Source organism: Hymenobacter sp. HDW8, assembly GCF_011305775.1.
GTDB classification, from domain to species: Bacteria; Bacteroidota; Bacteroidia; order Cytophagales; family Hymenobacteraceae; genus Hymenobacter; species Hymenobacter radiodurans.
This window is the reverse complement of the sequence record NZ_CP049907.1, coordinates 3,044,124-3,101,794: the sequence shown is the minus strand read 5'-3', so window position 1 is coordinate 3,101,794 and position 57,671 is coordinate 3,044,124. Positions and strand designations below refer to the sequence as shown.

Below are 57,671 nucleotides of genomic sequence, written 5' to 3'. Positions count from 1 at the left end.
GGAGCATCTCGCGTGCTGACGCAGAAGTAGTTATCTAACGGCGCGAACGAGGTGCTTCGGCTCCGCCTCTGCATGACCGCCCCTATTCCGTTATCAAGGTTTCAGCATCAGCTATTAGACCGTTTGAAGCCTAGCGCGCCAGCGACTCCGCAAACTCCCGCAAAAGCGTGGCTACTTCCTGCGGGGCTTCCAGCGGCAGCAAGTGGCCAGCCCCACCTATTATTTCCAAAGGCGTATTGGGGGGCAAATGTGGTAGCGTTTCAAGACCATGCAACGACGTTGACATTACCGCATCGGCGTCGCCGGCCAGCACAACGGCTGGTACCGTAATAAGGGGCATTTGAGCCAGAATATTTTCGCGGCTACCGTGCAGGAGCCACGCGTCCCAGGCCGCGCGCGTAGTGCGCAGATTATCTTCGATGACTTGTGCTTTCGTATCCTCTGGCAGCGGCCGGGCCGTAATGTGAGCTAGCGTACGGACGGCCGCCTGCGGGTTGCCGTAGGCGTGTAAGGACGTGGTACGCTCTTCATCCGTCATAGGCTCAGGGGAAGGCGGCGAGGGCGAGAGTAAGGCCAATCCGCGCAAGCCGACGGGCTGCTGAGCGGCCAAGGCAAGAGCAATTTTGCCCCCCATACTATGCCCAACCAGAATATAAGTACGAACCCCTTGTTCCCGTATGTAGGCGGCTATGGCTTCGGCATATGCCTGCACTGAGTAGCCACCCACCGGAGCCGGAGCACTTCCAAATCCACCTAAATCGGGAGTCAGGCAGGCGTAGTCAGGAGCCAGTTCGGCGGCTACTGCGGCCCACTCTCGCCCCGAACCAGCCCAGTAATGCAAACAAATAAAAGCAGGGGCGGCAGACGAGGGCATAAGGAGGAGGTTGACACGTGTAGCCTACCTACGCAAACCCGCCGCGGAATGGTCAGAAAAGCCCCCCACAAACTCTAGCCGTCCATGGGTTAGCCGGCCACTGACAACGCGTCTGATGTTGCTTCTGCGCAGGGCGCTTCGCCTAAGCCCAGCGCCTCACGGTGCAGATTACCCCACTCGCGCAGGGAGTGTAACACTGGACATAGGGTTTCGCCGTGGGCAGTCAGGCGATATTCTACCTTAGGCGGCACCTGCGCATACACGCGCCGATTGACGAGGCCTGCTTCCTCCAACTCTTTGAGCTGCTGGGCCAGCATCTTCTGTGTTACTCTCGGAATGAGGCGTTTCAGCTCGCCAAAGCGCAAGGTGCCGTGCTCCGCCAAGTACGAGAGAATAAACACCTTCCATTTGCCCCCCAGTACATCAAGTGCTGCCGTAATTGGGCATATCGGCGCATTCTTTGGCGTTGCTATCATTTTAAGTTATTGATTATCAACTATAGTTTCTAATAGGTACCTGCATTACTTTATGGTACCTACTTGACAAATGTATCCTATTGACGAGACCTTTGCAAGCACCGCCAATAGGCGGAAAGGAAGTCTTTGCGTCCCCATAAAGCAGGCGGCCGATTAACCATTACCGCCACCAAGTGGTTTGGCAAGACGCGCCAAGTGGGCGAAGGCTCACACGTGCTTTCATTCTTTTAAGTCAATTATCACCCTCTTATGTCATCTGCAACCAAGCATCTGTTCACGCCCTTCCAAATGGGTGCTCTTTCTTTACCCAACCGCCTTGTAATGGCGCCCATGACGCGCAGCCGCGCCAATAACGACGGCAATGTGCCTACCGACTCCACGGTGGAATACTACCGGCAGCGGGCTTCGGCAGGCCTTATTATTACCGAAGGTGCCCAGGTTTCGCCGCAGGGCGTAGGCTACGTTTTCACACCCGGCATTCACTCAGCAGCGCAGGTAGCGGGCTGGAAAAAAGTAACTGAGGCTGTACACGCCGCTGGGGGGCGAATTTTTATTCAGCTGTGGCACGTAGGTCGTATTTCGCACCCATTCTTCCACAACGGCGAATTGCCCGTTGCTCCATCCAGCGTTAAGCCAACCGACGTGATGGCCTACACCGCCAATGGCATGGAAGAAATTCCGGCCCCGCGCGCCTTGGAGATCAGCGAGATTGCTGATGTGGTGAATGACTTTCGCCAAGCGGCTCAAAACGCAAAAGATGCCGGCTTCGACGGAGTCGAGCTGCACGGAGCCAATGGCTACCTGCTCGACCAGTTTATTCAGGATGGGACCAACCAGCGCACCGACGAATACGGCGGCAGCGTAGAAAACCGCGCCCGCTTTGTGCTGGAAATAGTAGAGGCAACCGCTGAGGTATTTGGTGCCGACCGTGTAGGCATTCGTTTGGCTCCAACTGGCAACGTGGGGGGCATTTCTGACTCCGACCGGCTAGGTACGTTCAGCTACGTAACGGAGCAGCTCAATAAGTTTGGCCTAGCCTATCTGCACATCATTGAGGCGCTGCCGGGCCACCCGATGGCCGCAAAAGCTGGGCAGGAGCCGATAGCTCCGCACCTGCGTAAAATCTTTGATGGTCCGTTTATTCTGAATGGCGGCTACACCCAGGAAACAGCTGAAGCCGCTTTGGAAAACAACGAAGCCGACCTTATTGCCTTCGGCGTTCCGTTCATCGCCAACCCCGACCTTGTAGAGCGTTTCGAGCAGGGTGCTGCCCTCAACGCCCCCGATCAGGCTACTTTCTACGGCGGCGACGACAAAGGCTACATCGATTATCCTTCCTTGGAGGTGGCCGAAGCCACGGAGGCTTCGCCCAAGCAGGACATAGTGAATTACTAGCCTTCTCGGCAGCCAAACGGCTTCTAATACTGAACCCCGCCTCGGAACATTCCGGAGCGGGGTTTCTTGTATACAATATCACGCAACTACCTCCCGTCGAGATTCTGCGTAGACAGTGACTCAACTTTATCACATCGCTCTGTTATGGCCAAAAAAGCTTCTGCCCCCGCCCCAAACGCCTCCACCAAAAAAGCCCCTACGCCGATTGATCATCCCACGGCGAAGGACATGAAGAAGCACGCGCAGAAGCTTCCTTACCCCGCCAAGCAGGCCGATATGAAGCTCCAGCCGGGCATGAGTTTCTCAACCTACCGGGCCGCTAATAAGCTGGGGGGCAAAATTGCCCTTATCACCGGCGCCGACTCGGGCATCGGACGCGCTGTGGCGGTGGCCTTCGCTATGGAAGGCGCCGACGTAGCCGTGCTTTACAACGAAAACGACGTGGACGCCCAGGAAACGCAACGATTGGTAGAAGCGCAGAAGCGCCGTTGCCTGTTGCTCCGCCTCGATGTGCGCGACCCTGAGCAGTGCCGCCAGGCCGTGCGCCGTACCCGCGCCGAGCTAGGTGGCCTGCATATTCTGGTCAACAACGCGGCCTTCCAAATGGCCCAGGAAAAGTTCGAGGACATCAGCGAAGAGCAGATTCGCCGCACTTTCGACACCAATATTCTTGGCTATATCTGGATGGCGCAGGCCGCCCTCCCCCACATGGAAAGCGGCGACTGTATCATCAATACGGGCAGCATCGTGGGGCTTACCGGCAACCCTTTGCTCATCGATTATACGGCCACCAAGTCGGCTATTCACGCCTTCACCAAATCCTTAGCTACCCACCTGGGCGAACGGAACATCCGCGTAAACTGCGTCGTGCCCGGCCCCGTCTGGACGCCCAACATTCCGGCCACGATGCCCCTGGAAGAAGTAGAGAAGTTTGGCTACGAAGTAGCGCTTCAGCGCCCCGGTCAGCCCGAGGAACTGGCCCCCGCCTACGTGCTGCTGGCTTCACAGGATGGCTCTTTCATGACGGGAAGTCTAGTCCACGTTACGGGGGGCAAATTATCCAGCGACCAGTAACCCAGGCACCGCTTTAGTGCGGCCTGGCAGTAGGCGGCCGGCAGCGTACTGCGGGGAGCGGCAACCATAACGCTAGCTCAACAGTTAAGCATTTACGCAGGTATTGGTGCTAAGCGATAAGCGTAGCGGGAAGTTTTGGCTTCCAAGCAGTTTACTACCTGTAGCTTCCCTTATCAGCTGCTCTGCCCATGACTTCTCCTCACTATCCCGACGGTACCGTGCGCGCGCTGCTCGCCACCGACCTCGTCACCGAAGCTACTCGCACGGCTCTCCAAGAGCGCCTCGATGCGCCGGCCTACGAGCCTCAGTTTCTGGAGCCAGCTGCCTACGACCTGCTGCGAGCAGTAGCCGCCTGCCTTTTTCCCCAGCCCGACCGCCCCGACGCGCCTATCGAGTTGGCGCCCAGCGTAGACCGTCGCCTGGCCGCCGGTCTCAGCGATGGCTGGCGTTACGACACCATGCCCCCGACCGCGAAGCGTATCGCTTGGGTCTGGGGGCATAAACCAAGCCGCTGAGTCCCTGTTTCAGCAAGAATTCCGAGCGCTAACCCCAGACGAGCAAGCTAGTGTACTTGAGTTAGTTCAGGTTGGTGAAGCACCCGGCGAAGCATGGCAGACGGTACCCGCCGTTCGTTTTTTTGAAGAAATGTTAGCCGAGCTAACCGAACTCTACTACGCTCACCCGCTTGCTCAGGAAGAGATTGGGTACGTGGGTATGGCCGACGCACCCGGCTGGACTCGCTTAGGCTTAAACGAGTTAGAGCCCCGCGAGCCGGAAGCTATTTCGCCCCCGCCAAGTCTGTAAAACAAGCTGCCTTCACCGAAGAGCGCAGCCTTTTGTTCTTACTATTCTACCGATTGAACGCGCCGTGGCGTGTGCTTACTAATCTTATATGCCCGACGAAGAAGTAATAGAAGAAGGTGTGCTGAATCCGCTGAAGCAGGAGGTGCAAGATCCTCTTTTGAAGCAGATTATGCAGGATTCGGCCCTGGAGCCCGAGCCCCAGCCAGCCGAAATTCCACTTCCGACCGACGAGGTCGATTGCCTGGTTATCGGCACCGGAGCAGGCGGTGCGCCGCTGTTGGCGCGCCTGGCTATGGCTGGGTTGAAAGTGGTAGCCTTGGAAGCCGGCCCTTGGCACAATCCCAAAACTGATTTTGCTACCGATGAAAAAACCCAGGAGTTTCTTTTTTGGAACGACGAGCGCCTTTCCGCAGGAAAAAACCCGGTAGCATTTGGCAAAAACAACTCTGGCACTGGCGTAGGCGGCTCTACCCTCCATTACACCGCCTACACGCCCCGCGCCCAACCCGATGACCTCCACCTAAACCGCGACTTTGGCGTGGGCGTCGATTGGCCGTTTGGCTACGAGGAATTAGAACCCTATTACGAGGAGATAGAACACTTTCTGGGTATCTCGGGCCCTACGCCTTACCCTTGGGGACCTAAGCGTGGCCGCGGCTATCCGCTGGCGCCGCTGCCGCTTAATGGGGCCGCTCAGCTTATGGAGCGAGCCTGTCAGCAGTTAGGAATTAAGACGTCGCCGGCGGCTAACGCGGCTTTGTCGGCGCGCTACTACCAGGAGGGGGTGGGCTGGCGCGAGGCCTGCACCAACCGTGGCTTCTGCCAGGCCGGTTGCAGCACCGGTGCCAAAGCCAGCATGGATGTCACGTTTCTGCCTTTAGCCGTCGCGCACGGCGCCGAAATCCGTCCCAACTGCTTCGTTACCGAGATTGAGCGCGATGAGCAGGGCCGCATAACGGGCGTGGTATATGAGCACAACGGTATTACGCAGCGCCAGCGGTGCCGCCATTTATTTATCTGCGCCGGGGCCGTGGAAACACCGCGTCTGCTGCTGCTGAATGAGTTAGCGCTGAGTAGTGGGCATGTAGGTCGCAACTTTATGGCTCACCCCGGCGTGCAGGTGTGGGGCACTTTCCCCGAGGACATTCGACCCTACAAAGGCATTCCTGGGGGCTAATTTCGGAGGATACCCACCGTCCAGCCGATGCCGACTTTGCGGGCGGTTATCTATTGCAAAGTATTGGCATGATGCCCGTTACGTTTGCGGGCCAGGTAGTGCGGGAGCGTAAGCTCTGGGGGGCAAAATTGCGCGAGTATATGCGCAACTACAACCACATTGCCGGTATCAACATCCTGGGCGACTGCCTGCCCCACGAAGACAACTTCCTGGAATTAGCCGAGGAAAAAGATGCCCGCGGGTTGCCCAAGCCTCGCTTGCACTTCACCAACCACGAAAACGAGATCCGCATGAACCGCCACGCCGAGCAGCTCATGCGCCGCATCTGGGAAACGGCCGGGGCCACCGATATCTGGGCGTTTCCGCGCTCGGCGCACGTCATTGGTACCGCTCGCATGGGCCTCTCCGGCGACGATGCCGTGGTAAACCCCGACGGCCGCGCCTTCGACGTACCCAACTTATACATCTGCGACAACTCCGTATTCCCAAGTGCCTTAAGTGTCAATCCAGCCCTAACTATTATGGCGCTGAGCCTGCGCACGGCCGATAAGTTTTTGGAAAGCGAAAAAAGAAGAGACGCATAATCATTTCCCCTCATGGCTAAAGGATTCCTAACGCATATCATAGACAAATTCGGCAACGGCAGCTATGAGGGCGACCAGTACGGCGGAGCCGGCGGCCACGACGGCAGCGGGCTACCCACCGGAACTCCCGGCAACTTTATGTTTGCCACCGGCATTGAGTGCTCCTACCCCACCATCGAAAACGGCCGCACCCGCCGCGATCTGCTGGCCGAGTGCGGACACTACGAGCATTGGCGAAAAGACCTGCAGCTGGTGAAAGACATGGGCCTTAAAGTATTGCGTTACGGCCTGCCCTACTACAGCATGCACAAAGGACCGGGCCGCTACGACTGGGAGTTTGCCGACTTAGTCATGAATGAGATGCAGCGCCTGGGAATCACGCCCATTCTGGATTTGCTCCACTTCGGCGTGCCCGACTGGTTGGGCAACTTTCAGAACCCGGAACTGCCCGTACATTTTGCCGCTTTTGCCGGGGCCGTAGCCAAACGCTACCCGTGGGTGCGCTACTATACGCCCATCAACGAAATATACGTGACGGCCCGCATGAGCGCCAAGGACGGAGCCTGGAATGAGCAACTCCGCACCGATAAAGGCTTCGTAACAGCTATGAAGCACTTGGTGGCCGCCAGCATTATGGCCACCCAGCAAATAGCTCTGCAGCGCCCCGACTGTATCATTGTGCAAAGCGAATCGGCTGAGTATATCCACGAGCTAAAAGCAAGCCCTTGCTCCCAGATTAAGCTCGATAACAAGCTGCGCTTCCTGGCTCTGGACCTTCTGTATGCCCATCACCCCGACGCCGATGTGCTCACATATCTGCTCGATAACGGCCTGACGCGCAAGGAGTACGACTGGTTTATGGCCGGTGAGCCACCCGGCTACCAGATTATGGGCAACGACTACTACGGCCGCAACGAGAAGATTATTCTGCCCAGCGGTGAAATCTGCACTAGCGTGGATGTGCTAGGTTGGTACAACATTACGCTGGAATATTACAGCCGCTACCGCAAGCCCGTAATGCACACCGAAACCAACGTTTTCGAGGCTAAAGATGCTCCTACTTGGCTTTGGAAACAGTGGGTCAATATTCTCAGAATGCGGGCGGAGGGTGTGCCCGTGCTGGGTTTCACCTGGTATTCCCTCATCGACCAAGTAGACTGGGATATTGGCCTGACGCGCAAAGTCGGGACCGTCAACGCTTGCGGCCTCTATGACCTCGACCGCAACCCGCGCCCCGTGGCCGAGGCCTACATGCAGCTACTCCAGGAGTACGGCCAGATTACGATTGTGCCTCATGGTGAAATGTTTGTGATAACACCGAAGCCCGCCACGCTAAAAGTGGAGATATAGCAGCCGAAGGCCAAGTGGAAAGCAACGGTACAATTAAGAATGGCATCTTTTATATAAATGCTTAGCTTTTCTTAATATCGTAAAACCAAAATTCTTCCACTTCCCAGCCTCCACTAGTTATGCTCTCAACACAACGATTTATTCCCACTCTACTATTGGGTTTGGGGGGCTTTTTTGCCCTGAATTCCTGTAGTCAGAAAACCACGTCGGGGGTGGCCGGCGACACAAATGCCCCCCAAGCTTCCCAGACCACGGAGGTAGCCAAAGTAGCTACCTACCAGGTGCCCGTGGAGTACTACACGCTCGACAATGGCCTGAAGGTGGTGCTTTCACCCGACAAAACGGCCCCTGTGGCCACCATTGCGGCGTATTATAACATCGGTTTCCGCATTGAGCCTCGCAACCGCACGGGCTTCGCGCACTTGTTTGAGCACATGATGTTTCAGGGCTCCAAAAACCTGGGCAAAATGGAGTTCATTCAGGTAGTGCAGAAAAACGGCGGCATCCTGAACGGCTCCACCCGCTTCGACTTCACCAACTACTTCGAAATCGTGCCCGCGCACAAGCTCGAAACCATGCTCTGGGCCGAAGCCGACCGCATGCGCGGCCTCAACATCACCCAGGAAAACCTAACCAACCAGCAGGGCGTGGTGAAAAACGAGGTGAAGGTAAACGTGCTCAATCAGCCCTACGGCGGCTTTCCGTGGCTGGATATGCCCCAGTACGCCAACAAGAACTGGCACAACGCCCACAATTTCTACGGCGACCTAAAAGACCTCGACGCGGCTAACCTGGAGGACGTTCAATCCTTCTTCAAGACCTTTTATGCGCCCAACAACGCGGCGCTGGTTGTAGTCGGCGACTTCAATCCCGCCGAGGCAAAAACGTGGATTAAGAAGTATTTCGAGAACATTCCAAAATCGACGCTGCCTGCTAAAGTAGATCTAACGGAGCCCCGCCAGGAAAAGGAGCAGCGCTTCAGCAAAGACGACAAGCTGGCCACCAAGCCCGCCCTGGCCTTCGCCTACCACATGCCCGACAAAAACACACCGGAGTATTATGCCATGGGCCTGCTCGACCAGATTCTATTGCAGGGCAACGACAGCCGCTTGTACCAGGCCTTGGTGCAGGAGCGTGGCTACACCGGCTCGGTGAGCGGCGGTATCAATTCGGGTTTGGGTAATATGTTCAACTACAACGGCCCCATGCTCTGGGATGGCAGCCTGGTGTATGACAAAACCGTTTCAGCCGATTCTGTGGTAGCCGTGCTGGACCGGGAAATTCAGAAGCTTGATAAGGAAGGCGTAAGCCAGGAGATGCTGGATTTGGCTATTGTGAAAATGCGCTCCGACTTATATGACCAAGTAAGTCAGCTATACGGCTTCGGCAAGGCCGATTTGCTGGCCAGTTTCGCTTTATTCGAGAATGACCCGAAGCGGATAAATCAATTGGAAAGCGAGTTTCGGAAAGTGACGCCGGAGCTGATGCAGAAAACGCTGCGCGAATACCTGCGGCCCACAAACCGGACGATTCTAACGATTAATCCATTGGCTAAAAGCTAGTGCATCACTCGGCTTACAATTGGTAACTCCTCCAAAGACATACCTCATGAAAAATATACTTATTGGCCTGCTGAGCGTCGCCTGTGTCCTTAGCACCCCAGCTTTAGCCCAAAAAGAAACGCCGCCCGCCGGCGGCGCCCCCCGCGACTTCACTTTGCCCCCCAAGACGGAATTTACGCTGGATAATGGCCTGCAAGCCACGCTGGTACCTTACGGTGACATTCCGAAAGTAACGGTGAGTATGATCGTACAAGTTGGCAACGTACACGAGGCCGCCAACGAGAACGGCTTGGCCGACATCGTGGGGCGCCTCATGCGGGAAGGCACCACCACGCTCTCAGCCAAGCAGATATCAGAAAAAGCGGCCCGGATGGGTGGCTCACTCAGTGTATCGGTAGGCCCCAATCAGACCTTCATCACTGGTTCGGTACTGTCGGAATACGGTCCGGAACTGGTAAAGCTAATGGCTGACGTGGTGCAAAACCCGGCTTTCCCACCTTCCGAGATTGAGCGCATCAAAAATGACTTTAAGCGCGAAAACAATCTTTCCCGCTCCCAGCCGGGCACTCAGGCCCGAACCAAGTTCTCGATGGCTCTGTACAAAGGGCACCCTTACGGCCGCGACATTCCGACTGACGCCGAAGTAAACGCCTATGGTCCGGAGCAGGTCCGCGACTTTTACACCAAGCAGTTTGGAGCTCAGCGCACGGCGGTATACGCTGCGGGCAAGTTCGATGAAAAGGCGATGCGCGAGGCAGTTACTTCCTCGCTAAGCAACTGGACTAAAGGCCCTGCTCCGCGCATCGAGATTGCCAAGCCCGTCACCAAAACCGACCTGATGGTGCAGGACCGCCCCGGCGCGCCCCAGTCTACGCTGGTGATCGGCCTACCTGTCGTCGATCCGACCCATCCCGATTTCACGCGCTTACGTGTGATGAATTCCTTGCTGGGGGGCTCTTTTGGCTCGCGCATCACTAGTAATATTCGCGAGAACAAAGGCTATACTTATTCTCCTTCCAGCAACGTGAATGCCCGCTACCGTGTGGGTGAGTGGGCCGAGGTAGCCGACGTAACCACCGAGCACACGGGCAATTCGCTCAAGGAAATTGTGTATGAAGTGGAGCGTCTGCAAAAAGAGGCTCCCACAGCCGAAGAGTTGGAAGGCATCAAAAACTACGAGGCGGGCCTGTTTGTGCTGCGCAACTCCACTCCCGCCGGCATCATCAGTCAGCTCAGCTTCCTTGATCTGCACGGTCTTCCCGACAGCTACCTCACTAATCAGGTGAAAGATATTCACGCCGTTACGCCCAAAGACGTGCAGGACGCGGCCAAGAAGTACGTTCGCCCCGATGAAATGACAATTGTCGTTGTGGGGGACAAAAAGGTGATCGACCCGCAGTTGAAGAAGTTTCAGGCCGAGCGGAAGAAGTCTCTTTGAATAGAGCTCCCGCATTGATACAAGAAGGGACTGACCAACAGGTCAGTCCCTTCTTATTTTAGCGCTTAAAATCAGAGTAAACTTTTTTCGTCGTCTTGCTGTATCTTTGCTCAGCTACTTATCCAGAAAGACCGAGGGACTGGGCCCTGTGACGTCTTGGCAACCTGAGTAAAACAAGGTGCCAACTCCCATTTTGCCCCCCAAGGCAGAAGAAGATAAGTGCGGAGCCCTCATTTCGAGGTTCTCTTTCTGGATAGGCGGTAGTTCAAACGCCTTTTTAGTAAGGAGATCTTATGAAAACGACTCGCCCCGCCTCCCCCTCTACGACATTCTTCAACAGCGCATTCTCGTGCTCGATGGTGCCATGGGCACCATGATTCAGCGCCACCCGCTGACGGAGGAAGATTTTCGGGGTACGCGCTTCGCCGATCATCCCAAGCCCCTGCGCGGCAATAACGACCTACTCAGCCTTACCCGCCCTGATATCATCAGCGGCATTCACGCCGAGTATTTTGCTGCCGGGGCCGACATGGTGGAAACCAACACCTTCAGTGGCACGACCATCGCCCAGGCTGATTATGGCCTGGAGCATCTGGCGTACGAGCTGAACTACGAGTCGGCCCGTCTGGCCCGCGAAGTCGCCGATGAGTTTACGGCCCGCGAACCGCATAAGCCGCGCTTCGTGGCCGGCGCCATCGGACCCACCAACCGTACCGCTTCGCTCTCACCCGACGTGAACCGGCCCGGCTTCCGCGCCGTAACCTTTGACGAGCTAGCTACTGCTTACCTAGAACAGGTGCGTGGGCTAGTGGAAGGCGGCTCCGATACGCTGCTAATTGAAACTATCTTCGACACGCTCAATGCCAAAGCGGCGCTGTATGCCGTGCAGAAGTATTTCGACGAAGGAGGCAAAGTGGTACCCGTCATGATTTCGGGCACCATTACCGATGCGTCGGGCCGTACGCTTTCGGGGCAGACGGTAGAGGCATTCTGGAATTCTATTAGTCACTTGCCGCTGCTGAGCGTGGGCTTGAACTGCGCCCTGGGTGCGGATCAGCTGCACGTGTATGTAAAAGAACTGAGCCGCATTGCCGATGTGCACGTTTCGGCCTATCCGAATGCCGGCTTACCCAACGCTTTTGGCGGTTATGATGAGTCGGCGCAGGAATTCGCGGCCGTCGTTGAAAACTATTTGAAAGAAGGCATCGTGACGGTGGCGGGTGGCTGTTGTGGCACCACACCCCAGCATATTGCCGAGCTAGCAAAGCTGGCCGAAAAATATCAGCCGCGCCAACTACCCGAAGTGCCCAAAGCCACTCGATTGGCTGGTTTGGAGCCGTTTGGCATTACCCCCGACAGCTTATTTGTGAACGTGGGTGAGCGGTGCAACGTGACGGGTTCCCGCGCTTTCGCTCGCCTTATCCGCACAGGCGCCTACGAGCAAGCTCTGCAAGTGGCCCGCGACCAAGTAGAAGGCGGCGCCCAGGTGCTCGACGTGAACATGGACGAAGGCATGCTCGACTCGGAGCAGGCCATGACTACCTTCCTCAACCTGATTGCCTCCGAGCCCGACATTTCGCGGGTACCGGTGATGATTGACTCCTCGAAGTGGAGCGTGCTGGAAGCCGGCCTGAAGTGCGTGCAGGGCAAGAGCATCGTCAACTCCATTTCCCTGAAGGAAGGCGAGGAAGTATTCAAGGAGCGCGCCCGCACCGTGCGCCAGTACGGCGCGGCCATGGTGGTCATGGCCTTCGACGAAAATGGTCAGGCCGACTCTTTGGAACGGCGCAAGGAGATCTGTCAGCGCAGCTACGACATTCTGGTAAACGAGGTGGGCTTCCCGGCCGAGGACCTCATCTTCGACCCCAACATCCTGACCGTGGGTACCGGCATGGAGGAGCACCGCAACTATGCGCTGGACTTCATCGAGGCCGTCCGCTGGATCAAAGCTAACCTGCCCGGCGCCCTCACCAGCGGCGGCGTCAGCAACATCAGCTTCTCTTATCGCGGCAACGACGTAGTGCGCGAAGCCATGCACACGTCATTTCTCTACCATGCCATCCGTGCTGGTCTGGACATGGGCATTGTAAATCCCAGCCAGTTAGGCGTGTACGACGAGATTCCGAAAGACCTGCTGGAACTGGTGGAAGACGTGTTGCTCAACCGCCGTCCCGACGCGACAGAGCGCCTCGTGGACTTTGCCGAAACGGTGAAGCAGAAGGACAAGGTGGAAGTAGTAGCTGACGCCTGGCGCAGCCTGCCCGTGGCGGAGCGCCTACAGCACGCTTTGGTGCGCGGCATCACGGAGTTTATCGACGAAGACACCGAGGAAGTGCGCCAGCAAGTAGGCCGGCCGCTGGAGGTGATTGAAGGCCCGCTGATGGCCGGTATGAACGTGGTAGGCGACTTGTTTGGCGCCGGCAAAATGTTCCTGCCCCAAGTGGTAAAATCGGCGCGGGTGATGAAGAAAGCGGTAGCGTATCTGGAGCCTTACCTGCTGGCCGATAAGCAAGGCTCGGAGCGGCAGACGGCCGGCAAGATTCTGCTGGCTACCGTGAAAGGCGACGTGCATGACATCGGCAAAAACATCGTAGGCGTGGTGCTGGCCTGCAACAATTTCGACATTGTCGATCTGGGCGTGATGGTACCGCTAGAGCGCATCTTAGACGAAGCCGAAAAGCAAAACGTGGATGTTATTGGCTTAAGCGGGCTTATTACGCCCAGCCTCGATGAGATGGTGTACGTGGCGCAGGAAATGGAAAAGCGCGGCCTCAAAACGCCGCTGCTCATTGGTGGCGCTACTACTTCCCGTCTGCACGCGGCCGTAAAGGTGGCGCCCAACTACTCTGGGCCCATGGTGCATGTGCACGACGCTTCGCGCTCGGTGGGCGTGGCAGCTAGTCTGCTTGGTTCCAGTGCTGAGGCTTACGCCAAGACCGTTAGCGACGAATACGCGGCTCTGCGTGCCGACTATGCTACCCGCCAGCGGGAGAAGAACTACTTGACTATTGAAGCGGCTCGCGAAAACCAGTTTAAGGCTGATTGGGAGACTACTCCGATTACGAAGCCAACCTTCCTCGGCACGAAAGTACTCGACAATTATCCGCTGGCCGAGCTGGCCGAGTACATCGACTGGACGCCGTTCTTCCATACTTGGGAGCTGAAAGGTCGCTATCCGCGCATTCTGGAAGACGAAAACCTTGGCGAATCGGCTACCAAGCTATTTGCCGATGCCCAGGCAATGCTCCAGAAAGTTATCAGCGAAAACCTGCTCACTGCCCGCGCGGTGGTCGGTTTCTGGCCCGCAAATACCGTTGGCTACGACACTATTGAGGTCTATGCTGACGACACGCGTGAACAGGTAATGACCGAGTTTTTCACCTTGCGTCAGCAGGGTGAAAAAGGCCCCCGCATCCCGAACCTCGCCTTCTCCGACTTTTTGGCCCCCAAAGAATCAGGTCGCCAAGACTACATTGGTGGTTTCGCCGTGACGGCAGGCTTGGGTATTGAAAAGCTTATCGAAAAGTTCGAGGCCGACCACGACGACTATTCCAGCATCATGATTAAGGCGCTGGCCGACCGCCTGGCGGAAGCTTTTGCGGAGCGCCTGCACCAGCGCGTACGGGAAGAGTTCTGGGGCTATTCGGCTGATGAGAGGCTGACGAAGGAAGAGCTGATTCAGGAGAAGTACCGCGGCGTGCGGCCCGCGCCCGGATACCCTGGCTGCCCCGACCACACGGAGAAAATCACGCTGTTTCAACTGCTTGATGCCGACCAGCAAACGGGTATCATCCTCACCGAAAACCTGGCTATGTACCCAGCCTCGTCGGTGAGTGGCCTGTACTACGCGCATCCCGATTCGCGCTACTTTGGCCTCGGCAAAATAGCTCGCGACCAGGTAGAAGACATTGCCCAGCGCAAAAATATGCCGATTGCGGAGCTGGAACGCTGGCTTTCACCCAACCTCAATTATAACCCAACCAGCGTACCCGTAACGGCGCTGTAAGCACGAAGCTCCTCTCACTACTCTCACCAGTCTGCTGCTGGTGTTCTATATGAAAGTAACTGACCACCTGATCAAAGCCGACGGCAAAACGCTGTTTTCCTTCGAGGTTTTGCCCCCCAGAAAGGGCGAGAATATCCAGAACCTGTTCAGCAATATTGAGCCGCTGATGGAGTTCAAGCCGCCCTTTATTGACGTGACCTACCATCGCGAGGAATACGTGTACCGCAAGCAGCCGAACGGCTTTTTGGAGCGCAAAACCGTACGCAAGCGGCCGGGTACGGTTGGTATTTGCGCGGCTATCAAAAACCGGTTTGATGTAGATACGGTGCCGCATCTGACGTGCGGCGGCTTCTCGAAAGAGGAAACCGAGAACGCTCTGATTGATCTGCACTTTTTGGGTATCGACAACGTGCTGGCTTTGCGCGGCGACCCGATAAAGTCGGAGTCTCACTTTATCCCGGAGCCCGACGGCCACGCTTACGCCAGCGACCTTATTGAGCAGGTAGCGTGCATGAACCAAGGGCGTTATCTGGATGAGGAGCAGGAGGATACGTTTCCGACCAATTTCTGCATCGGCACGGCTGGCTACCCGGAAAAGCACTTTGAAGCGCCCAACTACGGCTCTGATATTCGCTTTCTGAAGCAGAAGATGGACCGTGGCGCGGAGTACATTGTCACGCAGATGTTTTTTGACAATGAGCAGTTTTTCAACTTCGAAAAGCGGTGTCGGGCGGCGGGCATTACGGCGCCTATTATTCCGGGCCTGAAGCCAATGACGACCAAAAGCCAGCTCACGATGCTGCCGCGCACTTTCTTCCTTAACATTCCGGAGGAGCTGGCCGAAGCTATAAGCCAGTGCCGCGACAACGAGGATGCGCGCCGCATCGGCATTGAGTGGTGCATCAATCAGAGCCGCGAGCTGATGGCCCACGGCGTGCCTTGTCTGCACTATTATTCCATGGGTAAGTCGGAGTCGATTCGGCGCGTGGCCAAGGAGCTGTTTTAAGCTACCCTTTCAACCCAAAAAGCAAAAGCCAGCAACTAAGTTGTTGGCTTTTGCTTTTGAGAAAAGCGTATACATTCGGTAGAATATGGAGAGTGGGTAAAAAGCCCCCAGCAGGCTTCACTCAAACGCGGCAGCTGTTCCAGCGTACACTTAACCTCAGCTTTACCTTTCAGCTATGACTACGCTCGATGATCTGTTTGCCAGGTTACAGGAGGCAGAAGCGCCAGCGGAGATTGAAGCGTTGCAGAGCGGCATCTGGCAGATTTGGCTGACTACCGGCGACCACGCTCTCGACAAGCATCTGGAAGCGGGCATGCGCGCCCTGGCGGCCGGCGACTACACCCGCGCCATTGCCGATTTCACGTACCTGATTGATAACCGGCCGGAGTATGCCGAAGGCTGGAACAAGCGCGCCACAGCTTACTATATGCGGGGTGAGTATCGCGCCTCTCTGCTGGATATTGCCGAAACGCTGCGCCGGGAGCCCCGGCACTTTGGGGCGCTTTCCGGTTGGGTGGCTATCCTGCGTATGCTGGGCGAAGACCGGACTGCCCTGCGCGTGCTGCGCCGCTTAGCCAAAATCTGTCCGCACTTTCCGGGCCTGCAAAGCCAGCTACGTGACCTGCGCGACCGCACCGATGAAGAATACTGACCTAGCGCGCAGGGCGGGGGGCTTTTTTGGTTGGAAGCCAATGAGCTAAATATCCAACTGGGCAGCGGTTGCGTACACGCCTCTATGAAACCTACTGCCCCTTTTCCGAGCTCTTTAGTGCAGGCTGCGGGCCTGTCTTTTGTCTGCCTTATCCTGCTCAGCGGCTGCGACACCACGCCCCGTGAGCGCCAGGAAATAGTGCGCCAGGAAGCCCGCAAGCTTGATACGCTAGCCGACCGTGCCGGTGACCGCCTCGACCGCGCCAGCGGCCGCGCCGCCGACTATACTGCCACCGCCCGCGCCCGCAATCGTCAGCCGCTAGACCCTGCTGCCGAGGCAACCTTTGCCACTGATCTGCTGGGTAGCTATGCGGCCATCGACCAGCTTACTGCTCAGAACATTGAGCCGGCCTATACCCAATTGCTCCGCCAGACGCGCGCCAAGCGCCGCCAGTGGACCCAGCGCGATTGGGACTACGCTACCAGCATTTATCGTCGCCTCACTGACCGATTTAAGGCAGTTCGCCTCGACGTAGTAGGGCGCGACGAACTGCGCATCAGGGGCCTGCAGGCGGAGTTTGTGGCCATGGAAGCGGGCCGCGACATTAAGGACCTGGGGGAGGCTGTGAAGGAGAAACCCTAGGCTATATAACCTATGCTGGAAGCATTCCTTTTTTGACTGCTTTTTGCCTGAATAAAAAGCCCCCCATGTGCTAGATGGGGGGCTTTTTTAGGTATTTTTAAATCTCACGGAAGCTGGGTGCAAAACGGCTGGCTCATGGCCAGTTGATGAACGCACCACCATTCTATTCTCAGATTATCAGTCAATTACAGAGGTTCACTTCGCTTTTTCCGTTCTGTTCAGCCGCCACTATTTCCCATGACCACTGCTTCGACTTCCGCTTCGCCTGTGCTTCCCGATATAGAGCAGTTTAGCTCCCTGTTGCAGCAGCACGGAATTCATACGGCGCTCCAGTATCTGAACAGCCGCACGCCGCACCGCTACACTGGCGTTTTCCGCTTTGAAGGCGACGAGCTGCGCAATGAAGCCCTCTACGACCGGCGCGACCCCGTGAATGTGGTGCACGGCCCCAACGCCCCCCTAGAGGCATCTTACTGCGTCTTACTAACCCGTCAGCAGACGCCACTCGAAATCACGGACGCCGCCACTGATCCACGCCTCAATCACCTGACCAATAAACCCGTCTTGTCTTATTGCGGGGTCCTGATTCGGGATAATGAGGGCAAGCCATTCGGCTCGCTTTGCCACTTCGATATGCAGCGCTGCCAGGAGCGCACTACCGATTTGCCACTGATGGAAGCCGCCGCCGACCTGCTGTACAGCCATTTGCACCCCTCCCCCGCCAAGTAATTGTCTACCGAGGGGCTTCCTTTCGCAAAAAGCCAGTATAGCGGCTTGCGATGGGAAGAAATAAAGCCTGCGTACCCGCTAGCAACGACGCATAGAACGTTTCTCAGAGCATCTGGGGGGCTTTTATGCGTCGCTACTTTTTTAAGTGATCTGTCCCTAACTAAAAACTGATGGCGTAAACCAGCGTACGTACATCAATCTTCAATACATTGCAGCTTCCTCCAGTGATTAACGCGTTCCGGGGAACTGTCTTACGCCCTTCTTTCTACAACCGTCCCCTTCCTGCATATGTCTACCTTTCCGCCAACGCCGGACTCGTCCATGCTACGCGAAATTGATGAGTTCTCTACCGTATTGCACCAACAAGGGGCACATGCTGCGCTTAAGTATTTGAACGGTCGCACCCCACACCGCTACACCGGCGTGTTTCGTTTTGATGGCGACAAACTCCGCAACGAGGTATTATACGACCGGTATGAGCCCAACGTACAACAGGGCGAAGATGCGCCGATGGAAGCCACCTATTGCTCCTTGGTAGGGCGGCAACAAGCTCCTCTGGAAATCAACGATGCTGCCACCGATTCCCGCGTTAAAGACCTGATTGATACGCCCGTTATATCTTATTGTGGAGTGCTTATTCGCGATGCGCAGGGCACAGCATTTGGTACGCTTTGCCATTACGATATGCAGCGTTGCCAGGAGCGCACCACCGATTTGCCCTTGCTGGAAACGGCCGCAACTCTACTGCACAAATATTTGTACCCAGTTGCCGCTAACTAGCAGCCCTAGAAAGCCACGGTAGCACGTAGCCGCATGGCCGGACGATGCATGGTCGTGGTTTCGTGATAGGTAGAGCTTAAACTACCGTTGAGGTTAGCCTGCTGCCTGGTTTCGTCGCGGGCGCGTAGCACGTCGTAGTAGACTTCCGGACTCAGGTAAACGCTTTTAAACACGCTGATTTTGGCCCCCAGGCCGACATTCAGCCCAACGCCATTGGAAGTACGGGTTTGGGTGACATCCAGGCAGCCGCAAATGCCGCCGGTAAGGTCGCCGGTGGAGGTGTAGCGGCGGTAATAGAGGTCGGTGAAAGCGTACAGCCAATCGAATTTTTCCAGCGGCGCGTATTGGGCGCCTACCTTTAGCTGTAGTTCTTTGTCGGTTACTTTTCCCTCTAAGCAATCGGCGCAATAATCGTAACTAGGCTTTACGGTTCCTCGGCTAAAATTGCCCCCCAATCGCATCCCGAACCGAGTAGGTGTATAGCGCAAAAACACGCCGGACGCCCACTGGGCCGGATTGTTGGCGGGTGAGTTGTCGTAGCGGTGGCCGTTGCCGGAAGGAGTATAGTTCACGACTTCGATGCCGGCTTCATAGGCGCGCTTTGGCTGGTCTTGGGCATTGGCGACCAGGGTGCAGCCGAGCAGGCAGGCGGTAATGAATAGCGTCTTGAGCATAAATACAGGCAATAGTAAGTGTAGGAGAAACTGAGACATCGCTGAGCCGTAGCTGCCTCTTACCAAACTTCGTTCAGAAGATGGGCCGGCAATCGGCGCTATGATGCTTCACTGAAGATAAATGGTTGCAAACCTTCATAAACGAAATAGTATCTGCTGACTCTTCATGGGTATACCCAAACTTTCGCTGCTCCTACTCCTGCTGCTCTCACTCACGAATGCACTGGCTCAAACACCCCCGATTGAAACGGCCGAAACCATACCCGCCACCGATCAGTGGCTGCACCCCGGCGACCGACTGCAAGTGCGCTTGAAAGGACAATCCGGTGCCTCTGCTACGTTTCTGGGGGGCAAATTAATGACTGAACTGGCCCCCACGCTTACCAATGGCCAGCTAGGCATCTATCAGGGCACGTACGTGGTGCAACCCGGCGACACGCTTCTGGATCGGCCCATTACCTTTGAGCTGCTCACTCCTGACAGTGTACGCACGGTGGCTTTTAGCCCACAGAAGGTTCGTTTTCTGGATCAAAATGCCCCCCAGCTAGCGGTTACGAAGGGCCCATTGGCTTTCCTAAATTATGGCCTGGGCGAAGACCGCTTAGGCGGGGCCAAAATAGGCTACCTCGATTCCTTAGTGGTGCTGCACATCAACGGAAAAGTAGGCAGTCAATACCGGGTGCAGCTGGCCGAAAACCAAATCGCTTGGATACCCGAGAACAATGTGCGGTTTTTGCCCCCCGGGGGCTTTGTACCTGCCTCCCTCACCGGATCCTGGAGCGTGCAAGGCGACTCGCTCTACGACTATGTGCGCGTGCCGCTCACCGAGCGCCTGCCCTACCGCTCCCAGCTCCTCACCGAGCCCAGCCGGCTGGTCATCGATGTATTTGGCGCTACCTCCAACACCAACTGGATAACGCAGCGGGCAGGCCTGCAAGCGCTCGGCGACGTGCATTACGAACAGATACAGCCCGATGTATTTCGGCTGGTACTGCACTTGCGCCACCGGCAAAACTGGGGCTACAGCATTGGCTACCAGAAGAATGTGCTGACCATTCGCGTAAAGCGCCCCCCAGCCAAGATGCGTTTGAGGGACTTGGTTGTAGCCGTCGATGCGGGCCACGGCGGCTCAAACGTAGGGGCCATTGGCGCGGGCGGTGCCCGCGAAAAAGACCTCACTTTAGCTATTGCCCAGCGCCTGCAGCGTGCGCTGGAACGCAAAGGAGCCCGCGTGCTGATGACGCGCGATGCCGATGTAAGCGTAGACAACGGCGACCGAATTCTGCGTTTGCGCCAAGCTAATCCAGATTTGCTGGTCAGTATTCACGTCAACTCCTCCGGCAATAAAACGGTACGCGGCACCAGCACCTACTATCGCTACGTGGCGTTCCGGCCTTTATCAACTGCGCTGTATACTGAAATGCTGGCGACGGGCTTGCCCGGGTTTGGCAACGTAGGCAGCTTTAACTTCGGGCTGAATGGTCCCACCGAATACCCCAATGTGCTGGTAGAAACGGCTTTCGTCTCGAATCCTGACGATGAACGCCTGCTGACCTCGCCTGCTTTTCAAGAGCAGATGGCCGAGCGGATGGTTCGCGGACTAGGAAGATTTCTAAGGGGTAGTCGGCAGCCAGGCCTACGCGGCTGGCTAGGTCGGAAACCCGCCGAGCAGTAAGCTACGGCTACTAGCTATAGCTATTTAGCAATATTTATAGCTTTCAGGTTGATAATCTGAAACAAAAGCTTCTACCTTCCTGATTCTCAATGCAAGAGGCGCCTTTGCTGCCTCAGCATATCCTAGCGCTCTCCCGTTCACCTATTTCCCACCACTCTTTTTCTACTGCATGGCAACCTCTACCTCATGGCTGGATCGCAGCCGTACCATTGCCGGGCCGGGCTTCAACCGCTGGCTGATTCCGCCGGCCGCATTGGCCATTCACCTTGCCATTGGTCAGGCTTACGCGTTCAGCGTATTCAAAAAGCCTATGGGAGCTCTCATCAGCGGTGATGTAAACGCGCCCGCCCCTACCGACTGGACGCCCGGCCAGTTGGCTGTTATTTTCTCCATTGCCATTGTGCTCTTGGGTTTGTCGGCGGCGGTATTTGGTAAATGGCTCGAACGCGTTGGACCGCGCAAAGCAATGCTGGCGTCAGCTTTATGCTTTGCGGGGGGCTTTTTTATCTCGGCACTGGGCGTATCCATGCACAACATCTGGCTTGTGTACTTCGGCTATGGCTTTGTGGGCGGTATTGGGCTTGGCATCGGGTACATTTCGCCGGTGAGCACGCTTATCAAGTGGTTCCCAGATAGGCCGGGCGTAGCGACGGGTATGGCTATTATGGGTTTTGGCGGAGGCGCCATGATTGGCTCGCCGCTGGCCGTGGCCCTGATGGCTTATTTCAAAGATTCGGCTCCTATGGGCGTTGCGCCTACCATGCTCACAATGGGTGCTATTTACCTGATATTCATGATGTTTGGGGTATTCACCATTCGGGTACCCGCCGAAGGCTGGAAACCGGAAGGCTACGTGCCCAACACCCAACAGTCAACCCTTATTACGACGGCCAATGTGGATGCCGATACCGCTATCAAAACCCCACAGTTTTGGCTCTTATGGGTGGTATTGCTCACCAATGTGACAGCGGGTATTGGCGTTCTCGAAACAGCCTCTCCGCTTATTCAGGAAACTTTTTCTGATACCTCTATGGGGACAGGCCTGGGCGTAACGGCGGCCGCGGCGGCTGGATTTGTGGGCCTGCTGAGCTTATTCAATTTGCTGGGGCGCTTTTTTTGGTCGTCGGCCTCGGATAAGATGGGGCGCAAGCCTACCTACATGATTTACTTTGGCTTAGGCATTGCGCTCTACGCCTTGGTGCCCACGCTGGCAGCCAACCACTCGTTGGCGTTGTTCGTCATCGTGTGCTGCGTGATTCTGAGCATGTATGGAGGCGGATTTGCTACCGTTCCGGCTTACTTGCGCGACTTGTTCGGCACCATGCAAGTAGGCGCTATTCATGGGCGCCTGCTCACGGCTTGGTCTACGGCTGGTATCCTGGGGCCTCTGATTGTGAACTACTTACACCAAAGCCAGAAAGACAAAGGCCTGACCGGTGCGGAGGCATACCAGACGGTGTTTTATGTGATGGCCGGCGTACTGGTAGTTGGCCTGATTGCCAACATGCTCGTGACGGCTGTGAACGAGAAATACCACTACAAAGAAGTTACTCCTAAGAAAGTAGCTGCTTAGTGCGCGCTGGTCTAAGTACTCAATCATAAACATCTTTACACATGGAAAATAGAATAAATCCCACCATTCCAGAGGCCCATAATGCACCATCCTCGGGTTTAAAAACAGCGTTAGCATGGCTATATGTCGGTGTGCCGCTCGCCTGGGGGGTGTCCCAAACGTTTATTAAAGCTTTGGACTTGTTCAAATAAGTCAGCAAGCCGCTTCGGTAGTGAAGCCTGCGTATACTTTTTACCACGAGAAGCACCTAATGGGGTGCTTCTCGTGTTTTAGCTGAAATCCATACCCTATGTTCATCGAGCCAACCGACGGCACAGTTGTCCTGCTAGAATCGTTTGCCAACTCCATATCAGCGCACCTGGCCAAGAACCAGCTGGAAGCGGCTGGTATTGCCTGCTTCATAAGCAACGAGAATCGGCCGTACGGGCCTATTTCGGGCGGAGTACGGCTACACGTGCGCCAGCAGGATTTGGAGGCCGCGCAGCAGGTTCTAACCGACCACAGTGCTCTGATGACAGCCGTACCCGATGATGAGCCAGACGCGGCTCAACTGGCCTCCGATTCATCTGGCAGCTTGCTTACCCGCTTGCGAACGTGGCTGCTTTCGTAGCAGCGCAACACTTCGCTTTTCAATAGTGCACACCCCAGATTTGGAATATTAAATAACCAGTTGGTACATTTGCACTACCAATTCTTTCCCATCAAAGGATTGTTTTTATACAGAGGCGCAGAGAGACAGGCTCCGTGAAGCGCCGGCAACCCCCACTCCCCGTGGAACGGTGCCAAGTCCTGACCATATAAAAACAAGTTACCGTGGATCTTTTCAACACCTCCGCTTTCTCTCTATCCCTCGTTGCTACGCAACAGCTTTGTCGCGCGCAGTCTGCGCTGGCCTGCTGTTGTATGGGCTCGGTAGGACAAGGTTGTTGTTGATTTCCCCCCTCTTCTCATTCCTGCCCGTAACCTAGCCTGACGCGTTTTCAGCGGCTGGTTGGTGTTTTCTGCTTTCGTGGCTTCACCCGGTGGCTGCCCTCCCCGAGCACCCTAACTGGCTAACGCAACTCGTGCCAGCTGTGGCCCCACGGCGCCCCAACTTATTCGGCTTGGTCCAAGCAGAAAAAAGCCCCCCAGCTTTTGCTTCCGTTGGTAACGCGCCGATTTCCAGTGCTTTCACTTTCATACTATACCACCTAACATGTCTGATTTACAGAAGCCTATTGGCATTTATTATGAGCACCCCGAATGGTTTAAGCCGCTGTTTGCGGAACTGGACCGCCGGGGTTTGCCCTACGAAAAGATTGACGCCGCTCATCATCTGTTTGACCCCTCCGAAAAGGAAAGCCGCTATAGTCTGGTGGTAAATCGGATGAGTTCTTCGGCCTACCTGCGCGGACACGGTCAGGGTATTTTTCACACCGCTGGTTTCGCTACGCACTTGGAGCGGCTCGGCGTGCGTATTATCAACGGCTCGGCGGCTACGGCTATTGAGACGAACAAAGCCCGCCAACTCTCGCTGTTCGAGTCGTTGGGCCTGAACTACCCCAAGTCGTTTGTAATCAATCACGCCTCGCGGGCCGTAGACGCGGCCAAGCAGCTGCGCTTCCCGATTGTAGTGAAAGTAAACATTGGTGGCAGTGGCGCGGGCATCATCCGCTTTGATACACCAGAAGGCCTGCAAGCGGCCGTGGACGCCAATCAAATTGACTTGGGCATCGACCAGACGGCGCTGGTGCAGGAGTACGTGACGCCGCGTGGGGGGCATATTACCCGCGTGGAGACGCTGGATGGCAAGTTTTTGTACGCCATGAAGGTGTTCACTACTGGCGAAAGCTTTAACCTCTGCCCCGCCGAAATCTGCCAGATTCCGGACGAGCCCACAGCCGGCGACTTCTGTCTGACGGAAGCGCCTAAGAAAGGCATTCAGGTAGAAGCTACAACGCCGCCCGATGAGATAATTGAGGCCGTGGAGCGCATCGTAGCTGCCGCTAAAATTGACGTGGGCGGTATTGAGTACCTGATCGATGACCGTACTGGTGAGGCGCTGTTTTATGACGTCAACGCCCTGTCCAACTTCGTGGCTGACGCCGTGAACGTGGTTGGTTTTGACCCCTACGCCCGCTTCGTGGATTACCTGGAGCAACAACTCGAATTAACCACCGCAAACGCTCTTACGATATGAAATTCGGGTATTGGCTTCCCATTTTTGGCGGTTGGCTCCGCAACGTTCCTGATGAGCAAATGCCTACGTCGTGGGACTACGTAAAACAATTGGCCCAGCGCAGCGAAGACTGGGGCTACAGCCTCACGCTCATTGCGGAGTTGTATCTGAACGATATCAAAGGTCAGGAAGAGCCAGCCCTAGAGGCGTGGAGCACGGCCGCAGCCTTGGCCGCGGTGACCAAAGAGTTGGAAATTATGGTGGCGGTGCGGCCGACTTTCCACAATCCGGCTTTGCTGGCTAAGCAGGCTGCCAACATCGATCTGATTGCGCCGGGCCGCTTGTCGCTGAACGTGGTATCGTCGTGGTGGCGCGATGAGGCGACCAAGTACGGCTTGCACTTCGAGCAGCACGACGACCGCTACGCCCGCACCAAGGAGTGGCTAGATGTGGTAACCAACGTGTGGGAGAAAGATCATTTCTCTTACGAAGGCAAATATTACCAACTGACGGACAATGTGTTGCAGCCCAAGCCAGCCAAGAAGCCTTTCCTATACGCCGGTGGCGAATCGGAAGCTGCCAAGGACCTTATTTCCTCGCAGTGCGATGGCTACGTGATGCACGGCGACTCACCGGAGCAAATCGGGCAGCGCATTGCTGATATGCGTCGGCGTCGGGAGCAGAAGAATTTGCCCCCCATGAAGTTTGGCGTGGCCGGCTACAGCATCGTGCGCGATAATGAGCAGGACGTGAAGCGCGAGCTAGACCGCATTACCAATGTGCAAGCCTCCGCCGCGGGCTACGGCAACTACCAGCAGTGGTTGGCCGGCACGCAACTGGAACAGCAGGTGTCGCTGCATGATTACTCGGTATCGAACCGTGGCTTGCGCACCGGCCTCACCGGCACGCCTGCCCAAATTCAGGACCGCATCGGCGCCTACGAAGCTGTGGGTGTGGATTTCTTCCTGTTGCAGTGCAGCCCGCAACTGGAGGAAATGGAGCGTTTCTCAGAATCGGTGATTAGCGTATTGGCTTAATTGAGGCCACCACGCTAAGCTGATTACCTATTTATTAGGCGGTCATGCCGAGCAGAGCGAAGCATCTCGCGTGTTTAGTGGGAGTAGTACTCCTGTGTCAGCACGCGAAATGCTTCGCTCTGCTCGGCATGACCGCCTTTTTACTCTGTTCTACTTGGTCTTGAGTAGCTTCTTCAATTCCGAAACCGTAGGAGTGGCCACGCTTCGTCAGCGGGAAATTCGGTTTGGTCGGGGGCAATTCTAGGAAACCGTCGCAGTGGAGCAGGCTGGCTAAGTCGCCGGAGCCGCCGGCTCGTTGCGGATGGGCCAGCAGGCGGCCGTCGGGCGCCATTTCGAGGCGCACAGGCAGAAAGTGCGTGAGGCGCGGCCGGAAGCTGACATCAGCAGCCAGCACGGCGAAGGCAGTGGGCGTGGGGGGCATTTCCGGCGACTGGCAGGCGCGCAGCCAGGGCTGCACGTAGCGGTAATAATTCACAAAGGTGGACACAGGGTTGCCGGGCAAAGCAAATACCACGGCACCGCCGGGCTGCTGTCCAAACCAAAAGGGCTTGCCCGGCCGTTGCTCTACTTCGTGAAAAATCTGCTCCACGCCCAGCTCGCGCAGCACGCTCGGCAAAAAATCGGCCTGGCCTTTCGAGACGCCACCGCTGAGCACTACGGCATCGAAGTCGCTGAGCAGCTGGGGCAAGCCTTGGCGTAGAACATCCTGGTCGTCGATGAAATGAAACGCCTCGGTCGTTGCACCAGTAGCGTGAGCAGCAGCTTGCAGCATGGCCGCGTTGGAGCGGCGAATCTGGTGGGGCAATGGCTGCTCAGCAACGTTCACCAGCTCGTCGCCGGTGCTGACGATAGCTAGGCGAGCCGCCCGCGTGACGGAGAGCGTAGGCGCGCCGATGGTAGCCGCTACGGCTATTTCGGCTGGCCCGAGGCGTGTGCCTGCGGGCAGTAATAAGTCGCCCTGGCGGCGGTCGGCGGCGCGGGCGTGTACGTTGTGGCCCGCACGCTCAGGCAAGACTTGAACGGTAGCAATACGCTGCTCTTCAATTACTTGAAACGTCACATCTTCGTACCGCACTACCGTATCGGCGCCGGGAGGCAGCACGGCACCGGTCATGATTTCGACGGCAGCTTGCGGATTCTGTAGTGGCTGCGGCGGAGCGCCGGCGAATTGAATACTCTCGATGGGAAACTCAATTTGCCCCCCAGCTATTGCCGCGTAAGTCAGCGCAATACCATCCATGGCTACGCGGTTGAAAGGCGGAAAGTCGCGGTCAGCGGTGAGGTCCTGACGAAGCACGCGCCCCGTGGCAACCAGCAAGGGCACCGTTTCGGTGGGTAGCGGGCGGGCGGTGGCAAGAACCAGGCGTTCAGCTTCAGCGACGGAAATCATAGAGATGGAAAATAGGTGGGCGGAAGGCACAGGCGCGCCTTCATGGCTGCGTAACGTAAATTTGCTTTACTCGGCCCTGTTTGCCACGTAAGCTGTTATAGTTTTAGCGTGTGGCGGGCAGCTCCTCAACTTAGTTAAAATAGGCGGTCATGCAGAGTAAAAGCGAAGCATCTTGCGTGTTTAGTTGGGCTACCGTTGCAACATCAGCACGCGAGATGCTTCGGCTCCGCCTCTGCATGACGGTCATTTAAGAATATACATCTTCTTTACTTATGTCTGAATCCCGCTCGCTTACTCACCTCAATGCTGCTGGCCAACCGTCGATGGTTGACGTGGGGGGCAAAATTGCGACTCGCCGTGTGGCGCGTGCTCGTAGTCGTGTCGTGTTGGGATCCGAAATCCTCCAATTGGTGCAGGCCGGCGATTTGCCAACGAAGAAAGGGCCAGTATTTCAGACCGCCATTCTGGCCGGCGTAATGGCCGCCAAAAAAACCGCCGACCTCATCCCGCTTTGCCATCCGCTGGGCCTCGACGACTGCCAAGTGCGCATTGAAGTAGCCGCGCCCGATGCTATCGTCATTGAATGCACAGCCACCGTAACGGGCAAAACCGGCGTAGAAATGGAGGCCCTTATGGGCGCTTCGGTGGCGGCGCTGACGGTGTATGATATGTGTAAAGCATTATCGCACAACATTGTTATCAGCGAAACCCGCCTGATCGAGAAGTCCGGCGGCAAAAAAGACTTCCACCATGTCGATGAATAATCCTGCCGCCGATTTGCCCCCCAAGCCCCGCACCAAGCATGCCGCGCTGGCTCGCCCCAACATCGGTGAGTTTGGGCGGCACGAGATGGCCATTTTGGGCGCGCCCTGTGGCAAAATCAAGGATCTGGTCGCGCGGCTGCTGCCTCACCTGGCGCCCGAGCTGAGCGTGGGCTACGTAGACGCCGACCACGCCACCGCTGATGCCGACGACACCGCCGGAGCCAGTCCTATGTTGCAAGCCGGCGCCACGGCCGAGCTGACCGACAAGATTCAGTTTCGCCGCTTAGATCAGCCGCGGGCGATGGATAAGTTTAGTCAGCCGGAGTGGCTGGCCCACCAAAGTCTGGTGTTGGTGAACGGCAATCATTTCCGCGCCAAGCAGCAAATTATCATCCTCGATCCAGCCAAGCCGCTCGACCGCAAGCTCGATAAGCTGACCGATGTGCAGCTCATTTTGCGCGTGACGGAAGGCCAAGCGCTACCTGAGTATCTACAGAATCACTTGCCTGGCGCTAGCCAAATTCCAAGCCTCGACTTAGCAGACACGGACGGAATTGCGGCATTCGTAAAGCAGTGGTGGCAAGCCAGCGTCCCTCCTTTGCGGGGTCTGGTACTCGCTGGGGGGCAAAGTCAGCGGATGCAGACCGACAAAGGCCGCCTGCGCTATCACGGGCAGGAGCAGCGCGAGTACGCCGCCGAGCTACTCGCCACCGTGTGCAGCGACGTGCACGTATCCTGCCGCCCCGATCAAGCCGCCGAGCTACCCGCTACGCTCCAGCCTCTTCCCGACCGTTTTCTGGATTTAGGCCCATTGGGGGGCATTTTATCAGCCTTCCAACTTGACCCCAACGCGGCTTGGCTGGTGGTGGCCTGCGACTTGCCTTTTCTATCCACCGATACCCTGAACCACCTCGTAGCGCACCGCCAACCGGGTAAGATGGCCACCGCCTACCAAAGTCCGCACAAGGACTTTCCGGAGCCGCTCATCACCATTTGGGAGCCCAGTAGCTACGCTACTCTCCTGCGGTTTTTGAGCTTGGGGTATTCTTGTCCGCGCAAGGCGCTCATCAACTCGAATGTGGCAGTGTTGAAGGCGCCGGACGCGCGGGAATTGCGCAATGTAAATACGCCCGAGGAGCGCGAAGCCGCGCAACGAGAGCTTGGCTAAAGACTAAGGGTGTGCCGCTACCCACACCTGCCCGTCCTCAAACTCTTCTTTCTTCCAGATCGGCACCACTTTTTTTATCGTGTCGATGATAAACTGGCAGGCGGCAAACGACTCGGCGCGGTGGGGCGTGGATACGGCTATTACTACGGCTACGTGGCCAATTTCGAGCGTGCCTTTGCGGTGGACTACCGCTATTTTTTGCAGCATGGGCCACTTCTCCTGGGCCTGCTCCGCTACAAGGCGCATTTGGTGTAGGGCCATGGCATCGTAGGCTTCGTAGTGCAGGCGCACGACTGGTCGGCCGGTCGATTGGTTGCGGACCGTGCCGATAAAGGCATTGACGGCCCCTGCGCCGTCGGCCTCTACGGCCGCAATGGTAGCGGCAACATCGATAGGCTGGTCGGTGAGTTTAATGAGCATAGGTAGCGTATTGCAAACAGAAATTGGCGAGGAGGTTCTACTGGGGGGCTTTTTAGCCGCCACTCACGGGTGGAATAAGCGCAATTTCGTCGCGCTCGTGCAATTGATAATCATCGGCGGCGTACTCGCTGTTCACGGCCACGGCACAGCTGGTCAGCTCGCGTAACTTTGGATACTCGGTGCGAAGCTGCTCCATAAGCCCCGCAACGGACTGCGTGTCGGGCGCGGTCAGCTCTAATTCAGAGCTGCCCACGATTTCTTTTGTGATGCCGAAAAGAGAAAGTTTGAGTTTCATTTGTTGAGATGTCAGTTCGTAAATTGAGCTTACCCGCAGGCCTTGCGTAAAGCAAAGTACATCGAACCATTTTTGTTCCGAAACCGTCCGGTTTACGACGCCGAACGTACTAGATTGCCGCTGCCTTTCACCTCATCTATGTCTGTTGCTCCTTCCGTTTTGTATGATAATCACGGCCGTCCGCTCGAATACGTGCGCGTGGCCGTTACGGACAGATGCAATCTGCGCTGCTTTTACTGCATGCCCGCCGAAGGCATCGAGTACATGCCCAAGCGCGACCTGCTGAGCTACGAAGAAATGGAGCGCGTGGTCGGTATTCTGGCCGGACTAGGTGTGCGCAAAGTACGACTTACCGGTGGTGAGCCCTTCGTGCGCCGCGACTTGGTACCCTTCATGGATCGGCTGAGCCGGATTCCGGGCATTCAGGATATTAGCCTGACTACCAATGGCGTACTCACGGCTCCGCACATCCCGGAGCTGGTGCGTATGGGCATCCGCAGCGTCAATCTAAGCCTCGATACGCTTGACCAAGCCCGCTTTCTGCGCATCACCCGCCGCGACGAACTGCCCCGCGTATTAGACACGCTCTACAAATTGCTGGCTACCAATATTGCGGTCAAGATAAACGCCGTGGTGATGGACGGGCAAAACATCGAAGACCTGATTCCACTGGCCGAGCTTACCCGCGAGTTGCCCGTCGATGTGCGCTTTATTGAAGAAATGCCCTTCAACGGCGGCAGCCACGGTGCCATTGCCTTGCCCTGGAACCATGTGCGTATCCGAGAGCATTTGCGGGGGGCTTTTCCAGACCTGCACGCGCTGCCCACGCCGGCCGGTGCCACGGCTACGGCCTACGCCATTCCTGGCCATATGGGCCAAATAGGCATTATTGCCGCTTATTCCCGCACTTTCTGTGGCACCTGCAACCGCATTCGTCTCACGGCCGAAGGCGGCCTCAAAACCTGCCTGTACGACCAAGGTGTGCTCGATGTGCGGGCGTTGCTACGCAGCGGCAGCTCCGATGAAGACGTACGCGCCGCACTCGTCTACGCCTTCCGCCACCGCGCCGCCGACGGCTTCGAGGCCGAACGGCAGCGTCCCGTGCACCAGCTCAGCTTCGAGTCGATGTCAACAATTGGAGGCTAGGCTTTCGGTTTTAGACCTTTGCCTTTAGTAGTTAGCACACCAGAAGCATTTAGACTTTTAAGGGAATTTTAATGGTGTGTTCCTGGTGTGTTCCTGGTGTGTTCCTGGTGTGTTCCTGGTGTGTTTATTTAAAATAAACCGATTCTGGGTACGTATTTACCCATGCCTGAAGTAACCCCCTAGTGCTAATATTTAAGTATTTTTTCAAGAAATAAGAGCCCTGCTCAGCTTGCGCAAAAGGAGAGGTGTTTGGAAATTGCAGGTATGAAACCTTTGCAGCCTTCCGACTTAATGCAGCGTGATGGGCGTGAGCGGGCAGTAGCCTGGGCTTTAACTATTACGCAAAACACTCCCCTAGCCCCTGCGCAACAGGAACAACAGCTATTAAATAAATTCATAGCTGGCGAACTATCTCTGGACGAGGTAATTATGCTTCTTGATGAGGAGAACCAGAACCAGATGTAGCTTATCTGCTTCGACCTAGCGCTTTGTTAAGAATAGCGCAGAAAGCGCAGTGCGTTCGATTCTTCCCATTGCCCGGCAGCCGATAAACCTCTTCTACGCTCCTCGCAATCGCGCACTCATCGTTGTCGTGGTATACATCCTTGCCCCCGATACCACGCACAAACGAATAAAAGGGGGGAATGCGCTTCATGGTAAGCTCAACGATAAACCATGGTTTTGGTTGGGCTAGGCGAGCTGCGGGCGGGCTGATAGCTTTAAGCTTACTTACTGAGCCATAAATAATTAGCCAGGCTACAAGCAACTGCTGCGGCTAAGCTACACCGTTGTCGGTTATATAATGGCTAAGTGGTATATTGGCTTATCCACTTGGCCACCCGCAACCCGGCCCAAGCCTTGCCATGAAATTTCTCCTCGTTGCATTTGGCGTCGCTTTGGTGCTGTATGGAGCGGTGTGCTGCCTGCTTTATTACAAACAGGAAAGCCTGCTGTTCTTTCCGCAGAAATTGCCCCCCGACCACCGTTTTTCCTTCCCTTTCCCCTTCGAGGAGTGCTGGGCACCAACTGCTGACGGCCTGCGCCTGCATGGCTTGCTCTTTACTACGCCAGCCCCGAAAGGTCTCATCTTTTACTTGCACGGCAACGCCGGCTCACTGGCTGATTGGGGCGAGGTAGCGCCAGTATACACCCGCCTGGGCTACGACGTATTTATGATCGACTATCGGGGCTATGGCAAAAGCGAGGGCGCAATCAGCAGCGAAAAGCAGCTTATCGATGACGCTGAGGCGGCGTACAGCTATATAAAAAATCGATACCGCGAGAACCAGACGGTAGTGATGGGCTACTCGCTGGGCACGGGGCTAGCAACTTGGCTCGCCGCTCATTATCAGCCCCGATTGCTTATTCTGCAAGCTCCCTACTACAGCTTTCAGGATTTGGCTCAGCACTTTTATCCTTGGGTGCCGGGCGTATTGCTGCGCTATCCTATGCGCACCCACGAATTATTACCGCAGGTGAAAGCGCCGGTGGTGCTCATCCACGGCGACCAGGATGAGGTAGTGTACTACGGCTCGTCGCTGAAGCTCAAGCCTTTGCTCAAGCCCTCGGATCGGCTTATTACGCTGCCCGGAATTGGGCACAACGGAATGACCGAAACCCCTATATACCAAACGATTATCCGGGGCATCTTGAGTGCATCGTAGGCGCTAGAATATGCCGTTGCTGTTCTTGGAGTCGGGAGGTACTATTTGCAGCACGTCCCAGTGCTCCACGATTCTGCCCTGCTCGTCGAAGCGAAAAATGTCGATACCGGCATAGTCGTGGTCGCCGGGCCAGTGCTGATGGCAATGCAGGATAACGTGGTTGCCATCGGCGAAGGCGCGCTTTATTTCCACGTGCTTGCCGGGGTATTCGCGCTCCATTCGCTCGAAATATTCGATGAAGCCTTGCTTGCCATCTGTCACGTGCGGATTATGCTGGATGTACTCGCTGCCAACGTAGCGGGCAATGGCGGCCGCCGGCTGGCACTCGTTAAACATCAGCTCATAAAAAGCAATGGCATTTTGCTTGTTCTGGTGTTGCATGGGCATCGTTTTGTTTCCAGTCCTGAATAATGTAACACCACAGTTTGCCTACGTAATGCGGGTATTTGCTGCCCGATTTACTTACCCAAGCCTGCCCAGCCGCGCTGCATGGCGTAGTACACCGCCGTACCGACTACCAGCCCTACCAGATACCCATAAGGCAAACCGCCGCACAACAAACCCACCAGCAAGGCCACCAGCAAATCGGCGCGGGAGCCGGTCAAGTCGCGGATGAGAGCGGCCAGCGTGAGAGATTCAAATAGGAGCAGAATGCCGAGGATAGGCAGCGGAAATATCTGCACAATCTGGGCGAAGCCTTGGCTGAAAAACAGGCCCATCACCAAAAAAAGCCCCCCATACAGAATAACCGAGCCCCCGGAGCGCGCTCCGAACGCATGGTGCCCTACCAGCCCACCGGAGCCGTGGCACACCGGCACCCCACCAAAAAATGGATTGATCAGGTTCATCAGCGAGTAAGTGAAGCTGATTTGGCGGACAGTGATGCGGCGCTCGGGAAAGAAATCGGTGAGCACCTGTTTGGTGGCCAGAATGGAGTTACCGAGCGAAAGCGGAATCTGAGGCAAGGCCAAGAGCAGAGCACCCGTCAGTACATCGGCGCGGTTGGGCGTGTGCCAGGTAGGCAGATGAAAGCCCAGCGCGGCGTAGGAAGACGTAAGATCGAGCTTGAAAACCAAGGCATAAATGCCCCCCAACGCAATTACCAGCAGCGCCGCCGGCCAGCGCCGATTACCGAGCAGCGCCACCGTAACGCCAAAGGCCGCGGCAGCCAACAAATAGCCCCCCAGACCATCAGCGGGCACATAGTCTTTCAGCGCCAGCGAAGCCAGCTGCAACGCCAGCCCCAGCTGAATACCGCGTACCACGGGCTTCGGTACCAAACGGGCGAGTCCATCAATCAGCCCCAGCACGGAGAGCAGAAACATGACCACGCCAATAGCGAGCCCGCCGCCGAAGATGACGTTGCCGGGCAGTTTCTGGGCAATAACCAGCGCAGCAAATGCCTTCAGCGGCTGCACCGGCATGGGCAGGCCATACCAAAATCCCGAAAACAGCTGCATCAGCCCAAACATGATCAGCACGCTGGCACTATCAACATTGGAGGCGGCGATGATGCCAATCAGCAGCGGCAGATCGGTGCCCAAATCCCCGAATGCCCCGGCCAGCTCATTGCGGTCAAAACGGATGCGGCGAGGAGCTGGGGCGATACTGGGGGGCATTTTTAGGACGTATAACTTTTAGCAAAGAAAGGTGTAAACAGGCATCGGCAACTCGTGCCTCTGCTTATTTTTTGCCTTCCTGCAACCAGCGCGCGGCCTCGCCTTCATCATCAAAAACATTGGCCAGAAAAGGTCGTTCTGGCGCGAGCATATACGCTACGTGCTGCTGGTGCGCGGGGTCGTTGCGGAAGCGGTCATAGATATAAGCGGAGTTGAGAATACCCAAACGCAAGCGCTGGGGCAGTAAGTGAGCGGCGGCATGGGGGTAAAAAGTAGCACTAGCCCACGCGCTCAGCTGTGGATCGGTGTTTTCGCGGCGGCGCACATCCAGCAGCCATTGAGCGCAGTTGTTTTCAATAGCCACATCCAGCATGGTTTGATAATCGGCTTGCAAAACCGATAAGGAGGCATCCTGATGCCAGCGAACAATTAAAATTCCTAGGTCAGGACGGTATGCAATGGTGCGGGTGGTGGTAGCCAACACGGTAGAATTGGGCATAAGGGGCGGGAATGGGTCAGAGATGCATCCAATGCTATACTGAGCACGGACGCCAAGTAAACCACTAGCTTCTGAAATCCTCCCTCAGTATTGCGGCATTTGTGGATCAACTTCCAGCGCCCAGGCATGAATGCCCCCTGCCAGGTTTTGCAGGTTGGTAAAGCCCGCCTTAGTCTGCAACTCCGTAATAGCCGCCGCACTCCGTCCGCCGTGGTGACAATACACTACAATGGGGTGGTGGCGAGGCAGCAAACCAGCGCGCGCTACTACCTGGCTCAGCGGAATAAGCGTGGCCCCCGGCAGATGAAAGCGGTAATATTCTTCCGGCTCGCGCACATCCAGCAGAAACGGCGGCGCCTCGGAGGCCAGTAAGTCGGCCAACTCCGGCGCTGTGATGGCTACGGGCGTGGCTGAGCAGAGTTCCGCATAATCGGTGGAGGAAGCGGTGCTGAGGTTGAGTAAGGAGTGCTCGGGGTGGCGCGGGAAGCGCAGAATGCGCGACTGAAAGCTCAGCGCATCAAATATCCAAAGCCGACCGCGCAGCACTTCGCCCAAGCCCAGCAGTACCTTGAGCGCCTCCGTTGCTTGAGCGCAGCCAATGAGGCCGGGCAGCACACCTAGCACGCCAGTAGTATCGCAGTTGGGTGCCTCAGCGGCCGAAGGTGGCGTTGGAAACAGGCAGCGATACGTAGGTCCGCCCTGATAATTGAACACCGATACCTGTCCTTCAAACTTATAAATGGCCCCCGACACAAGTGGCCGATGCACGCTCACGCAGGCATCGTTGAGCAAGTAGCGGGTGGCAAAATTATCGGAGCCATCGACTACCAAGTCGTAGGCGGCAACCAGCTTTTCGACGCTCACCCGATCGACGCGCCGGGCGTGGGTTTCGCACTTGATGGATGGATTGAGGCGCTTTATGGCCCGGGCCGCGGCCTCCGCTTTCATCTGACCGATGTCCGCGTTGCCGAACAGAATCTGGCGCTGGAGGTTGCTGAGCTCTACCCGGTCAGAATCGGCAATGCCGAGCGTGCCGACGCCCGCGGCAGCCAGATATTGTAGCACCGGGCAGCCCAGGCCGCCGGCGCCTACCACCAGCACCCGCGCGGACAGTAAGCGCGCCTGCCCTTCCTCCCCTATTTCGGGCAGCTGGAGGTGGCGGCGGTAGCGTTGACGGTCTTCTTGAGTGAGCATAGAACAGATAAGTAACTATAGAAACCTAGCTAATGCAAATTTAGGTGTAGCCTGATGATGTTGCGCGGCGCAGTCGTGCCGGCGTTGATTGGTTAAACTAACTGCGGTACCATAGAGTTAATCAATACCTTGTAATCACCGCTTTTTCCGCCTTCTACTCCTACTCACGTGTCCGCACCCGTATTTTTGCCCCCCACCAGCTACGACTACGTGACCGTACACAAAGTACAGGGTCAAGAAGTAACGGTAGCCTCTGATGTACTGGCCGCCGAGGAGCCGCTGGAAATCCGGATTGGCTACGGCCCCAGCGGTCAGCGGGAGCACCGCACGCTTTCTATCACCATGCGCACGCCGGGCCACGACTTTGAGCTGGCCGCCGGCTTCCTGCTCACCGAAGGAATTATTCGGAGCCGCCAAGATTTGCAGGGTGTCATCTATTGCCCCGATGTGGAAAAAGAAGACGAGCGCGAAAACGTAGTTCGGGCTGAGCTAGCTCCCACTTCTACCCCCGATCTTCCCCGCTTGGAGCGGCACTTCTATACCAGCAGCAGCTGCGGCGTCTGCGGCAAAACCAGTATCGAGGCCGTGCACGCCGCTTCCTGCCCGATGTTGCCCAAAAATGCCCCCCACGTAGATGCAGCCGTCATACATCAGTTGCCGGAGCGGCAGCGGGCGGCGCAGGCCTTGTTTGAGCAAACGGGTGGCTTGCACGCGGCGGCTTTGTTTTCGCCCGAAGGTGAATTGCTCCTGCTGCGTGAGGATGTGGGGCGGCACAATGCCTTGGATAAAGTAATTGGGGCAGCGCTGCTACAGGAGCAACTGCCTTTGCACAATACGGTATTGCTGGTGAGCGGGCGGGCGTCGTTTGAGCTGGTGCAGAAAGCGGCGGTGGCGGGCATCCCGATCATGGCCGCCGTGGGGGCGCCCAGCTCGCTGGCGGTGCAGGCCGCTCAAAACTTTGGCATGACGCTCTGCGGTTTCGTTCGTCAGGGGCGCTACAACGTATATTGTGGAGAATGGCGCATTCGTACCAACTCAGCTCCCCATGAAACTTCGCATTGAAGACAACTCCCTCCGCCTGCGCCTCTCCGAGGCTGAGGTGCACCAGTTTGCCGATGCCGGTCGGGTCGCGGCGGTGCTACCGCTGGGTCCTACCGCTACCGACACTCTGACCTACGCGCTGGAGCGCGTAGAAACGGAGCATTTTCGGGTGACGTATGGGGCTGGCGCCATCACCGTGAAAGTGCCCGCTATCTTGGCCAATCAGTGGACCGGCACCGACCAGAATGGGCTTTCGGCCACGCTTCTGCTCACCGAAAGCCAAACGCTTAACGTTTTAATTGAAAAAGACCTGGATTGTCGGCACTAAGTAACCGACATATTCCGCTACATAAGCTCTCCTTTGCGGGTTCTGCTTTCGAGCCAGAAAAGGAGTGAAAACCAAGAATTGCCTACTTTGGTTAAGGAATAGCTGGGCGCTGAATTTCAGCTAGTTCGGCCTTCCGCTTTCCCACCCTATTTCATCCCATTCTTTCGTTTTGTTATGGAAAAATCTCCCGCCGCAGACCCCAGCAAAGCCGGCCAGACGCATGAGCAAACCGCCCAGGACAACGTGCCAAAAAGCGGGGAGCGCTCCGACCAAGGCGAAGCACCCGCACCCGACCATTACAACCCTGAAGGACAGTTGAACAAGGAAGAAGAACATATCCCAGCTCCCGAAACAGCACGCGCCAAATACCTGTTTCCCATCTTGGCCCAGCCCGTCGAGACGCTCACCGGCCTGAAGCTAGAGGAGCGCATGAAAGTAGCGGCGGGCGTGACGGCCGTTATCAAATCCATGCAGTTTAGCTGGAGCGAAGGTGGCGTGAACCGGGGTAGCCGCGGGCTGCTCAAGATGAACCAGAAGGACGGTTTCGACTGCTCTAGCTGCGCCTGGCCCGACCCGGATGATCATCGCTCAGTAGCGGAGTTCTGCGAGAATGGCGCCAAAGCTACCGCCTCCGACGCCGACGATAAAGCCGCTGGCCCTGAGTTCTTTGCCAAGCATAGCCTCGCCGACCTCTCACGCATGACCGACCGCGACCAGAACAACGCTGGCCGCCTTACGCACCCGCTGGTGAAGCGCCCCGGCGGCACGCACTACGAGCCCATTGAGTGGCCCGAAGCCTTCCAAATTATTGGCCGCGAATTGAACGCGTTGGCGTCGCCGGACGAGGCGGCGTTCTATACCTCGGGCAAAGTGCCCAACGAGCCGGCCTTCCTATTTCAGCTTTTTGTGCGCGAGTTTGGCACCAATAACCTGCCCGACTGTTCCAATATGTGCCACGAGAGCAGTGGCTCGGCCCTCAGCCCCACGCTGGGCTTGGGCAAAGGCTCCGTTACGCTCAACGACTTATATGAGGCGGAGGTCATTCTGATTATCGGTCAGAACCCCGGCACCAACCATCCGCGCATGCTCACGGCTTTGCAAAAGGCGAAGCGCAATGGAGCCAAAATCATCAGCGTCAATCCGCTGATCGAAGCGGGCCTGAACCACTTCAAAAACCCGCAGGATTTTATGAATCCGGTGCGGGCGCTGGGTGCGCTTATGGGCGACGGCACCCAGATTACCGACGTATACTTGCAGGTGCGCGTGGATGGCGACATGGCCCTGCTGCGCGGTCTGATGAAGCATTTGTTTGAGGCCGAAGACCGTAACCCCGGCCAGGTAATCGACCGCCCTTTCATAGCCGAGTTCACCACGGGCTTCGAATCGTTTGAGCAGAACATTCGCAACACCAGCTGGCAGGAAATTGAGGAGATCAGCGGTATTACCCGCGCTGAATTGCTGGAAGCGGCCAACCTCATTGCCAACAAGCAAAAGATTATCACCTGCTGGGCCATGGGAGTTACACAGCAGCGGAAAGGCGTCGAAACCATTCAGGAAATCGTCAATCTGCAATTGATGAAGGGCGCCATTGGCAAGCCGGGCGCGGGCACTTGCCCGGTGCGCGGCCACTCCAACGTGCAGGGCGACCGGACGATGGGCATCTGGGAAAAGCCGCACAAGAATTTCCTGGATGCACTGGAAAAGGAATTCGGCTTCTCGCCACCCCGCGAGCAAGGCCTGGATACGGTAGAAACCATCAAGGCAATGGTGCTGGGCAAAATCAAGGTATACTTCAGTCTGGGGGGCAATTTGCTGGCCGCCGGGCCTGATACCGAGTTGATTGCCGAAGGCATGCGTAAGCAGAAGCTGACCGTATTTGTGGGCACCAAGCTCAACCGCGGCCACCTCGTAACCGGCGAAACCAGCCTGCTGCTGCCCTGCTTCACCCACTTGGATATCGATATGCAGAAGTCGGGACACCAGATGACGTCCTGCGAGAATTCCATGGGCGTGGTGAGCCAGAACAAAGGCATACTAGTACCGCTGGATGGGCAGATGCTGAGCGAAGTAGCCATCATCAGCGGAATGGCTATTGCCACGCTCGGCAATCGCACGAAAGTGGATTGGGTGGCCATGACCCAGAACTACGATAACATCCGCAACCACATTGCCCGCGTAATTCCGGGCTTCGAGGACTTCAACGAGAAGCTGCGGCGCCCGGGGGGCTTTTATCTGCCCAACGGCCCCCGCGAGCGCAAGTTCACAACGGAGAATGGCAAGGCTAACTTCACTACCACTACGCTGGACAAGTACCAACTAGAGCCCGACCAGTTGGTGCTGATGACGGTACGCAGCCACGACCAGTTCAACACGACCATTTACGAATACAACGACCGTTACCGCGGCGTCTATAATGAGCGGCGTGTGCTGTTCATGAACAAGGCCGACATGGCCGCCCGCAACATCAAAGCTAAGGACCTCATCGATATCACCAGCCACTACCAAGGCGAGCAGCGCACGGTAGAGAAGTTTGTGGCCGTGCCCTACGACATTCCGAAGGGCAACGTTTGCGCTTACTTCCCCGAGGCCAACCCACTGGTGCCCATCGAAAGCGTAGCTAAAGTGAGCAATACCCCTACCTCCAAGTACGTGGTAGTGACGGTGGTGCCCGCTGCTGTTTCCAACGGTGATTCCGAAAGAGCCATGAAGCGCGTAGCCGTGGAAGCGTAAGCATTCGCAGAAAGAAAAAGCCCCCCAGATCTTGGTCTGGGGGCTTTTTTAGGTCCTCAAAGTTTAGGTAACGAGGAGTGAGAATGTCACTCCACGAATTCCAGAATATCTCCCGGCTGGCAGTTCAGGGCCTGACAAATAGCCTCAAGCGTACTGAAGCGGATGGCCTTTGCCTTGCCGGTTTTTAGTACGGAGAGATTGGATAATGTTAGATTAACTTTTTCGGAGAGCTCATTCAAAGACATCTTACGCCTGGCCATCATCACGTCCAAATTCACAACTATGGGCATACGTCAGACGGTTAGCTCATTTTCGGCCTGAAACTCAACCCCACGCTTAAATACCTGAGCTACGATAAACAGCACGCCGGCCAGAAACAAGAACTCACTGCTGCCCCAATCCTGCTGCACCGCCACGCCTTTTTTGATTAGCCAGTCGCTGTAGCCGTTGGCCACCAGCGCCACTACCCCCGTCCGGAGCGCGACGTGGCTAATTTCCGTTATCAACAAGGAAACGTTGGCATCAAACGGACGCGTGAAATCGAATCGCGAAAAGATCTTGATAACCAAGTAAGCGATATAAGCCTTCAGACCCGATAAGACAATCATAAACGACACCACAGAGACATAGTGGCGGGTGTCGAGTTGGTAAAGAGTATACAGGTCGAGTTCCGAGTAGAGGTTTCGCGCCCCTTCCGGATTTACAAACAGGCTTACCAAAAGGGCGATGAGCAATGCCATGCTTTTGATACACAGGCCGATAAATATCACCCAGAACACCACATGCACGGTGTTCAGAATAAACTTGTCTTTCGTTTCCATGAGTGTTTGAATAAAAGTCTACACACAAATTACAATAAAAATTTATTGATAAACAATAAATGTAAAATCTGCTTTCATTCGATTTTACTCAGTTTCCCAACACCAATACATAGTTGGAGAGAGCCCAAAAAAGCCCCCGATGCGCATCGGGGGCTTTTTTGAACTCTTCGTAAGCAGATGGATACTATACTAGAATGGATAGCCAATACCAATATTTAAGCGCACTGCCTTAAAGCCAGAGTCCAGCTTGTTGTACTCGTCGCCATTCTGGGTCTGAAAAGCGCCGTTCTCAAACGGATATACCAGCGGGTAGGCCGCATCGAAGCGAATAACGAAGAACTGCACATCGATGCGGATACCGGCGCCGGCACCTACGGCTAATTCTCTAAAGAAGCTATTGAACTTGAACTGACCGTTTTTACCGTCGGGCTGACCGTTTGCATCGAAAGTAGGGCGGTCCGGGTCGGCATTGATCAGCCAGATGTTACCCGCGTCGACAAACAGCGCGCCTTTCACGTAAGGAAACAAGTCGTGGCGGTATTCGATGTTGGCTTCCAGGCGCATATCGCCCACCTGGTCGTAGAAGGCGTTTACATCTTCCGGGTCCTGCGCCCGATACGTACCCGGCCCCACGCCCCGCGCCGCGAAGGCCCGCACACTGTTGGGGCCGCCAATACCGTACTGCTTCAGGTAGGGCAGCACGCTGGAGTTCTTGTAAGGCACACCCACCCCAATCAGTAGCCGCGTAGCAAACCGGTTGCCGCTGGTAGCATCGGGCGACACGCGGTAGTAGTTGCGGAACTCCAGATTGACTTTGGTGTACTGCGAAAACTCCTGACCAAACAGCTCGTAGTTGCCCTGCTCGTTTCGCGGAGCCCCTTTGGTGCTTTGCAGCAGGTAAGCCAAGTTGCCGGCCAGCTCAATGCCGCCGTTGAAATAGATCTGGTTGCGGCGCTGCTCCAGCACCTGCTGGTTGTAGGTATAGCTGTAGTTGCTGCCCAGAATAAACTGCTGGCGGAAGCTGTTGGCCAGAAAGGGGCGCTCCTCTAGCAACCGATCAAATTCGGCATCGGTGTTGGCCAGGCGCAGATACTGTACGTCGATGGGTTGCAGTTGCTGCTCATTGGTCACCTTGGTTTTCCAGCTGTAGCCATAGCCCACGTTGAATACATCCTGCTGGAAGAAATTGGTGCGCAGCACATACTTGTAGCCCGCGTTGAAAAAGGTGCGGGGCTGAAAATCCGAGTTGACCAAGCGAATATTGAAGGGCGGCGTAATCAGGCGCGGCACCAGCAGTTGGGCATCCACCCCGATGGTAGTGGAGGTCACGCCCGACTGGATACCATTGCCCGTTTCAAAGGAGGCTCGCCCATTAATCGTCAGTTGTTCGGCCCCGCGCAGGGCGGAGCGGTTGCGGAACTGCACCACAATACCCGGCCCGGTGAAGATGTTGGACACGTTCATCTGCAACTCCGCCCGCAGCGACTTTTTAGGCACCTGCGTCATGCGCACCAAGGAGTTGAGACGGCCGTACCCACCCGAATCAGGCTGGTTCGCAGAACGGTACCGGATGTCCACAAACTTGAACGTACCCAGGCTCATCAACCGGCTTAGCGTCTGGTCGGAGCGGCGGCGACGGTAAATACTGTCAGGGTAGATGAAGGTGGCGTTAGTAATGGCTTTCGCCTTAAATACTTTCTCGTCGGGAAAGTATCGGTAGCCCCGAAACATGATTGGCTCCTTCGCTCCTTCGGTGGTATCGGAAAGGGTGTAATCGGTATCCAGCGTCACCCGGTTGAGCACATAAGGCTTGGCAGCCTGCGGCGGAATCGTCCCTTTGATTTTCAGATAGACGTTTGCCTCATTATCCAAGGTGCTATCTACCTGAAACAGAATATAATCGGGGTTGAAGTAATAAAAACCCTGATTTTTGAGCGCCGCGTCGATGCGCACGCGTTCGTTAATCATGGTTTGCAGGTTGTACGGGTCGCCAACTTTCAGCAGGGAGTTCGGCTCCGTGGCCCGAATGGCACGATCAAGGAGCGTGTCACGGTCGGGAAAGTGGATTTCCTTAATCAAATAGGGCTTGCCCACGGTGGCCACGTAGTCAACGGAAGCGGTATTGTCCTTTACCTTCACCTTGCTGCTGACCGCGGGCTTAAAGTAGCCGTTGTTGTACAAGCGGTTGGTCATCAGACCCTTCACGGTGTTGGTGTCCACGACGCTCAGCAGTACGGGCTCTTCACCGTATTTATTGGCCAGCCACTTGCCCAAACCCTTGGTTTTGCCCTCACCCATGTGCCAGAAATAGAGCTTAGGCCGCAGCCCCAGAATGGAGCTATTGGGTTTGGGCGTAATCACCGATTCCAGCTCTGTTGTAAGCACCGATTCGTTCGGAATTGCGCTTTCCGACTTAATAGTGACCGTCCTGCCCGTGTAGAGCTTACTGCCTTCCGGGATAAACTTGGTACCGGAACAGCTGGCTAGCAGCAAAGCGAGCACCAGCAGCGGCAACCGGCGCTGGGGGGCTTTTTTGAAGGAAAGAAGTAAGGTGTAAGTCGTAGAAAGCACGGAGTAATGTTGATGTTGAATGCTAGTAACTAGAACATCCTGCTGAGCATCGCGCATGAGGTTGTCTAATTAGTAATCCTGCGTCAGCACGCGAGATGCTTCGCGGCACTCGGCCTGACAATTTTAATCTATAAAATTACCGGCCCGAAGTCGTCTGGCGCCTCGTCAGGCGTCCGGCTTCGCGTCGGGGCGTCGCTACGGTTTGCACCGTGTCTTTAACAGCTTTTTCTTCTTGCTTTTCGCGTTTACGGTTTTGCTTGCGCTCTACTTTTACGTCTTTGTCGATGCCTTGAAATAAGTCAGCCAGGGTCTTGTAGTCGCGTTGGAAAATGAGCGATGCCCCGTTGCGCACATACTGCCCATCAATGTCGCCGTAGGCGTTGTTACGGTAGGCGCGCAGGCGCAGGCGGCCATTGGCCAGAATGTCATATTCGATGCTCACGTCGCCGGCAAAATTGCTTACGCTTTGCTGCCCGCTGGAAGCTTGGTTGCCACCGGCCAAGGGCACATCAGTACCCAGGCGCACCGTCACGCGGTCGTTGAAGAGTTGGCGGCGCACGGCTACGTTCAGATCGGTGCGCGTTTTTTCGGAGCCGGAGGAGAAGTCAGCTTGTGAATTCACACCTAGCTCCACGCCCAAATTAGATAAGTAGCTACCTGTGAGCTTATTGAGCTGTGAAGTAAGCACCTGACTGGCGCTACCGCGCAACTGCTCCGCCACCAAACTACCCCCACTTGACTCGAACGGATTGGCGGCCAAGAAGCGCTCCAGGACCAACAGCGAAAACACCTGCTTATTCAGTTCGTCGGATTGGCTGGGCTGACGCAACTGAGCCAGACGGTTTTCAATCTGAGGGCGCAGCTGGGTACGAGTATCCTCAGGAAGTTGGATATCGAAGCTGATAATGGGCTTGAGCAGGTCGCCGTTTACTTTCAGCAGCACCTCAAAGGGCAGCTGGTTGCGGCCAATCGTCTGCAAACTCTCATCGGCTTCGCCCTGGCCGGCCAATAGCTCAGCGGGGGCCGTTTTTACATTGAATATGGCCGTCACATTGGTCTGCGCATTATAGGGGTCGCCGCTCCACACAATGGAGCTACCCTGAGCAATTTCGAATTCCCGCGACGCCAAGTCGTAGAGCGACATAGCGTACTTACCCTCCGTCACGTCTAAGCGGCCGCTGAGCGTAATAGTGCCCGCCGGGTCTATAGCAGTATTCAGCGTGCCCGCGGCCCGCACCTTCAGGTTGTCGCCGGATGCTTGGTCGATAATAATGGTGAAAGGCGTTTCATCCGTCACGGTCACGACGGCGGCAATATCAAACCCTTCCGCCGTCTGGGCCGAATCGACGGGCGCCTGACGAGCCAGCATAGTATCGAGCGGCGCGCTGAGGTCAATGAATTCCACAATTCCCTCCCGCTCCACGGCTACGGCCTCGTCGTTGGGCACCGCCACCGTCAGGTTGGAGCCTTCCACCACGGTAGCCGTAGTGCGAATGCGTGGCAGTGCGAGGTCGCCGGTAATGCGCGTGTCCGAATCGACCAGCAGCTTGCCATAGAATATTTCGTTGTCGCGCTGGGTGCTTTGCACGGCCAAGAAGTCGTTGGTCACGGCCCGTAGCTGAAAGCGGTAATCATCAATGTAGTTCTTGGTGTACACGTAGCCGTTGATTTCGGCCTTATTATTCAGTGAATCGAGGATGGTAAAGTCCTGAAACTTGATACCCTGCTCATCGAAGGTCAGGCTCTCGTTGGGCAGCGTAAAGGGGGCCCCAAGTTGGGTTAGCGTAAAGCCGGCGTCGTTGGTATTGAGCGTACCGCGCAGCTGGGGGGCATTTGTGGTCCCCTTCACCGTAAACTGCCCCGTGAGGTAGCCTTTCATTTCCTTTACTTCGCCGAGCGCAAACGGCTCTGCCGTATTCAGATTGAGACGAGCCACGTTGATGGCCATATCCAACGCGCCAGCCGCCAAGTAGTAACCAGTGGCTCGTACTTCGTTGTTGTTGGGGCCACCCGTCAGGCGGGCGTCTACCTGATAACGGTCGGCGGTGGGGTTGGTCGCATTCAACGATAAGTCACCGATAATCGACTTGTTGTAGGCCAAGCTGCTCAGCGTCATATCGGCGGTAAAAGCTTGGCGCGGCTGGCCTATGCTACGCACTACCGCCTGCCCGTTGAGCGTACCGCCTACCAGCGAGTCCTGCAAGCCGCCCGCTACGGCCAGCATATTCAAGTCGAGGTTGCCCAAGCGCGCCTGCAACGGATATTCAGCCCCCGGCAGCGTCTGCAATTCAATAAACTGCTGACCCTGACTCAGGCGTACACTATCGGCCCGAATAGCACCCGAAGCCAGCGTGTAGCGTACCTCGTTGTTGGGCGCCACCGTCCATTTCTGGTTGTTCACCACCAAGTTTTCGTCGAAGCTGAACGCATACGCATCGCCCTGATTCAGCACTTGCAGCACTCCCGCCAGATTCAGCAATTGATTATTGTCTGACTCACCAACACGCACATTAGTAGCCACTTTATTGTTGGCCACGTTGCCCGTTATGCTGGGGTTGGGCAGGCGCAGACTGGTATCCTGGCTAGCCTGGCGCATGCGCAGTGCGTAATCCAGCTTTTGAGGGTCAGAAGCAATGGTGAGCTGCGTGGAATCGAGCCGGTAGCCATCGTAAATGATGACCGGAATACGGCTGTTCAACGTCAGGTTAGCATCCCGGCTGTCAAAGCCGCCGGTCAGGTTAAAGGGGGAAATTTTGGTTAAGCCTGGCACCAGCGCCGCAATCGGGCGGGGCTCCAGCACGCGCACATCGAAAGTAAAGTTGCGCGCCGGACCACCCGCTACATAGCGCACATCGGGGAGGTCGAAGTAGCGGTCGATGTGTTGCTGAAGTACCGTTGCTAAGTCGCCCAAAGGCGTATTGCCATCCAGCTTCACCGTAAAAATATCGGAGGTCACGTCTACCGCGGAGCGGCCGGGTTGCTGCACTATTTTGCCTTCCAGCGTGCCAAATGCAAAGGGCTGGTTATCACGCACCACGACCACATTTTGTCCCGAGAACGTACCGTTGATCGAGTTCGCGTCGGCTCCGCTGAGGTTGGCCGTTAGGTTGCCCTGCACGCGCAAGTCGCCGCCGGTGTAGAAGCCGAGCGCGGTCAAATTTGCCCCCCGCAGGTTCAGCGACGACACTTCGTAGCTCGGGTTGTTAGCGTCGCGCAGATTCACGGTAGCCAACACATCCAGATTCAGGTTAGGATCGGTTTTGCTTTCGGCCGCAATCACGTAGCGGTTGCGGTCAATGTCGACGGTGGCCGCAATGTCGCGGTACGTGTAGTTATTGTACTCGGCCCGCTGCACGTCGGCCACTAGGCGGCCCTGCATGGTAGCCGGGTCGAGGCCGCGGGCGTTGAGGCGGCCGGTGGTTGTAACGCGTCCAATAGTCGGGTCGCGGAGCACGGCACCCACGTTGAAGTTTTGCACCGAGAAGCGGGCCGTAACGGGCTCGCGGCCGGCGGGGCCAGGCTCCATATTTACCACGGCCGTCGCGTTGCCGAAGCTGGTATTCACTTTCAGATTGGTGTCGAACACCATCGCCGTTGGGCGTCCCTGGAACGTGCCTGATACCGCAATGCGCGGCGGCAATTGATATTCTGGTGGAATGGTGCCGGCTGGAGCTAAGCTCTTGATGTCGGCGGCGGTAGTCGTAAACTGCGCAATGTTGAGGTCGGTGTACAGGCGGCGGTCCACTTCGGGTAAACCCTGAATCCGGCCACTGGCACGCAGCACGGTATTGCGGAAGCCGACCACATCCAGATTTTGTACCCGGAAGTCACCCACGCGGCCATTTACGCGCCCACTCACCAGCACCGATTGGTTGGCGCCCGTGGTAAAAGGGGGCGTATTGGCCAGATCGGGCGACAAATACAGAATATCACGGAAGCCGAGGCGCGTTTCGCGTAGGTCGCCTTCAATGCGCAACTGGCCGAGTTTCTTGATATCAGCGAGTGCATCCAGGCTTTCGTAGCCCATGGCCAGCGTGCGCCGGATGCGGGTGTGAGGCGTAATCAGGTCGAGGTTGTCGAGGCGGGTTTGCACCGAGTCGAAGATTACATCGGCCGTGGCGCTTTCCACCTCAAACCCACTTTGCTCCTTACCCGCCAGATTGACAATGCGGCCCGTAGTGCGATTCTCGGAGTAAAACAGGTTCTCCGTATTCAGAATCAGGTCGGTGAATTTGAGATGATTGTAGTCCATGCCCCGCACGCGGGTTTTCTGGGCGGGCTCGTTGAAGTTGTCGAAGGCGACATCCACGTCGCTGATGTCGGACTTCTTAAGCGTGACGACCCAACTGGCTTCCTCACCAGTGGCTTTTTCCACCGATTCGTTCAGGTCGCGCACGGCCTCAGCCGGGTTAATAATGCGCTCCTCAACGGGCACGTTTTCGTTTTGCGCGTAGGCAAATGTCGTGTTGCGCAAACGCAGTGTGTTCAGCGCCACGCGTGAGTTGCGCAGGTCAATGTTATCGGCCGTGATTTCGGCCTGCCCTACGCGGGTGTTGATGTACTGAGCCGAAGGAGCATTTTTGTACGTTAGGCTGACGTTGTCGAGCAACGCTTTATTCAACCCCAGCTCTAGTTCCAGCGGCTCGCTGACGGCGGTGTCCGGGGGGGCATTTTTGCTCTGTACAATGTTAATGGCGGTGTTGCGCAGCGCTGCTTGATCGATGCGGTAGGTAGAGGCATCCACGTCTACAGCATCCATGTTTACGGCCAGCTCGCCTACCCGCGTCTTCACGGCCATGCCTTCCACCTGGTCGTCGTAGGTGAGGCGAATATTAGTCAGGCGCGCATCGCCGATGTTGTACTGAAAGCCCGCGCTGGCGGTATCTACCGGGGCGGTAGTAGTGTCGCCGGTGGCAAAGGCTGCCGTGATATAGTCGAAGTTGAAAGTACTGTCGGGCAGGGTGCGCGTGATGCCCACGGTACCATCGTTTAGCTCCACCGACTTCACATTGATCTGTGATTTGGTAAGGGCCCACAAATCGATATTGACACCTAAGTGCCCCACCGACAACAGTGTATCGCCTTTCTGATCTTCCAGATACACATCATCGAGGGAAATGGCATTGCGCCAATCGGTGCGGAATTTCCCGATCCGCACTTCCGTCCCGATCTTATCTTGCAGATAGCCGCTGGCTTTGCGGGCTGCAAAGTCCTGCGCAGCCGGAAACTGCAAAGCCACCACTACCAGAACTACCAGCAGGATAATAAATGCCAACAGCCCCAGGATACCATAGAGGATGCGGCGAACGTACGTAGGCAAGGATTTGATGGTGTGGTTGTGCTTAAAGTGTTCAGTATCACCCAACGAAAAAAAGCGGCGCGGGGTTGGCTGGGGGGCTTTTTTGGTGGTAGAACGCTCTATATATGGCGACTGATACAGCAGGAAGCACGAAACTTCAATACTTATAAGTCGTAGCGCCGAGCTTAGCACTGACTTTTATTTGTATCTACCGGTTCGCTTAAAAACAAAAGCCCCGGCTCGTGAGCCGGAGCTTTTGTTTAATCTAAAAAAGGCCTTAAAAACCTGGAGCAACGGCTACCGCATATACAAAGGGGCCACCCGCCAGATCGAGATTCCGAAGGTAGGTGGCTGTATGGGTGGCTAAGTCAAGACTTGAAACGATATTTTTATTGTTACCACCAATTGTGAAACCATATGCAGTATTCGTAGTCCCCCCGATATCAAAAAGATTAATAGTTACGGGAGTACTGAACCCATTTAATCCTATTGTTCCGATTTCAGTTAGTGTACCTGCACTTGGCGGATTCTGAATATACAGCTTGTTGTTGCCGATGGCGTACAACGTAGTTGACGTTGCGCCAGCATAGCTATTATCATAAGCCAGCCCACCCACGTTTGCAGTCACATCACCCTCTACAGTAACAGTACCGTTGGAGGGGTTTACCAATAAATTTTGCCTACCAGCGGCAACTATGCGAATGCGATCCGTAACAGGATCAAAGTCAAAGGCATACCTAACAGAATAAGGTAAGGGGATGCTTAGATCGACAACACGTGTAGCTGCACCCGTTATCAGATCAATAGTGTATAATCTATAGCTATCGTTAAAAATAGTTCCATCTAAAAAACGGCCTCCTAAACCTATTACGAGAGCATAGAGCTGGCTAGTAGCTGGACGGAAATCCAAGCCTTTAATTTCCTCATTCCTGGCTAATCCTATACCTACAGTGGTACTCCCAGATGTCTGTGTCGGATCAAAAGTGTACAGATAGTTAACCGTAGATCTTCCGGAAATTGTAATAAAGCCGACAGCATACATCACGGGCTGGGTAGGAATAGCAATTCCAGAGTAATCTAGGCTAGCCGCATACTGGGCTAATGGACGCGCCGCACCAGTGGTCAAGTCCACCGTGAATAAAGTGGGGTTGCCATTTACGGCGTACAAGCCCAAGGCCGTACCAGTTTTTGCGTCAATATCGAAGCCGCCATTACCGGTGATGTTTAAGCTTAGGCTCCCGACCGCTATCAATGCACCATCGTTGGGCGGGTCTTGGCGGTAGAGCTGGTCGGTAACCGGATCGAGGTCGTAAAGTATAGTTGTAGCTGCTTTAGTCGTATTATTAGTGTAGGCTACCCCAGTCAGGGTGGCGCCCGCCGCGCCGTTAATGGCCCCATCGGTATTGGCTACCGTGCCCGTCTCGGGGTTCAGGCGCAGGTTCTGACCGGTCGAGGTCACGAGGCGAATGCGGTCCACAGTAGGATTGAAGTCAAAGCCGACCAAATTGCCCCCCAGCGCGGGGGTAAACGGTCCTGCGCCAATGGCCCGAGCCACGCCCGTGTTCTGGTTGATGACGTACAGGCGGCTGGCACTGCTGACCCCATAGAGCTGCCCCGTGGCGGGGCGAAAGTCAATGGCTAAGAGCGTCTCGCCGCTACCGAGGCCCGTAATGGCGACCGAGTTGGTGCGCGTAGCGGCATTGCTCGTGTTGTAGGCATCGAGCCGTGTTCCCCCCGATAAGGCATAGAAGGCAATGTCCTGGCCTAAGGGGGAAAAGTGGGGATAGTAGGCGGGGTCGGATTGGGTTTAGGGAAGTACTGCTCCAAGATGTCTTCGCAGCTCGTGAGCGACCCCACTAGCAAGGCCGCGGCTCCGAGCTTGGTAAAAGTTGAGGTTATTTTCATATAGGAGTGATAACAGGTTGATTGATAGAGGCAAGAAGGATAAGAGAACCTACAAACAAATTTTGCAGAGGGACCTAGCAGCTGTGCTAGGTCCCTCTGCAAAATTTATGTGTGCAAAGGCAGTGAACCTAAAAGCCCAGACCGAGGGCAAAGACACTGCTTACGCCCGCAGGATAATAGCCAACTGAGGTGGCTCGGCCGGTTTGTAAATCGACGGTATACAGGGACCTTCCATTCAGGAAGGTGATGCTCAGCATGGCATAGGCTGTGTTACTCATGCCGCCAATATCCATCCCGCCCCCGATGATTCGCTCAGCTTGTGTATTACCCACGACGACCGGGACATTCTCAGCGGACGAGGTGAATTGATAGACCGTACTGATGGATTCCTGACGGTCCCTCAATACCCAGTGGATACCATACAAGCTCGTGCTCGTCGCCCCCGCTGCGTTATTGCTGTAGGCCAGGGCAAAGGGTATCGGGCTACCAGCGGCAATGGGGGTATCCTCCACCGCCTCGCCGGTCACAGGGTTCACCCGTAGGTTCTGGGTCGTGGTAATGGTCCCGTTAAATCCATCTGTGAAAATACGGATGCGGTCAGTGACAGGGTTAAAATCAAAATCTGTCACATTCCGATAGAATCCCGGAAGGCTCACTGGGGCCACGAGCGTGGCCGCCCCGGTGGCCGGATTGATGGTGAAAAGTCGGGCCTGAACCGGAACTAAGGCTGCTGGCCCGGTAAGTAAGGGTGGGGCTACGAGGGCATATAACTGACCAGTAGCAGGGCGGAAATCCAGTGCTTTCACACTCTCATCCGGGCCTAATCCTGTAATAGGCTTGTTTATGAGCGGAGCAGGCGTAATGCCGTTCGAAGGCGTGGTGGGATTAAAGATCACCAAATTCAAAATATCGATCCCCGCAACGCTATAGGCAACTGGCTGGGTGGGGATAGCGATACCTGTATAGCCAGCGTTGGTGGCATACTGAGCTAGTGGCCGGGCGGTACCGTTGGCTAAGTCTACGGTGAAGAGCGTGGGCTGGCCGTTGACTGAGTAGAGGCCTAAGGCGGTACCGGTTTTGGCATCAATATCAAAGCCGCCATTGCCACTCACTGGGAGGTTCAGGTTACCCACGGACACGAGGGTACCATCGTTGGGTGGGTTGATTAGGGTGAGCTGTTGGTTCTGCGTGTTGATGGCGTATAAGGCCGTCGTTGCAGCTCCATTTGTGTTGTTGGTGTAGGCTACCCCCGTAATGGTAGCGCCAGCTGCCCCATTGATGGCGCCATCGGTGTTGGCTGCCGTCCCCGTCTCGGGGTTCAGGCGCAGGTTCTGACCGGTCGAGGTCACGAGGCGAATGCGGTCCACAGTAGGATTGAAGTCAAAGCCCACCAAATTGCCCCCCAGCGCGGGGGTAAACGGTCCGGCCCCAATGGCCCGAGCCACGCCCGTGTTCTGGTTGATGACGTACAGGCGACTGGCGCTGCTGACCCCGTAGAGCTGCCCCGTGGCGGGGCGAAAGTCAATGGCTAAGAGCGTCTCCCCACTACCTAAACCTGTTATGGCGACCGAACTGGTACGCGTAGCGGCATTGGCCGTAGAATAGGCATCCAGTCGGATGCCATTAGACAAGGCATAAAACGCAATGTCCTGGCCTAAGGGCGGGAAGGTGGGAATAACGGGCGGAGGAGTGGGCTTGGGGAAGTACTGCTCCAAAATATCCTCGCAGCTACTGAGCGAAGTCATAAGTAAGACAGCCGCGCCCCAGGTGGCGAGGGAAGAGTGTTTTAGCATAGAAGCCAGATTATAGGATGTAAAGAAGAAATAATTGAACTAGATTATTTGCCATACGTAGCTCTTCAGTAATTAGATGTTACTTTTTCAATAAAAATTTACCCTATCAAATACACTGCTTTCGCAGAGCTTAGAATTTTATCTGCATCCTGTAAAACGCAAATAAAAAGCCCCCCAGATGTTATCTGGGGAGCTTTTATGTAGTGTAGGCGCATTAAACTATCGACTTGCAAACTTAGAATCCTAAGCCAACTGTAAAGCCGCTTGTGCCAATGCCGCCTGAGCTTCTGCCAAACACGCCTTTGCTGGTAGCTTTGCCCGTGGCCAAATTGATCGTATATAGCTCCGTACTACCGGTAGTATTTAAAACAGCATAGCCCGTGTTGGTGGTGCCCCCGATATCGAAGTTGCTGCCGGGGCCGGCGTTCAGTTCCAGATTACCAACCTCTATCAACGTTCCTGCATTGGGCGCGTTTTGTAGAAACAGCTTTGCGGACAGAAAAGGCGCTCGGGGGCTGAAATCTCTAGTATCGATTACGTACAAATTGGTAGTGGTAGCGCCTGCGTAGTTATTATCATAAGCCGCCGCTTCCACCACGGGCGTACCCGGATTCAGGTCAGTGTCTTGGGTTGCTGTACCATCGGCCGGATTGACGCGTATGTTCAGGCCAGAGCGGCTTACGATGCGAATACGATCCACGACGGGGTTAAAGTCGAAGCCATAGGAACCCCTAAACGTTAGTGGAATAGATAAGCTGGCCACTCGCGTAGCCTCGGCAGTAGCGGCGTTGATAGTGTACAAGCGGCCATTACCCATCTGCGGGCCACCCTGGGGTTGCTGCACGGTTAGGGCGTACAGCTGCCCATTGAGGGGTCGAAAATCCAGGCCAGCCAACTCTTCGGTTGGAGCCAGCCCTGTGATGGGCTTAGAAATGGCAGAGGACGGATTGGTTGGGTCAACAATTAACAAGTCATTGTTGATAGTGACGGCATAAGCCACAGGGGAAGTCGGGATGGCGATGCTTGAATAATCTGTGCTTACGGTATACTGCGCCAGTGATTTGACGGCACCTGTGGCGAGATCTACGGCAAACAGAGTCGGATTGCCATTGACCGAATACAAGCCCAAAGCCGTGCCCGACTTCCCATCAATATCGAAGCCGCCATCGCCTGTAATATTCAGATTCAGCCCTCCTATTGAGGCCACGGTGCCTTCATTGGGCTGGCTAACCAGATACAGTTGCCGGCTTTGCGAGTTGATGGCGTATAAACTTGTCGTTGAGGCTCCTGCTACATTATTGGTATAAGCCACTGCCGTGATACTAGCGCCCGCCACTCCGCTAATTGGCCCATCGGTGGTGGCCACCGTCCCGGTCTCGGGGTTGAGGCGCAGGTTCTGACCGGTAGAAGTCACCAGACGAATGCGGTCGACGGTGGGATTGAAGTCGAAGCCGACTAAATTGCCCCCCACAGCGGGCGTAAAGGCTCCTGTACCGATGGCCCGGGCCGCGCCCGTGTTTTGGTTGATCACATAGAGGCGGCTGGCACTGCTGACCCCATAGAGTTGCCCGGTGGCGGGGCGGAAGTCAATAGCCAGTAGTGTTTCGCCGCTCTGCAAGCCGGCAATGGCCACGGAAGCCGTAGGAGTAGCCGGATCTTTTGTGGAATACGCATCCAGCTTTGTTCCTCCCGACAGCGCGTAGAAGGGAATATCTAAACCCAGATTAGGAAAACTGGGAACACTGGGTGTGGGCCTGGGAAAGTATTTATCCAGCACGTCTTCGCAGCTACTCAGCGACGACAACAGCAAGACGGCCAGGCCCCACTTGGCGAGAGTAGAAATCTTCATCATTTTGAGTGTATTTTTATTATTTAATTAAGAAATAATAGAATTTATTTTATTGTATACTCTATGTAACTATATAGATTCAGATTATCAAATTTTTGTATCGTGCCTAAAATCCTTCGAACCTTGTCTGCTCAAATAGGTAGCTACTACCTAGCACAGCCATAAAGCGTAGTAAAACTTATCTTTCGCGCCCATCCTGATTTTTTCCGAATGATCATTCGCTTCTCTCTGCCCTATTACACCGAGCCCGGCCAGCGCATAGCGGTCTGCGGCTCCGAGCCCAGCTTGGGCAATTGGAACCTCGACCACGCGCTTTTTTTGCACTACGCAGCCCGCACCGGTCTGTGGACCCAGGAAATAAGCATTCCCTCCGACCACCCGCACCCCATCGAATACAAGTATGTGCTCCTCGACGAGCGCGACGGTAGTAAGCAGTGGGAATGGGGACCCAATCGGGTAGTCGGCGATACTGGGGGGCTTTTTACTCGCCTTGTGCTGGAGGATTATTGGCGCGCTCCCGCCGAGCCCGACAATGAGCTACATACGGCCGCCTTCACCAAAGCGCTGTTTCGGCGGGGGCCGCACGACGCTTCTGCCCCGAATCAGGGCACCACATCCACTACAGAGATAGGGTCAGCGGGGGCCATCCGGTTTCAGCTGGTGGCGCCGCGGGTAGCCCCGCAGCATCAGGTCTGTATTCTAGGCTCCGATGCAGCATTGGGGGCTTGGGATGCCAGTCGGGCGGTTATTCTATCTGATCGGGACTATCCAATCTGGACAGCACAGGTAGCCTTGGAGCAGCCCGGCCAGAACACCCAGTATAAGTATGCCATCCGCGACGCTCAAACCGGCCAGATCATTCATCTGGAAACCGGCGACGACCGGGTAATTTTGCCCCCCACGCCGGCCAATACGTTGCGGGTGCGGTCTGATGAAGGGTTTCGCTATCCGGCCGGCAATTGGCGCGGGGCCGGCGTGGCGCTGCCGGTTTTTTCCTTGCGCACGAAGCAGGGATTAGGCGTGGGCGAATTTTCGGACCTGAAGATGCTGGCCGACTGGTCGGCGGAAGCGGGCCTGAAACTGATGCAGATTCTGCCCATCAACGACACCACCGCTACGCACACCTGGGTCGATTCGTACCCCTACGCGGCTATTTCGGTGTTTGCGCTGCATCCGCTGTATCTGCATCTGGAAGGTATTGCGGAGCTAGCCAAGCCTGCCGACCGCAAGGAGCTGGCCCGCCTGCGCGAGGAATTGAACGCCCGCGACTTCGTGGACTACGAGCCCGTAATGGAGGCTAAGTGGAAGTTCATCAAGCGCTTATATCAGCAGGAAAAAGCCACTTTTCTCGCCGATCCTGCTTTTAAAGCGTTTTGGGCAGAGCAGAATGAATGGCTGGTGCCCTACGCTGCTTTCTCGGCCCTGCGCGACCGGTTTGGCACAGCCGACTTCCAGCAGTGGCCCGCCGAGTTTCAGACGCCCCAAAACCTCGACCAACTTACGGCCCCCGACCAGCCCGATTTCGATGAGTTTGGTTTGCACTTTTTCACGCAGTTTCATCTTGATAAGCAGCTGCGCGAAGCCGTAGAATATGCCCGCCAGCGCGGTGTGGTGCTCAAGGGCGATTTGCCCATCGGCATTTATCGCCACTCCGTGGATGCCTGGACCCAACCCGAGCTCTACCATATGGACCGACAGGCTGGCGCTCCGCCAGACGACTTCTCGGTGACGGGTCAAAACTGGCGCTTCCCGACTTACAACTGGGAGCGCATGGCCGAGGACAACTATCAGTGGTGGCGCAACCGCCTGAGCCACTTGGCCCGCTACTTCGACGTGCTGCGCATCGACCATATTCTGGGCTTTTTCCGCATCTGGGAAATTCCGGGGCACTCTGTGGAGGGCTTGCTGGGGCACTTCGCACCCGCTTTGCCGATGCATCGGCACGAGATTGAGCAGCGGCTGGGCTGGTTTGATTATGGGCGTTTGTGCGAGCCATATATCCGCTGGCACATGCTCCAGCACATCTTCCATGCCCAGGCCCAGGCCGTGTTCGATGAGTTTATGGAAGATGCCGGCTATGGCGCGATTCGCCTTAAAGACTACGTGCGCACCCAGCGACAGATTGAAGCGTTATTTGACCAGCGCATTGCCGAAGACCCAAACAACGCCGAGCACCTGCGCTGGTTGCGTACGGGGTTGTATAAGCTAGTGAACGAGGTACTGTTTGTGCCCGCCGACGAGCCCGACTTCTACCACCCGCGCATCACAGTGTACCTGAGCACGTCGTTTAAGGAGTTGGACGATCATAACCGGCATCTGATTAACGAGATTTACAACGACTTTTTCTTCCGGCGCCATGAGGATTTCTGGCGGCGCCAGGGTCTGGTAAAATTGCCCCCGTGCGCTACGCCACCGATATGCTTATTTGCGGCGAAGACTTAGGCATGGTGCCGGCTTCCGTACCCGGCGTTATGCGTGAGCTGGGTATGCTGGGCCTCAACATCCAGCGCATGCCCTCCGACTCCAAGGTAGAGTTTGGCAACCCGGCTCATGCCCCGTACTTGTCCGTTGTCAGCCCCGGCTCGCACGATATGAGCACCTTGCGCGGCTGGTGGGAAGAGGATCGTGACCTTACGCAACGCTTCTTCGAAGACCTGCTCGGCCACCGCGGCGAAATTGCCCCCCAGTACTGCGAGCCTTGGGTAGCACGCGAGATAGTTGTGCAACACCTGCATTCACCTGCCATGTGGGCCATTTTCCCCATTCAGGATCTGCTGGCGATGGATACCAATCTGCGCCGCGAAAATCCACACGATGAGCAAATTAACGTTCCGTCCAATCCGCAGCATTTCTGGAAATACCGCCTGCATCTGAATCTGGAAGAGCTAGCCTCACAGGCGAGCTTCACCCAAGAGGTGCACGAGTTGGTTGATGGCAGTAAGCGAACCGAAGTGTATTAATTTCAGTCGCTTACATTTCATTTGGCTAAAGGCTTTGATGAATTTTCTACTTAAAAAAAGCCCCCCAGCCTAACCGCTGGGTGGCTTTTTTGGTATAGGGGTGTCAACGTTCGTTTCTTATGCCTGCTTCTGTTCCTCTGCCCAAAGCCGCGCGCCGTCTCCGCCCCGCTACTGATTACGATGTGGTTATAATTGGGGCCGGAAGCGCCGGACTCAGCGCAGCCTTGGTGCTGGGCCGCTGTCTGCGCCGCGTGCTGGTGTGCGATGGGGGCGCTCCGCGCAACGATCCTTCGCCCGCCGTGTGGGGTTTTTTCACCCGCGATGGAGTGCAGCCCAGTGAGCTGCTGCGTCTCGGGCTCGAGCAGTTGGCCGCCTATCCCAGTGTCGAAGTGTGTCCCCTGCGTGCCACCGAAATTAGTGCGAGCGACCAGTGCTTTACCATAATTGCCGATACGGAGGCCAGCCGCACCCGGAGCATCACGGCGCGTAAAGTGCTGCTGGCAACGGGTGTAGAAGATGAATTACCTCCTCTGGAAGGTATGCGCGAGT

48 protein-coding genes and 2 riboswitches (1 of these 50 only partly in view) are annotated in these 57,671 nt (G+C 56.0%); of the genes, 31 read left to right on the top strand and 17 right to left on the bottom strand.

Going from position 1 to position 57,671, the window contains the following annotated elements; all coding sequences use genetic code 11:
* Positions 1–130 precede the first annotated feature (130 nt).
* Both G7064_RS13155 and G7064_RS13150 read right to left on the bottom strand, forming a co-directional pair.
* Entirely contained in the window at positions 131–874 is a 744-nt protein-coding gene (locus G7064_RS13155) for an alpha/beta fold hydrolase (RefSeq protein ID WP_166073944.1), read from the bottom strand.
* A gap of 89 nt (positions 875–963) precedes the next feature.
* Entirely contained in the window at positions 964–1,350 is a 387-nt protein-coding gene (locus G7064_RS13150; RefSeq protein WP_166073943.1) for a winged helix-turn-helix transcriptional regulator, read from the bottom strand.
* A gap of 249 nt (positions 1,351–1,599) precedes the next feature.
* Between G7064_RS13150 and G7064_RS13145 the strand changes: the two genes are divergently transcribed.
* From G7064_RS13145 to G7064_RS13085, 15 genes are all read left to right on the top strand, one after another.
* Positions 1,600–2,745 carry an alkene reductase gene (locus tag G7064_RS13145; RefSeq protein WP_166073942.1) on the top strand — a complete coding sequence of 382 codons (1,146 nt, stop codon included), beginning with the start codon at positions 1,600–1,602 and terminating at the stop codon, positions 2,743–2,745.
* A gap of 228 nt (positions 2,746–2,973) precedes the next feature.
* On the top strand, positions 2,974–3,819 hold the full coding sequence (locus G7064_RS13140; protein ID WP_240935878.1) for an SDR family oxidoreductase: 846 nt from the start codon (positions 2,974–2,976) through the stop codon (positions 3,817–3,819).
* Positions 3,820–4,007: 188 nt separating this feature from the next.
* On the top strand, positions 4,008–4,334 hold the full coding sequence (locus G7064_RS22430; RefSeq protein WP_240935491.1) for a hypothetical protein: 327 nt from the start codon (positions 4,008–4,010) through the stop codon (positions 4,332–4,334).
* Complete coding sequence (locus G7064_RS22425) at positions 4,258–4,623, top strand: gluconate 2-dehydrogenase subunit 3 family protein (protein ID WP_240935490.1); 366 nt, start codon at positions 4,258–4,260, stop codon at positions 4,621–4,623. The genes G7064_RS22430 and G7064_RS22425 overlap by 77 nt, the downstream gene beginning before the upstream one ends.
* 88 nt (positions 4,624–4,711) lie before the next feature.
* Positions 4,712–5,800: a GMC family oxidoreductase N-terminal domain-containing protein gene (locus G7064_RS23060; protein ID WP_317172760.1), complete on the top strand. Its 1,089-nt coding sequence runs from the start codon at positions 4,712–4,714 to the stop codon at positions 5,798–5,800.
* A 68-nt stretch (positions 5,801–5,868) separates the two neighbouring features.
* On the top strand, positions 5,869–6,384 hold the full coding sequence (locus G7064_RS23055) for a GMC family oxidoreductase (RefSeq protein WP_317172759.1): 516 nt from the start codon (positions 5,869–5,871) through the stop codon (positions 6,382–6,384).
* Between the two features lie 12 nt (positions 6,385–6,396).
* Positions 6,397–7,734, top strand: a complete 1,338-nt coding sequence (locus G7064_RS13125) for a family 1 glycosylhydrolase (protein ID WP_166073940.1) — start codon at positions 6,397–6,399, stop codon at positions 7,732–7,734.
* 119 nt (positions 7,735–7,853) lie between these two features.
* Positions 7,854–9,296, top strand: a complete 1,443-nt coding sequence (locus G7064_RS13120; RefSeq protein ID WP_166073939.1) for a M16 family metallopeptidase — start codon at positions 7,854–7,856, stop codon at positions 9,294–9,296.
* Positions 9,297–9,342: 46 nt separating this feature from the next.
* On the top strand, positions 9,343–10,734 hold the full coding sequence (locus G7064_RS13115; RefSeq protein WP_166073938.1) for a M16 family metallopeptidase: 1,392 nt from the start codon (positions 9,343–9,345) through the stop codon (positions 10,732–10,734).
* Positions 10,735–10,849: 115 nt separating this feature from the next.
* Positions 10,850–10,956: riboswitch (SAM riboswitch) on the top strand.
* A 142-nt stretch (positions 10,957–11,098) separates the two neighbouring features.
* Positions 11,099–14,740, top strand: a complete 3,642-nt coding sequence (gene metH, locus G7064_RS13110; RefSeq protein ID WP_205711225.1) for a methionine synthase — start codon at positions 11,099–11,101, stop codon at positions 14,738–14,740.
* 49 nt (positions 14,741–14,789) lie between these two features.
* On the top strand, positions 14,790–15,746 hold the full coding sequence (gene metF / locus G7064_RS13105) for a methylenetetrahydrofolate reductase [NAD(P)H] (protein WP_133274353.1): 957 nt from the start codon (positions 14,790–14,792) through the stop codon (positions 15,744–15,746).
* Between the two features lie 175 nt (positions 15,747–15,921).
* On the top strand, positions 15,922–16,398 hold the full coding sequence (locus tag G7064_RS13100) for a tetratricopeptide repeat protein (RefSeq protein ID WP_166073937.1): 477 nt from the start codon (positions 15,922–15,924) through the stop codon (positions 16,396–16,398).
* An 84-nt stretch (positions 16,399–16,482) separates the two neighbouring features.
* Positions 16,483–17,040, top strand: a complete 558-nt coding sequence (locus G7064_RS13095; RefSeq protein WP_166073936.1) for a hypothetical protein — start codon at positions 16,483–16,485, stop codon at positions 17,038–17,040.
* A gap of 237 nt (positions 17,041–17,277) precedes the next feature.
* Positions 17,278–17,769 (top strand): GAF domain-containing protein, encoded by a 492-nt coding sequence (locus G7064_RS13090; RefSeq protein ID WP_166073935.1) that lies wholly within the window; start codon positions 17,278–17,280, stop codon positions 17,767–17,769.
* Positions 17,770–18,057: 288 nt separating this feature from the next.
* Positions 18,058–18,549 carry a GAF domain-containing protein gene (locus G7064_RS13085; protein WP_166073934.1) on the top strand — a complete coding sequence of 164 codons (492 nt, stop codon included), beginning with the start codon at positions 18,058–18,060 and terminating at the stop codon, positions 18,547–18,549.
* Positions 18,550–18,554: 5 nt separating this feature from the next.
* On the opposite strand, the gene G7064_RS13080 is transcribed toward G7064_RS13085, so the two are convergent.
* The gene (locus tag G7064_RS13080) at positions 18,555–19,223 is read right to left on the bottom strand and encodes a hypothetical protein (protein WP_166073933.1); all 669 of its coding nucleotides are present in this window, start codon (positions 19,221–19,223) and stop codon (positions 18,555–18,557) included.
* A 166-nt stretch (positions 19,224–19,389) separates the two neighbouring features.
* Here G7064_RS13080 and G7064_RS13075 point away from each other — a divergent pair, with 166 nt between their 5' ends.
* The 5 genes from G7064_RS13075 (at position 19,390) to G7064_RS13055 (ending at position 25,666) form a co-directional block, all read left to right on the top strand.
* On the top strand, positions 19,390–20,898 hold the full coding sequence (locus G7064_RS13075) for an N-acetylmuramoyl-L-alanine amidase (RefSeq protein WP_166073932.1): 1,509 nt from the start codon (positions 19,390–19,392) through the stop codon (positions 20,896–20,898).
* A gap of 169 nt (positions 20,899–21,067) precedes the next feature.
* Positions 21,068–22,471, top strand: a complete 1,404-nt coding sequence (locus G7064_RS13070; RefSeq protein ID WP_166073931.1) for an OFA family MFS transporter — start codon at positions 21,068–21,070, stop codon at positions 22,469–22,471.
* 289 nt (positions 22,472–22,760) lie between these two features.
* Positions 22,761–23,081, top strand: coding sequence for a DUF2007 domain-containing protein (locus G7064_RS13065; RefSeq protein WP_166073929.1), 321 nt, complete (start codon positions 22,761–22,763; stop codon positions 23,079–23,081).
* A 102-nt stretch (positions 23,082–23,183) separates the two neighbouring features.
* Positions 23,184–23,275, top strand: a riboswitch (SAM riboswitch).
* A gap of 391 nt (positions 23,276–23,666) precedes the next feature.
* Positions 23,667–24,650, top strand: a complete 984-nt coding sequence (locus G7064_RS13060) for a RimK family alpha-L-glutamate ligase (RefSeq protein WP_166073928.1) — start codon at positions 23,667–23,669, stop codon at positions 24,648–24,650.
* A complete protein-coding gene (locus tag G7064_RS13055; protein ID WP_166073927.1) occupies positions 24,647–25,666 on the top strand; it encodes an LLM class flavin-dependent oxidoreductase in 1,020 nt (339 codons plus the stop codon). The genes G7064_RS13060 and G7064_RS13055 overlap by 4 nt, the downstream gene beginning before the upstream one ends.
* A 97-nt stretch (positions 25,667–25,763) precedes the next feature.
* On the opposite strand, the gene G7064_RS13050 is transcribed toward G7064_RS13055, so the two are convergent.
* Positions 25,764–27,056, bottom strand: coding sequence for a molybdopterin molybdotransferase MoeA (locus G7064_RS13050; protein ID WP_166073926.1), 1,293 nt, complete (start codon positions 27,054–27,056; stop codon positions 25,764–25,766).
* Positions 27,057–27,328: 272 nt separating this feature from the next.
* Between G7064_RS13050 and moaC the strand changes: the two genes are divergently transcribed.
* Together moaC and G7064_RS13040 are read left to right on the top strand one after the other, a co-directional pair.
* On the top strand, positions 27,329–27,820 hold the full coding sequence (gene moaC / locus G7064_RS13045; RefSeq protein WP_166073925.1) for a cyclic pyranopterin monophosphate synthase MoaC: 492 nt from the start codon (positions 27,329–27,331) through the stop codon (positions 27,818–27,820).
* On the top strand, positions 27,813–28,988 hold the full coding sequence (locus G7064_RS13040; RefSeq protein ID WP_205711116.1) for an NTP transferase domain-containing protein: 1,176 nt from the start codon (positions 27,813–27,815) through the stop codon (positions 28,986–28,988). Before moaC ends, G7064_RS13040 begins: the two co-directional genes overlap by 8 nt.
* A gap of 3 nt (positions 28,989–28,991) precedes the next feature.
* Here the strand turns inward: G7064_RS13040 and G7064_RS13035 are convergent, their stop codons facing one another.
* Complete coding sequence (locus G7064_RS13035; RefSeq protein WP_166073923.1) at positions 28,992–29,408, bottom strand: molybdenum cofactor biosynthesis protein MoaE; 417 nt, start codon at positions 29,406–29,408, stop codon at positions 28,992–28,994.
* Positions 29,409–29,460: 52 nt separating this feature from the next.
* Entirely contained in the window at positions 29,461–29,703 is a 243-nt protein-coding gene (locus tag G7064_RS13030) for a MoaD/ThiS family protein (protein ID WP_166073922.1), read from the bottom strand.
* A gap of 138 nt (positions 29,704–29,841) precedes the next feature.
* On the opposite strand from G7064_RS13030, the gene moaA reads away from it, so the two are divergent.
* From moaA to G7064_RS13015, 3 genes are all read left to right on the top strand, one after another.
* On the top strand, positions 29,842–30,849 hold the full coding sequence (gene moaA, locus G7064_RS13025) for a GTP 3',8-cyclase MoaA (protein ID WP_166073921.1): 1,008 nt from the start codon (positions 29,842–29,844) through the stop codon (positions 30,847–30,849).
* Positions 30,850–31,113: 264 nt separating this feature from the next.
* Complete coding sequence (locus G7064_RS13020) at positions 31,114–31,314, top strand: hypothetical protein (protein ID WP_166073920.1); 201 nt, start codon at positions 31,114–31,116, stop codon at positions 31,312–31,314.
* 398 nt (positions 31,315–31,712) lie between these two features.
* On the top strand, positions 31,713–32,513 hold the full coding sequence (locus tag G7064_RS13015) for an alpha/beta hydrolase (RefSeq protein WP_166073919.1): 801 nt from the start codon (positions 31,713–31,715) through the stop codon (positions 32,511–32,513).
* A 3-nt stretch (positions 32,514–32,516) separates the two neighbouring features.
* Here G7064_RS13015 and G7064_RS13010 read toward each other — a convergent pair whose 3' ends face one another.
* From G7064_RS13010 to moeB, 4 genes are all read right to left on the bottom strand, one after another.
* Positions 32,517–32,894 (bottom strand): nuclear transport factor 2 family protein, encoded by a 378-nt coding sequence (locus G7064_RS13010; RefSeq protein WP_317172758.1) that lies wholly within the window; start codon positions 32,892–32,894, stop codon positions 32,517–32,519.
* Positions 32,895–32,971: 77 nt separating this feature from the next.
* Positions 32,972–34,132, bottom strand: a complete 1,161-nt coding sequence (locus G7064_RS13005) for a putative sulfate/molybdate transporter (RefSeq protein WP_166073917.1) — start codon at positions 34,130–34,132, stop codon at positions 32,972–32,974.
* A 64-nt stretch (positions 34,133–34,196) separates the two neighbouring features.
* A complete protein-coding gene (locus tag G7064_RS13000) occupies positions 34,197–34,631 on the bottom strand; it encodes a hypothetical protein (RefSeq protein ID WP_166073916.1) in 435 nt (144 codons plus the stop codon).
* 84 nt (positions 34,632–34,715) lie between these two features.
* Positions 34,716–35,825, bottom strand: coding sequence for a molybdopterin-synthase adenylyltransferase MoeB (gene moeB, locus G7064_RS12995; protein WP_133274370.1), 1,110 nt, complete (start codon positions 35,823–35,825; stop codon positions 34,716–34,718).
* Positions 35,826–35,993: 168 nt separating this feature from the next.
* Between moeB and fdhD the strand changes: the two genes are divergently transcribed.
* The 3 genes from fdhD to G7064_RS12980 all read left to right on the top strand — a co-directional run bounded on the left by fdhD (position 35,994) and on the right by G7064_RS12980 (position 39,924).
* Complete coding sequence (gene fdhD / locus G7064_RS12990; RefSeq protein ID WP_240935489.1) at positions 35,994–36,887, top strand: formate dehydrogenase accessory sulfurtransferase FdhD; 894 nt, start codon at positions 35,994–35,996, stop codon at positions 36,885–36,887.
* A complete protein-coding gene (locus G7064_RS12985) occupies positions 36,871–37,194 on the top strand; it encodes a DUF7009 family protein (RefSeq protein WP_166073915.1) in 324 nt (107 codons plus the stop codon). The genes fdhD and G7064_RS12985 overlap by 17 nt, the downstream gene beginning before the upstream one ends.
* Positions 37,195–37,368: 174 nt before the next feature.
* Entirely contained in the window at positions 37,369–39,924 is a 2,556-nt protein-coding gene (locus G7064_RS12980) for an FdhF/YdeP family oxidoreductase (protein ID WP_166073914.1), read from the top strand.
* Positions 39,925–40,010: 86 nt separating this feature from the next.
* Here G7064_RS12980 and G7064_RS12975 read toward each other — a convergent pair whose 3' ends face one another.
* The 7 genes from G7064_RS12975 to G7064_RS12945 all read right to left on the bottom strand — a co-directional run bounded on the left by G7064_RS12975 (position 40,011) and on the right by G7064_RS12945 (position 54,165).
* The gene (locus tag G7064_RS12975) at positions 40,011–40,214 is read right to left on the bottom strand and encodes a helix-turn-helix domain-containing protein (RefSeq protein WP_133274373.1); all 204 of its coding nucleotides are present in this window, start codon (positions 40,212–40,214) and stop codon (positions 40,011–40,013) included.
* Positions 40,215–40,217: 3 nt separating this feature from the next.
* Complete coding sequence (locus G7064_RS12970; protein WP_166073913.1) at positions 40,218–40,745, bottom strand: DUF2975 domain-containing protein; 528 nt, start codon at positions 40,743–40,745, stop codon at positions 40,218–40,220.
* Between the two features lie 189 nt (positions 40,746–40,934).
* The gene (locus G7064_RS12965; protein WP_166073912.1) at positions 40,935–43,316 is read right to left on the bottom strand and encodes a BamA/TamA family outer membrane protein; all 2,382 of its coding nucleotides are present in this window, start codon (positions 43,314–43,316) and stop codon (positions 40,935–40,937) included.
* Positions 43,317–43,452: 136 nt separating this feature from the next.
* Positions 43,453–48,636, bottom strand: coding sequence for a translocation/assembly module TamB (locus G7064_RS12960; RefSeq protein WP_166073911.1), 5,184 nt, complete (start codon positions 48,634–48,636; stop codon positions 43,453–43,455).
* A 256-nt stretch (positions 48,637–48,892) separates the two neighbouring features.
* Positions 48,893–50,287, bottom strand: a complete 1,395-nt coding sequence (locus G7064_RS12955) for a DUF4394 domain-containing protein (RefSeq protein ID WP_240935876.1) — start codon at positions 50,285–50,287, stop codon at positions 48,893–48,895.
* Positions 50,288–50,648: 361 nt separating this feature from the next.
* Entirely contained in the window at positions 50,649–52,313 is a 1,665-nt protein-coding gene (locus G7064_RS12950; RefSeq protein WP_166073909.1) for a DUF4394 domain-containing protein, read from the bottom strand.
* 235 nt (positions 52,314–52,548) lie between these two features.
* Positions 52,549–54,165, bottom strand: a complete 1,617-nt coding sequence (locus G7064_RS12945) for a DUF4394 domain-containing protein (protein ID WP_166073908.1) — start codon at positions 54,163–54,165, stop codon at positions 52,549–52,551.
* A 207-nt stretch (positions 54,166–54,372) separates the two neighbouring features.
* On the opposite strand from G7064_RS12945, the gene G7064_RS12940 reads away from it, so the two are divergent.
* From G7064_RS12940 to G7064_RS12930, 3 genes are all read left to right on the top strand, one after another.
* Entirely contained in the window at positions 54,373–56,604 is a 2,232-nt protein-coding gene (locus G7064_RS12940) for a 4-alpha-glucanotransferase (protein WP_166073907.1), read from the top strand.
* Positions 56,562–57,122, top strand: coding sequence for a 4-alpha-glucanotransferase (locus G7064_RS22750; protein ID WP_166073906.1), 561 nt, complete (start codon positions 56,562–56,564; stop codon positions 57,120–57,122). Before G7064_RS12940 ends, G7064_RS22750 begins: the two co-directional genes overlap by 43 nt.
* Before the next feature lie 119 nt (positions 57,123–57,241).
* On the top strand, positions 57,242–57,671 hold the beginning of the coding sequence (locus tag G7064_RS12930) for an NAD(P)/FAD-dependent oxidoreductase (protein ID WP_166073905.1). The gene runs 536 nt beyond the window's last position; only the first 430 of its 966 coding nucleotides appear in the window; it begins with the start codon at positions 57,242–57,244; its stop codon lies off the right edge, out of view.

What these genes read in the sequence shown, in the direction of transcription:
- G7064_RS13155 (WP_166073944.1), bottom strand. Translation starts at nt 874, where the DNA reads ATGCCCTCGTCTGCCGCCCCTGCTTTTATTTGTTTGCATTACTGGGCT.
- G7064_RS13150 (WP_166073943.1), bottom strand. Translation starts at nt 1,350, where the DNA reads ATGATAGCAACGCCAAAGAATGCGCCGATATGCCCAATTACGGCAGCA.
- G7064_RS13145 (WP_166073942.1), top strand. Translation starts at nt 1,600, where the DNA reads ATGTCATCTGCAACCAAGCATCTGTTCACGCCCTTCCAAATGGGTGCT.
- G7064_RS13140 (WP_240935878.1), top strand. Translation starts at nt 2,974, where the DNA reads ATGAAGAAGCACGCGCAGAAGCTTCCTTACCCCGCCAAGCAGGCCGAT.
- G7064_RS22430 (WP_240935491.1), top strand. Translation starts at nt 4,008, where the DNA reads ATGACTTCTCCTCACTATCCCGACGGTACCGTGCGCGCGCTGCTCGCC.
- G7064_RS22425 (WP_240935490.1), top strand. Translation starts at nt 4,258, where the DNA reads ATGGCTGGCGTTACGACACCATGCCCCCGACCGCGAAGCGTATCGCTT.
- G7064_RS23060 (WP_317172760.1), top strand. Translation starts at nt 4,712, where the DNA reads ATGCCCGACGAAGAAGTAATAGAAGAAGGTGTGCTGAATCCGCTGAAG.
- G7064_RS23055 (WP_317172759.1), top strand. Translation starts at nt 5,869, where the DNA reads ATGATGCCCGTTACGTTTGCGGGCCAGGTAGTGCGGGAGCGTAAGCTC.
- G7064_RS13125 (WP_166073940.1), top strand. Translation starts at nt 6,397, where the DNA reads ATGGCTAAAGGATTCCTAACGCATATCATAGACAAATTCGGCAACGGC.
- G7064_RS13120 (WP_166073939.1), top strand. Translation starts at nt 7,854, where the DNA reads ATGCTCTCAACACAACGATTTATTCCCACTCTACTATTGGGTTTGGGG.
- G7064_RS13115 (WP_166073938.1), top strand. Translation starts at nt 9,343, where the DNA reads ATGAAAAATATACTTATTGGCCTGCTGAGCGTCGCCTGTGTCCTTAGC.
- metH (WP_205711225.1), top strand. Translation starts at nt 11,099, where the DNA reads ATGGGCACCATGATTCAGCGCCACCCGCTGACGGAGGAAGATTTTCGG.
- metF (WP_133274353.1), top strand. Translation starts at nt 14,790, where the DNA reads ATGAAAGTAACTGACCACCTGATCAAAGCCGACGGCAAAACGCTGTTT.
- G7064_RS13100 (WP_166073937.1), top strand. Translation starts at nt 15,922, where the DNA reads ATGACTACGCTCGATGATCTGTTTGCCAGGTTACAGGAGGCAGAAGCG.
- G7064_RS13095 (WP_166073936.1), top strand. Translation starts at nt 16,483, where the DNA reads ATGAAACCTACTGCCCCTTTTCCGAGCTCTTTAGTGCAGGCTGCGGGC.
- G7064_RS13090 (WP_166073935.1), top strand. Translation starts at nt 17,278, where the DNA reads ATGACCACTGCTTCGACTTCCGCTTCGCCTGTGCTTCCCGATATAGAG.
- G7064_RS13085 (WP_166073934.1), top strand. Translation starts at nt 18,058, where the DNA reads ATGTCTACCTTTCCGCCAACGCCGGACTCGTCCATGCTACGCGAAATT.
- G7064_RS13080 (WP_166073933.1), bottom strand. Translation starts at nt 19,223, where the DNA reads ATGCTCAAGACGCTATTCATTACCGCCTGCCTGCTCGGCTGCACCCTG.
- G7064_RS13075 (WP_166073932.1), top strand. Translation starts at nt 19,390, where the DNA reads ATGGGTATACCCAAACTTTCGCTGCTCCTACTCCTGCTGCTCTCACTC.
- G7064_RS13070 (WP_166073931.1), top strand. Translation starts at nt 21,068, where the DNA reads ATGGCAACCTCTACCTCATGGCTGGATCGCAGCCGTACCATTGCCGGG.
- G7064_RS13065 (WP_166073929.1), top strand. Translation starts at nt 22,761, where the DNA reads ATGTTCATCGAGCCAACCGACGGCACAGTTGTCCTGCTAGAATCGTTT.
- G7064_RS13060 (WP_166073928.1), top strand. Translation starts at nt 23,667, where the DNA reads ATGTCTGATTTACAGAAGCCTATTGGCATTTATTATGAGCACCCCGAA.
- G7064_RS13055 (WP_166073927.1), top strand. Translation starts at nt 24,647, where the DNA reads ATGAAATTCGGGTATTGGCTTCCCATTTTTGGCGGTTGGCTCCGCAAC.
- G7064_RS13050 (WP_166073926.1), bottom strand. Translation starts at nt 27,056, where the DNA reads ATGATTTCCGTCGCTGAAGCTGAACGCCTGGTTCTTGCCACCGCCCGC.
- moaC (WP_166073925.1), top strand. Translation starts at nt 27,329, where the DNA reads ATGTCTGAATCCCGCTCGCTTACTCACCTCAATGCTGCTGGCCAACCG.
- G7064_RS13040 (WP_205711116.1), top strand. Translation starts at nt 27,813, where the DNA reads ATGAATAATCCTGCCGCCGATTTGCCCCCCAAGCCCCGCACCAAGCAT.
- G7064_RS13035 (WP_166073923.1), bottom strand. Translation starts at nt 29,408, where the DNA reads ATGCTCATTAAACTCACCGACCAGCCTATCGATGTTGCCGCTACCATT.
- G7064_RS13030 (WP_166073922.1), bottom strand. Translation starts at nt 29,703, where the DNA reads ATGAAACTCAAACTTTCTCTTTTCGGCATCACAAAAGAAATCGTGGGC.
- moaA (WP_166073921.1), top strand. Translation starts at nt 29,842, where the DNA reads ATGTCTGTTGCTCCTTCCGTTTTGTATGATAATCACGGCCGTCCGCTC.
- G7064_RS13020 (WP_166073920.1), top strand. Translation starts at nt 31,114, where the DNA reads ATGAAACCTTTGCAGCCTTCCGACTTAATGCAGCGTGATGGGCGTGAG.
- G7064_RS13015 (WP_166073919.1), top strand. Translation starts at nt 31,713, where the DNA reads ATGAAATTTCTCCTCGTTGCATTTGGCGTCGCTTTGGTGCTGTATGGA.
- G7064_RS13010 (WP_317172758.1), bottom strand. Translation starts at nt 32,894, where the DNA reads ATGCAACACCAGAACAAGCAAAATGCCATTGCTTTTTATGAGCTGATG.
- G7064_RS13005 (WP_166073917.1), bottom strand. Translation starts at nt 34,132, where the DNA reads ATGCCCCCCAGTATCGCCCCAGCTCCTCGCCGCATCCGTTTTGACCGC.
- G7064_RS13000 (WP_166073916.1), bottom strand. Translation starts at nt 34,631, where the DNA reads ATGCCCAATTCTACCGTGTTGGCTACCACCACCCGCACCATTGCATAC.
- moeB (WP_133274370.1), bottom strand. Translation starts at nt 35,825, where the DNA reads ATGCTCACTCAAGAAGACCGTCAACGCTACCGCCGCCACCTCCAGCTG.
- G7064_RS12985 (WP_166073915.1), top strand. Translation starts at nt 36,871, where the DNA reads ATGAAACTTCGCATTGAAGACAACTCCCTCCGCCTGCGCCTCTCCGAG.
- G7064_RS12980 (WP_166073914.1), top strand. Translation starts at nt 37,369, where the DNA reads ATGGAAAAATCTCCCGCCGCAGACCCCAGCAAAGCCGGCCAGACGCAT.
- G7064_RS12975 (WP_133274373.1), bottom strand. Translation starts at nt 40,214, where the DNA reads ATGCCCATAGTTGTGAATTTGGACGTGATGATGGCCAGGCGTAAGATG.
- G7064_RS12970 (WP_166073913.1), bottom strand. Translation starts at nt 40,745, where the DNA reads ATGGAAACGAAAGACAAGTTTATTCTGAACACCGTGCATGTGGTGTTC.
- G7064_RS12950 (WP_166073909.1), bottom strand. Translation starts at nt 52,313, where the DNA reads ATGCTAAAACACTCTTCCCTCGCCACCTGGGGCGCGGCTGTCTTACTT.
- G7064_RS12945 (WP_166073908.1), bottom strand. Translation starts at nt 54,165, where the DNA reads ATGATGAAGATTTCTACTCTCGCCAAGTGGGGCCTGGCCGTCTTGCTG.
- G7064_RS12940 (WP_166073907.1), top strand. Translation starts at nt 54,373, where the DNA reads ATGATCATTCGCTTCTCTCTGCCCTATTACACCGAGCCCGGCCAGCGC.